Source organism: Brenneria nigrifluens DSM 30175 = ATCC 13028, assembly GCF_005484965.1.
Lineage (GTDB): Bacteria > Pseudomonadota > Gammaproteobacteria > Enterobacterales > Enterobacteriaceae > Brenneria > Brenneria nigrifluens.
On the sequence record NZ_CP034036.1, the window covers coordinates 3,328,313 to 3,385,564 of the forward strand.

Annotated in this window: 56 protein-coding genes, 5 tRNA genes and 1 pseudogene (2 of these 62 only partly in view); 39 read left to right on the forward strand and 23 right to left on the reverse strand. The window is 55.4% G+C overall.

Features of this window, described 5'->3' with window-relative positions:
- From sucA to sdhC, 5 genes are all read right to left on the reverse strand, one after another.
- Positions 1-295, reverse strand: partial view of a 2-oxoglutarate dehydrogenase E1 component gene (sucA, locus tag EH206_RS15515; protein WP_009113774.1) — the 5' end (the start) only. It extends 2,513 nt beyond the left edge of the window; 295 of the gene's 2,808 nt are visible here — the first part of the coding sequence; its start codon is at positions 293-295; the stop codon falls past the left edge of the window.
- Between the two features lie 267 nt (positions 296-562).
- Complete coding sequence (locus tag EH206_RS15520) at positions 563-1,279, reverse strand: succinate dehydrogenase iron-sulfur subunit (RefSeq protein ID WP_009113775.1); 717 nt, start codon at positions 1,277-1,279, stop codon at positions 563-565.
- Positions 1,280-1,296: 17 nt separating this feature from the next.
- Complete coding sequence (gene sdhA, locus EH206_RS15525) at positions 1,297-3,063, reverse strand: succinate dehydrogenase flavoprotein subunit (RefSeq protein ID WP_009113776.1); 1,767 nt, start codon at positions 3,061-3,063, stop codon at positions 1,297-1,299.
- A complete protein-coding gene (gene sdhD / locus EH206_RS15530; RefSeq protein ID WP_009113777.1) occupies positions 3,060-3,410 on the reverse strand; it encodes a succinate dehydrogenase membrane anchor subunit in 351 nt (116 codons plus the stop codon). The genes sdhA and sdhD overlap by 4 nt, the downstream gene beginning before the upstream one ends.
- On the reverse strand, positions 3,404-3,793 hold the full coding sequence (gene sdhC, locus EH206_RS15535; protein ID WP_040343325.1) for a succinate dehydrogenase cytochrome b556 subunit: 390 nt from the start codon (positions 3,791-3,793) through the stop codon (positions 3,404-3,406). Before sdhC ends, sdhD begins: the two co-directional genes overlap by 7 nt.
- A gap of 646 nt (positions 3,794-4,439) precedes the next feature.
- On the opposite strand from sdhC, the gene EH206_RS15540 reads away from it, so the two are divergent.
- Positions 4,440-5,726 carry a citrate synthase gene (locus tag EH206_RS15540; protein WP_009113779.1) on the forward strand — a complete coding sequence of 429 codons (1,287 nt, stop codon included), beginning with the start codon at positions 4,440-4,442 and terminating at the stop codon, positions 5,724-5,726.
- Positions 5,727-5,769: 43 nt separating this feature from the next.
- On the opposite strand, the gene nei is transcribed toward EH206_RS15540, so the two are convergent.
- The 8 genes and pseudogenes from nei to EH206_RS15580 all read right to left on the reverse strand — a co-directional run bounded on the left by nei (position 5,770) and on the right by EH206_RS15580 (position 12,010).
- Positions 5,770-6,564 (reverse strand): endonuclease VIII, encoded by a 795-nt coding sequence (gene nei, locus EH206_RS15545; protein ID WP_009113780.1) that lies wholly within the window; start codon positions 6,562-6,564, stop codon positions 5,770-5,772.
- Positions 6,565-6,614: 50 nt separating this feature from the next.
- On the reverse strand, positions 6,615-7,349 hold the full coding sequence (gene pxpA, locus EH206_RS15550) for a 5-oxoprolinase subunit PxpA (protein ID WP_009113781.1): 735 nt from the start codon (positions 7,347-7,349) through the stop codon (positions 6,615-6,617).
- Positions 7,339-8,268, reverse strand: a complete 930-nt coding sequence (pxpC, locus tag EH206_RS15555) for a 5-oxoprolinase subunit PxpC (protein WP_009113782.1) — start codon at positions 8,266-8,268, stop codon at positions 7,339-7,341. The genes pxpA and pxpC overlap by 11 nt, the downstream gene beginning before the upstream one ends.
- Positions 8,262-8,918 (reverse strand): 5-oxoprolinase subunit PxpB, encoded by a 657-nt coding sequence (pxpB, locus tag EH206_RS15560; protein WP_040344005.1) that lies wholly within the window; start codon positions 8,916-8,918, stop codon positions 8,262-8,264. Before pxpB ends, pxpC begins: the two co-directional genes overlap by 7 nt.
- Before the next feature lie 153 nt (positions 8,919-9,071).
- Positions 9,072-9,815 (reverse strand): type 2 GTP cyclohydrolase I, encoded by a 744-nt coding sequence (locus tag EH206_RS15565; RefSeq protein ID WP_009113784.1) that lies wholly within the window; start codon positions 9,813-9,815, stop codon positions 9,072-9,074.
- Positions 9,805-11,274: a deoxyribodipyrimidine photo-lyase gene (gene phrB / locus EH206_RS15570; protein WP_009113785.1), complete on the reverse strand. Its 1,470-nt coding sequence runs from the start codon at positions 11,272-11,274 to the stop codon at positions 9,805-9,807. The genes EH206_RS15565 and phrB overlap by 11 nt, the downstream gene beginning before the upstream one ends.
- A gap of 29 nt (positions 11,275-11,303) precedes the next feature.
- Positions 11,304-11,519 (reverse strand): annotated as a pseudogene (locus EH206_RS15575) (2-thiouracil desulfurase family protein); the annotation flags it as partial.
- Positions 11,520-11,803: 284 nt separating this feature from the next.
- Positions 11,804-12,010, reverse strand: coding sequence for a YbfA family protein (locus tag EH206_RS15580; protein ID WP_009113787.1), 207 nt, complete (start codon positions 12,008-12,010; stop codon positions 11,804-11,806).
- Positions 12,011-12,344: 334 nt separating this feature from the next.
- On the opposite strand from EH206_RS15580, the gene EH206_RS15585 reads away from it, so the two are divergent.
- Complete coding sequence (locus EH206_RS15585) at positions 12,345-12,773, forward strand: EamA family transporter (RefSeq protein ID WP_009113788.1); 429 nt, start codon at positions 12,345-12,347, stop codon at positions 12,771-12,773.
- A 32-nt stretch (positions 12,774-12,805) separates the two neighbouring features.
- Here EH206_RS15585 and pgm read toward each other — a convergent pair whose 3' ends face one another.
- Together pgm and seqA are read right to left on the reverse strand one after the other, a co-directional pair.
- Positions 12,806-14,449 (reverse strand): phosphoglucomutase (alpha-D-glucose-1,6-bisphosphate-dependent), encoded by a 1,644-nt coding sequence (gene pgm, locus EH206_RS15590; protein ID WP_009113789.1) that lies wholly within the window; start codon positions 14,447-14,449, stop codon positions 12,806-12,808.
- Positions 14,450-14,477: 28 nt separating this feature from the next.
- Positions 14,478-15,008 carry a replication initiation negative regulator SeqA gene (gene seqA, locus EH206_RS15595; RefSeq protein ID WP_009113790.1) on the reverse strand — a complete coding sequence of 177 codons (531 nt, stop codon included), beginning with the start codon at positions 15,006-15,008 and terminating at the stop codon, positions 14,478-14,480.
- Positions 15,009-15,228: 220 nt separating this feature from the next.
- Here seqA and ybfF point away from each other — a divergent pair, with 220 nt between their 5' ends.
- Together ybfF and ybfE are read left to right on the forward strand one after the other, a co-directional pair.
- Positions 15,229-15,996: an esterase gene (ybfF, locus tag EH206_RS15600; RefSeq protein ID WP_040343327.1), complete on the forward strand. Its 768-nt coding sequence runs from the start codon at positions 15,229-15,231 to the stop codon at positions 15,994-15,996.
- 162 nt (positions 15,997-16,158) lie between these two features.
- Positions 16,159-16,440, forward strand: a complete 282-nt coding sequence (gene ybfE, locus EH206_RS15605; RefSeq protein WP_009113792.1) for a LexA regulated protein — start codon at positions 16,159-16,161, stop codon at positions 16,438-16,440.
- Between the two features lie 59 nt (positions 16,441-16,499).
- Here the strand turns inward: ybfE and EH206_RS15610 are convergent, their stop codons facing one another.
- Positions 16,500-18,173: a methyl-accepting chemotaxis protein gene (locus tag EH206_RS15610; protein WP_009113793.1), complete on the reverse strand. Its 1,674-nt coding sequence runs from the start codon at positions 18,171-18,173 to the stop codon at positions 16,500-16,502.
- A gap of 397 nt (positions 18,174-18,570) precedes the next feature.
- On the opposite strand from EH206_RS15610, the gene fldA reads away from it, so the two are divergent.
- Together fldA and fur are read left to right on the forward strand one after the other, a co-directional pair.
- Positions 18,571-19,098 carry a flavodoxin FldA gene (gene fldA / locus EH206_RS15615; RefSeq protein ID WP_009113794.1) on the forward strand — a complete coding sequence of 176 codons (528 nt, stop codon included), beginning with the start codon at positions 18,571-18,573 and terminating at the stop codon, positions 19,096-19,098.
- A gap of 330 nt (positions 19,099-19,428) precedes the next feature.
- Complete coding sequence (gene fur, locus EH206_RS15620) at positions 19,429-19,878, forward strand: ferric iron uptake transcriptional regulator (protein ID WP_009113795.1); 450 nt, start codon at positions 19,429-19,431, stop codon at positions 19,876-19,878.
- Positions 19,879-20,043: 165 nt separating this feature from the next.
- On the opposite strand, the gene glnS is transcribed toward fur, so the two are convergent.
- Positions 20,044-21,702, reverse strand: a complete 1,659-nt coding sequence (gene glnS / locus EH206_RS15625) for a glutamine--tRNA ligase (RefSeq protein WP_009113796.1) — start codon at positions 21,700-21,702, stop codon at positions 20,044-20,046.
- A 178-nt stretch (positions 21,703-21,880) separates the two neighbouring features.
- The gene (nagE, locus tag EH206_RS15630) at positions 21,881-23,368 is read right to left on the reverse strand and encodes an N-acetylglucosamine-specific PTS transporter subunit IIBC (protein WP_009113797.1); all 1,488 of its coding nucleotides are present in this window, start codon (positions 23,366-23,368) and stop codon (positions 21,881-21,883) included.
- 318 nt (positions 23,369-23,686) lie between these two features.
- Here nagE and nagB point away from each other — a divergent pair, with 318 nt between their 5' ends.
- The 9 genes from nagB to EH206_RS15675 all read left to right on the forward strand — a co-directional run bounded on the left by nagB (position 23,687) and on the right by EH206_RS15675 (position 29,581).
- Positions 23,687-24,487, forward strand: coding sequence for a glucosamine-6-phosphate deaminase (gene nagB / locus EH206_RS15635; protein ID WP_009113798.1), 801 nt, complete (start codon positions 23,687-23,689; stop codon positions 24,485-24,487).
- 20 nt (positions 24,488-24,507) lie between these two features.
- Complete coding sequence (gene nagA, locus EH206_RS15640) at positions 24,508-25,665, forward strand: N-acetylglucosamine-6-phosphate deacetylase (protein WP_009113799.1); 1,158 nt, start codon at positions 24,508-24,510, stop codon at positions 25,663-25,665.
- Positions 25,666-25,685: 20 nt separating this feature from the next.
- The gene (gene nagC / locus EH206_RS15645) at positions 25,686-26,909 is read left to right on the forward strand and encodes a DNA-binding transcriptional regulator NagC (protein ID WP_009113800.1); all 1,224 of its coding nucleotides are present in this window, start codon (positions 25,686-25,688) and stop codon (positions 26,907-26,909) included.
- Positions 26,910-27,185: 276 nt separating this feature from the next.
- Positions 27,186-28,847 carry an asparagine synthase B gene (asnB, locus tag EH206_RS15650; protein ID WP_009113801.1) on the forward strand — a complete coding sequence of 554 codons (1,662 nt, stop codon included), beginning with the start codon at positions 27,186-27,188 and terminating at the stop codon, positions 28,845-28,847.
- A gap of 221 nt (positions 28,848-29,068) precedes the next feature.
- Positions 29,069-29,145 (forward strand) — tRNA-Met (locus EH206_RS15655).
- Positions 29,146-29,151: 6 nt separating this feature from the next.
- Positions 29,152-29,236, forward strand: a tRNA-Leu gene (locus EH206_RS15660).
- Positions 29,237-29,292: 56 nt separating this feature from the next.
- Positions 29,293-29,367 (forward strand) — tRNA-Gln (locus EH206_RS15665).
- 56 nt (positions 29,368-29,423) lie between these two features.
- Positions 29,424-29,500: transfer RNA gene (locus tag EH206_RS15670), tRNA-Met, on the forward strand.
- A 6-nt stretch (positions 29,501-29,506) separates the two neighbouring features.
- Positions 29,507-29,581 (forward strand) — tRNA-Gln (locus tag EH206_RS15675).
- Positions 29,582-29,671: 90 nt separating this feature from the next.
- Here the strand turns inward: EH206_RS15675 and ubiF are convergent.
- The gene (gene ubiF / locus EH206_RS15680) at positions 29,672-30,838 is read right to left on the reverse strand and encodes a 3-demethoxyubiquinol 3-hydroxylase (protein WP_136163847.1); all 1,167 of its coding nucleotides are present in this window, start codon (positions 30,836-30,838) and stop codon (positions 29,672-29,674) included.
- A gap of 211 nt (positions 30,839-31,049) precedes the next feature.
- Between ubiF and miaB the strand changes: the two genes are divergently transcribed.
- The 9 genes from miaB (at position 31,050) to EH206_RS15725 (ending at position 40,627) form a co-directional block, all read left to right on the forward strand.
- A complete protein-coding gene (gene miaB / locus EH206_RS15685; RefSeq protein WP_009113803.1) occupies positions 31,050-32,474 on the forward strand; it encodes a tRNA (N6-isopentenyl adenosine(37)-C2)-methylthiotransferase MiaB in 1,425 nt (474 codons plus the stop codon).
- Positions 32,475-32,728: 254 nt separating this feature from the next.
- Complete coding sequence (locus tag EH206_RS15690) at positions 32,729-33,784, forward strand: PhoH family protein (protein WP_009113804.1); 1,056 nt, start codon at positions 32,729-32,731, stop codon at positions 33,782-33,784.
- Positions 33,781-34,260: an rRNA maturation RNase YbeY gene (gene ybeY, locus EH206_RS15695; protein ID WP_009113805.1), complete on the forward strand. Its 480-nt coding sequence runs from the start codon at positions 33,781-33,783 to the stop codon at positions 34,258-34,260. Before EH206_RS15690 ends, ybeY begins: the two co-directional genes overlap by 4 nt.
- A gap of 115 nt (positions 34,261-34,375) precedes the next feature.
- Complete coding sequence (corC, locus tag EH206_RS15700; RefSeq protein ID WP_009113806.1) at positions 34,376-35,254, forward strand: CNNM family magnesium/cobalt transport protein CorC; 879 nt, start codon at positions 34,376-34,378, stop codon at positions 35,252-35,254.
- A 7-nt stretch (positions 35,255-35,261) separates the two neighbouring features.
- On the forward strand, positions 35,262-36,791 hold the full coding sequence (gene lnt / locus EH206_RS15705) for an apolipoprotein N-acyltransferase (RefSeq protein ID WP_009113807.1): 1,530 nt from the start codon (positions 35,262-35,264) through the stop codon (positions 36,789-36,791).
- Between the two features lie 436 nt (positions 36,792-37,227).
- Positions 37,228-38,127: an amino acid ABC transporter substrate-binding protein gene (locus EH206_RS15710; RefSeq protein ID WP_009113808.1), complete on the forward strand. Its 900-nt coding sequence runs from the start codon at positions 37,228-37,230 to the stop codon at positions 38,125-38,127.
- Between the two features lie 356 nt (positions 38,128-38,483).
- Positions 38,484-39,224: an amino acid ABC transporter permease gene (locus tag EH206_RS15715; RefSeq protein WP_009113809.1), complete on the forward strand. Its 741-nt coding sequence runs from the start codon at positions 38,484-38,486 to the stop codon at positions 39,222-39,224.
- Positions 39,225-39,227: 3 nt separating this feature from the next.
- A complete protein-coding gene (gltK, locus tag EH206_RS15720) occupies positions 39,228-39,902 on the forward strand; it encodes a glutamate/aspartate ABC transporter permease GltK (RefSeq protein WP_009113810.1) in 675 nt (224 codons plus the stop codon).
- A complete protein-coding gene (locus tag EH206_RS15725) occupies positions 39,902-40,627 on the forward strand; it encodes an amino acid ABC transporter ATP-binding protein (RefSeq protein WP_009113811.1) in 726 nt (241 codons plus the stop codon). The genes gltK and EH206_RS15725 overlap by 1 nt, the downstream gene beginning before the upstream one ends.
- 44 nt (positions 40,628-40,671) lie before the next feature.
- Here EH206_RS15725 and EH206_RS15730 read toward each other — a convergent pair whose 3' ends face one another.
- The gene (locus tag EH206_RS15730; RefSeq protein WP_009113812.1) at positions 40,672-41,154 is read right to left on the reverse strand and encodes a zinc ribbon-containing protein; all 483 of its coding nucleotides are present in this window, start codon (positions 41,152-41,154) and stop codon (positions 40,672-40,674) included.
- Between the two features lie 332 nt (positions 41,155-41,486).
- On the opposite strand from EH206_RS15730, the gene leuS reads away from it, so the two are divergent.
- The 13 genes from leuS to lipA all read left to right on the forward strand — a co-directional run bounded on the left by leuS (position 41,487) and on the right by lipA (position 55,077).
- Positions 41,487-44,069, forward strand: coding sequence for a leucine--tRNA ligase (leuS, locus tag EH206_RS15735; RefSeq protein WP_009113813.1), 2,583 nt, complete (start codon positions 41,487-41,489; stop codon positions 44,067-44,069).
- A gap of 14 nt (positions 44,070-44,083) precedes the next feature.
- Entirely contained in the window at positions 44,084-44,638 is a 555-nt protein-coding gene (lptE, locus tag EH206_RS15740; RefSeq protein WP_009113814.1) for an LPS assembly lipoprotein LptE, read from the forward strand.
- Positions 44,635-45,669: a DNA polymerase III subunit delta gene (holA, locus tag EH206_RS15745; RefSeq protein ID WP_009113815.1), complete on the forward strand. Its 1,035-nt coding sequence runs from the start codon at positions 44,635-44,637 to the stop codon at positions 45,667-45,669. Before lptE ends, holA begins: the two co-directional genes overlap by 4 nt.
- Complete coding sequence (gene nadD, locus EH206_RS15750; protein WP_009113816.1) at positions 45,659-46,348, forward strand: nicotinate-nucleotide adenylyltransferase; 690 nt, start codon at positions 45,659-45,661, stop codon at positions 46,346-46,348. The genes holA and nadD overlap by 11 nt, the downstream gene beginning before the upstream one ends.
- Before the next feature lie 177 nt (positions 46,349-46,525).
- Complete coding sequence (gene rsfS / locus EH206_RS15755; RefSeq protein ID WP_040343333.1) at positions 46,526-46,843, forward strand: ribosome silencing factor; 318 nt, start codon at positions 46,526-46,528, stop codon at positions 46,841-46,843.
- Between the two features lies 1 nt (position 46,844).
- A complete protein-coding gene (gene rlmH, locus EH206_RS15760) occupies positions 46,845-47,315 on the forward strand; it encodes a 23S rRNA (pseudouridine(1915)-N(3))-methyltransferase RlmH (protein WP_009113818.1) in 471 nt (156 codons plus the stop codon).
- A 35-nt stretch (positions 47,316-47,350) separates the two neighbouring features.
- The gene (gene mrdA, locus EH206_RS15765) at positions 47,351-49,255 is read left to right on the forward strand and encodes a peptidoglycan DD-transpeptidase MrdA (protein ID WP_009113819.1); all 1,905 of its coding nucleotides are present in this window, start codon (positions 47,351-47,353) and stop codon (positions 49,253-49,255) included.
- Between the two features lie 9 nt (positions 49,256-49,264).
- Complete coding sequence (gene mrdB, locus EH206_RS15770; RefSeq protein WP_009113820.1) at positions 49,265-50,377, forward strand: peptidoglycan glycosyltransferase MrdB; 1,113 nt, start codon at positions 49,265-49,267, stop codon at positions 50,375-50,377.
- A 13-nt stretch (positions 50,378-50,390) separates the two neighbouring features.
- On the forward strand, positions 50,391-51,395 hold the full coding sequence (gene rlpA / locus EH206_RS15775) for an endolytic peptidoglycan transglycosylase RlpA (protein ID WP_009113821.1): 1,005 nt from the start codon (positions 50,391-50,393) through the stop codon (positions 51,393-51,395).
- Between the two features lie 203 nt (positions 51,396-51,598).
- Entirely contained in the window at positions 51,599-52,810 is a 1,212-nt protein-coding gene (gene dacA, locus EH206_RS15780) for a D-alanyl-D-alanine carboxypeptidase DacA (RefSeq protein ID WP_009113822.1), read from the forward strand.
- Positions 52,811-52,880: 70 nt separating this feature from the next.
- On the forward strand, positions 52,881-53,144 hold the full coding sequence (gene ybeD / locus EH206_RS15785; RefSeq protein WP_009113823.1) for a DUF493 family protein YbeD: 264 nt from the start codon (positions 52,881-52,883) through the stop codon (positions 53,142-53,144).
- A 27-nt stretch (positions 53,145-53,171) separates the two neighbouring features.
- A complete protein-coding gene (lipB, locus tag EH206_RS15790; RefSeq protein WP_009113824.1) occupies positions 53,172-53,852 on the forward strand; it encodes a lipoyl(octanoyl) transferase LipB in 681 nt (226 codons plus the stop codon).
- Between the two features lie 259 nt (positions 53,853-54,111).
- Positions 54,112-55,077 (forward strand): lipoyl synthase, encoded by a 966-nt coding sequence (lipA, locus tag EH206_RS15795; RefSeq protein WP_009113825.1) that lies wholly within the window; start codon positions 54,112-54,114, stop codon positions 55,075-55,077.
- A gap of 77 nt (positions 55,078-55,154) precedes the next feature.
- Here lipA and tatA read toward each other — a convergent pair whose 3' ends face one another.
- Both tatA and cspE read right to left on the reverse strand, forming a co-directional pair.
- A complete protein-coding gene (gene tatA, locus EH206_RS15800) occupies positions 55,155-55,352 on the reverse strand; it encodes a Sec-independent protein translocase subunit TatA (RefSeq protein ID WP_009113826.1) in 198 nt (65 codons plus the stop codon).
- A 215-nt stretch (positions 55,353-55,567) separates the two neighbouring features.
- On the reverse strand, positions 55,568-55,777 hold the full coding sequence (cspE, locus tag EH206_RS15805) for a transcription antiterminator/RNA stability regulator CspE (RefSeq protein WP_009113827.1): 210 nt from the start codon (positions 55,775-55,777) through the stop codon (positions 55,568-55,570).
- Positions 55,778-56,004: 227 nt separating this feature from the next.
- Here cspE and EH206_RS15810 point away from each other — a divergent pair, with 227 nt between their 5' ends.
- Entirely contained in the window at positions 56,005-56,703 is a 699-nt protein-coding gene (locus EH206_RS15810; RefSeq protein ID WP_009113828.1) for an aspartate/glutamate racemase family protein, read from the forward strand.
- A gap of 168 nt (positions 56,704-56,871) precedes the next feature.
- On the opposite strand, the gene ypfM is transcribed toward EH206_RS15810, so the two are convergent.
- Positions 56,872-56,931, reverse strand: a complete 60-nt coding sequence (gene ypfM, locus EH206_RS23650; RefSeq protein ID WP_137739240.1) for a protein YpfM — start codon at positions 56,929-56,931, stop codon at positions 56,872-56,874.
- Positions 56,932-57,165: 234 nt separating this feature from the next.
- Here ypfM and EH206_RS15820 point away from each other — a divergent pair, with 234 nt between their 5' ends.
- Positions 57,166-57,252, forward strand: partial view of an ArsC family reductase gene (locus EH206_RS15820; protein ID WP_009113829.1) — the beginning only. 276 nt of this gene lie beyond the right edge of the window; only the first 87 of its 363 coding nucleotides appear in the window; it begins with the start codon at positions 57,166-57,168; the stop codon falls past the right edge of the window.

The window sequence follows — 57,252 nt, forward strand, 5'->3', positions numbered from 1 at the left end:
AGGCGTTGATAAGCTGCAACACCTTGACCTGCTTCGCATCGCTGTCAGGGTCGGTAATCGATGAGGTATGGCGTGAAGACTCTTTCGCCAGGCGGCGAAAATATTCACGGGTTTTGGAGTGGAGTTGATCCGGTTTAATCCCAGCCGTAGGCAACTGCTGGAAAATCGATCGCCAGCTGAGATCGATGGAATCCGGGTCGGTTAAAAAATCTTCATAGAGCTGCTCTATGTAGGACTGGTTCGCGCCCGCCAGATAGGAGGAATCCAGCCAGGCCTTCATTGCGCCGTTCTGCATCATGATCCCTTAAGCTAATAAGCTTCAGTTTTCGCCGTGGTTAACATGTCATCGTGTCGTATAAAATCGGTTACCGTAAAGGGTTCACTTGCCGTAAGTCAGTACCGGCGGGGAATCCATTACCCGTTAAGGAACCTTTAAAAACCGGTTCTGGCGTCTGAGCCCGTTTTTAAAGGTTTCCTGTCATCCCCCGCCGCATCCGCCGCGGGGGATGATATCCGCAACAATCCGCTAATTAAACAATCCGCTAATTAAACAACGCGCTGGTTACGCGCTACGCTGCAACAGCATGGACTTAATGTGGCCGATCGCCCGCGTCGGGTTAAGCCCTTTCGGACAAACACTGACGCAATTCATAATGCTGTGACAGCGGAATACGCTGAAAGCATCGTCCAGATTCTCCAGTCTGGGCTGGGTTTCCGTATCGCGACTGTCGATCAGAAAGCGGTACGCGGCCAGCAGGCCCGCCGGCCCGACGAACTTGTCCGGGTTCCACCAGAACGACGGACAAGAGGTTGAACAACAGGCGCACATGATGCATTCATATAAGCCATCCAGTTTCGCGCGCTGCTCCGGCGACTGCAAATGCTCGCGCGCCGGAGGATTTCTCCCATTATTCAACAGGTAAGGCTTTATTTTCTCATATTGGGCATAGAATTGCCCCATGTCCACCACCAAATCACGCACCACCGGCAATCCGGGCAGCGGGCGGACGACGATTTTATGGTTTCCGCGCCGCAGCGCCGAAATCGGCGTGATGCAGGCCAGCCCGTTTTTACCGTTCATATTAACACCGTCCGAGCCGCAAACGCCCTCGCGGCATGAACGGCGGAACGACAGCGTCGGATCCTGTTCCTTCAGCAGAATCAGCGCGTCCAGCAGCATCATGTCACGCCCCTCTTCCGCTTCCAACCGGTAGTCCTGCATCCGCGGCGCATCATCAACGTCCGGGTTATAACGATAAATAGAAAATTCTAGTTTCATCAATCAATCCCCCGCAATTAATAGGTACGCACTTTCGGCGGAAAGGCCGGGCGCAGTTTAGGCTGCATGTTCACCGCACGGCGCGTCATGCTATCGGTTTGCGGCAGATACAACGAATGACATAACCAGTTTTCATCATCACGATCGGGATAGTCGAAACGGCTGTGCGCCCCGCGGCTTTCGGTGCGGAAATTGGCGGAAACCGCCGTGGCATACGCGGTTTCCATCAGGTTATCCAGCTCCAGACATTCAACGCGCTGAGTATTGAATTCGGTGGAATTATCGTCCAGCCGGGCATTTTTCAGCCGCTCGCGGATCGTTTCCAGCTCTTCCAGGCCTTTCGCCATGGCGTCTCCTTCGCGGAATACCGAGAAGTTATGCTGCATGCAGGATTGCAGCGCCTTGCGGATTTCCACCGGATCTTCGCCCGAAGCGCTGTTGTTCCAGCGGTTAAGACGTTCGAGGGAGGCTTCAATATCCGACTCGCTGGCATCGCGGCTTGCGCCCTGCTCATCCAGAGACTCATGCAAATGCATTCCCGCCGCCCGGCCGAACACCACCAGATCGAGCAGCGAGTTACCGCCGAGGCGGTTGGCGCCATGCACCGAGACGCAAGCGATCTCCCCCACGGCGAACAGACCGGGGATCGGCACATCTTCCCCTTTTTCGTTTACCGTCAGCGCCTGGCCGCTGACTTTGGTCGGGATGCCGCCCATCATGTAGTGACAGGTGGGAATAACCGGGATCGGTTCTTTCACCGGATCGACGTGGGCAAAGGTGCGGGACAGCTCAAGAATGCCCGGCAGGCGGGATTCCAGCACCTCTTTACCCAGGTGGTCCAGCTTCAGCTTGGCATGCGGCCCCCACGGTCCTTCACAACCGCGCCCTTCGCGGATTTCAATCATAATCGAACGGGCCACCACGTCGCGGCCGGCCAGATCTTTGGCGTTCGGCGCATAGCGTTCCATAAAGCGTTCGCCATGCTTATTCAGCAGGTAGCCCCCTTCGCCGCGACAACCTTCGGTCACCAGCACCCCGGCGCCGGCGATCCCCGTTGGATGGAACTGCCACATTTCCATGTCCTGCACCGGCACGCCGGCGCGTAACGCCATGCCGACGCCGTCGCCGGTATTAATGTGCGCATTGGTGGTGGACTGATAAATTCGCCCCGCGCCGCCGGTGGCCAGTATGGTGGCGCGCGCTTTGAAATAGACCACTTCGCCGCTTTCGATACAGATGGCGGTGCATCCCACCACCGCGCCGTCCTGATTTTTCACCAGATCGAGCGCGTACCATTCGGAAAAGATGGTGGTGTGATTTTTCAGATTCTGCTGGTATAGCGTATGCAGCAGGGCGTGGCCGGTGCGGTCGGCCGCCGCCGCGGTTCGGGCCGCCTGTTCGCCGCCGAAATTCCTGGATTGCCCGCCGAACGGGCGCTGATAGATTTTGCCGTCGTCCAGACGGGAAAACGGCAGTCCCATATGTTCCAGCTCCAGCACCGCTTCCGGGCCGGTTTTGCACATATATTCGATCGCGTCCTGATCGCCGATATAGTCGGAACCTTTCACGGTGTCATACATATGCCATTCCCAGTTGTCTTCATGGGTATTGCCCAGCGCGACGGTGATGCCTCCCTGCGCGGACACGGTATGGGAACGGGTTGGAAAGACTTTGGATAACAGGGCGCAGGAGAGGCCCATCTGGGATATTTGCAGCGCGGCGCGCATACCCGCGCCGCCGGCGCCGACCACAACGGCATCAAACTCTCTGACTGGCAAATTCATTGCGCCCCCCACACCACAATGGTTCCATAAATGACGTACACCAACAGCGCCACCACAATCGCCAACTGTAAAGTCAGGCGCAGGGCCAGCGGTTTAATGTAGTCGGTCAGCACCTGCCACATCCCTATCCATGCATGCACCAGGATGGAAAATAACGTAAGCAGGGTGAATACCTTGGTGAGAGCCATAGCGAAAAAATCCCGCCACACAGGGTAGGTGATGTCGTCGACGGCGATAACAAAGCCAAGCAGATAAATCACATACAGCACAATGACGAAGGCGGAAGCGCGAATCAGTAACCAGTCCTGTACGCCATTGCGTCCTAATGCAGAAGCATTGCTTACCATACGAGGACTCCAGCCAGAAGTGAAAGCGCGACGGTGATGACAAAAGAGATCTTCGCCGAACGTGTGCCGGCAACAAGGTCCTCTTCTATATAGCCCAAATCCATCATTAGATGACGCAGACCGCCGACAATATGGTAAGCCAGCGCGGTAAGGATGCCCCAAACGACAAATTTGACGATAAAGTTATCCAGCAATTCCGCCGCCCGCAGGAAGCCCTCCGCGGAAGAAAGGGAGAGTCCCAACAGCCACAGCAGGATACCGACAGCAACAAAGGTGATAACGCCGGAGACGCGGTGAAGAATGGATGCTATCGCAGTAACGGGAAACTGGATCGTCTGCAGATCCAAATTAACAGGTCTTTGTTTTTTCACGAATATGCCCACACAGCTTTTATTATTGTATCTTCCTCCGGACCTGAATGAGGTCAGACAGCATAAATGTCGCAAACCTGGAAGCGGATTGACGCTACGCGCTCAAACATCGACATTCCGGTGTCTAACTGCGCATCATTCATACTGGGTGGCTCCTACGACAGGGGATTCCGGAGACCTGCCCGAAGTATAGGTACTTCACATTCCTATTACAAATCCCATACAAATTGTTTGGTGACATTTCCCCTGAATAGTGATTCTCATCACGAATTTCACAATTTATACAAATACAACCATCTAGTTTGACAAAATTTCAACATTTAAATTACAACTAGCGCGCTAAACTCCCTATGATGTAGTAACGCCCAGCGGTTATTCTTTCCCACAGGCAGAACTTATGTAAAAGTGGGGATAAGAGAAGCCACGTAAAAGTTAGCACTACTGGCTATGATTAGTTCAGAGAATGGTTAATTATCTGGAGAACGATGTTTTCATCCTGAATGTGGCTGGCTGCTCGCCATAGCCCGACTCTGTCCCCTACGGACGACGCTGTCGCGACAGAACAGAGTTTCGCTGGTTGGTTATTGATCCGGTGTACAGGCATGACGGTATTTCTTCGGTGGAAAATTTTAAAATTAAAGCGCTAAGGAGACTGTAAATGGCTGATAAAAAAGCAACGCTTACTCTAGATGGTAAAGACCCGATTGAACTGAACGTTCTCTCCGGCACGCTGGGATATGATGAAATAGATATCCGCACCCTCGGTTCCAAAGGGTTATTTACCTTCGATCCCGGCTTTACTTCAACGGCATCCTGCGAATCCAAAATCACCTATATCGACGGTGAGGAAGGCATTTTATTGCACCGCGGCTACCCGATTGCCCAGTTGGCGGAAAAATCCAACTATCTTGAAGTGTGTTATATCCTGCTGTTCGGTGAAGCGCCGACACCGGAGCAATACGAGACCTTTAAAACCACCGTCACCCGCCATACCATGATCCATGAACAGATCACCCGTCTGTTCCACGGCTTCCGCCGTGACTCGCACCCCATGGCGGTGCTGTGCGGCGTAACCGGCGCGCTGGCGGCCTTCTACCACGACTCGCTGGATATCAGCATCGAACGCCATCGTGAAATCGCCGCTTACCGTCTGCTGTCCAAAATGCCGACCGTCGCTGCGATGTGTTACAAGTATTCATTGGGCCAACCCTTTGTTTATCCGAGAAACAACCTCTCTTACGCCGGCAACTTCCTGCATATGATGTTCTCCACGCCCTGCGAGGAATATGTGGTAAACCCGGTGCTGGAACGGGCGATGGATCGCATTCTGATCCTGCACGCCGACCATGAGCAGAATGCCTCGACGTCAACCGTGCGCACCGCCGGCTCTTCCGGCGCCAATCCGTTCGCCTGTATCGCCGCGGGGATCGCGTCGCTATGGGGCCCCGCGCACGGCGGCGCCAACGAAGCCTGTTTACGCATGCTGGAAGAGATCAGCTCCGTTGAACATATTCCGGCCTTTGTCAAACGCGCCAAGGACAAGAACGATTCGTTCCGCCTGATGGGATTCGGCCACCGGGTGTATAAAAACTATGACCCGCGCGCCACCGTGATGCGTGAAACCTGCCACGAAGTGCTGAGGGAACTGGGCCGCAAAGATGATTTGCTGGAAGTGGCCATGGAGCTGGAAAACATCGCCCTGAACGACCCGTACTTTATTGAGAAGAAACTGTATCCGAACGTCGATTTCTATTCGGGCATTATCCTGAAAGCGATGGGCATTCCGTCCTCCATGTTCACGGTCATCTTCGCCATGGCGCGCACGGTCGGCTGGATTGCCCACTGGAATGAAATGCACGAAGACGGCATCAAGATCGCCCGCCCGCGTCAGCTGTACACCGGCTACAATAAACGCGACTTTAAATCCAACCTGCCGAAAGATTGAGCGGTTTAGTCTGGTAGCGCGAAGGCCGGAGATCCCGGCCTTTTTAATTTTGACAGTGCGGACACCAGAAGAACGGACGTGAAGAGAGAACGGTTCTCTCGATACGATGGCCGCACCGCTCGCACGCCTCGCCCTCGCGATGGAACACCTTGAACGCGAAAATCGCGCCGTGATGGCGGTTTTCATTCCCCCCTCCACGCGTGCTGTAGGACAAACGGGGAATAGCGATCAACGCCTGGCTCAGGCGTTGCAACCGTTCGGCATCCAACTGCTCGGCGCTATGCTGCGGCGCCAGGCCGGCGTGCCAGAGAATCTCGGCTCTGAGGTAATTCCCCAGCCCGGCCAGAAACGTCTGATCAAGCAGCAAGCCGCTGAAGCGCCGGCGCCGGAAGCGCGCAGAGAGTAACCGCTCGCGCACCGCTTCCTCCGTCAGCGTCTGGTCGAGCACATCGGGGCCGATACGTTGCAGAAAAGGGTGCGACGCCACCGTTTCCGCGCTCAGCATGGCAATATCGGAGGCGCTATACAGCAGAATGGCGGCATCCGCCGTTTCCAGCCGCACGCGCAGATCGCGCCCGGTTTGCGGCGGCGATTCCCCGGCCTTGACCACCCGCCAGACGCCATAAAGCTGGTTATGACTATAGAGAACCAATCCATTGCTGAAATAGGTTAACAGGGCTTTGCCATGCGTCGCGATCCGCTCAATGCGCCGGCCGATCAGCTCCGTTGCATACGGCTTCAACCGCGGGAAAGCGAACCAAACGCGCTCCAACGTGTTACCCAGCACCGCGGCGGCCAGTTGGTCTGCCGCCCGGCGGATTTCTGGTCCTTCCGGCATCGCTGCTCCATAACAAAATAATCCGGCGATTTAACGCTGATGAAACCCTTTTACGCCGCCACGTTTATCTGATGCTGCGAGAAGCAGTTACGCAGCTTGCGGGCCAGCATCAACGCATGTTGACCATCGCCGTGCACGCAAACGGTATCCGCCCGTACGCTGACCCAGGAACCATCGCTGGCGCGCACGCGCTGACGCTGGATCATTTCCAGCGTTTGCGCCAGCGCCAGATCGTCGCTGCCGATCAGCGCGCCGGACTGTTTGCGCGGCACCAGAGAACCGTCCGGCAGATAACACCTGTCGGCAAATACTTCCTGCCGGGTCGCCAGCCCCACACGCTGCCCGGCCCGAATCAACTCGCTGCCGGCCAGCCCCACCAGGCGCAAGGCCGGATTAACCGCTTTCACCGCGCGGGCGACGGCGTCCGCCAGCGCCGGCTCCCGGGCGGCCTGATTATAGAGCATGCCGTGCGGCTTGACGTGAACCAGCTCTCCCCCTTCCGCGGCCGCTATCGCCGCCAAGGCGCCGATCTGATAAACCACCTGGGCAAAAACCGTCTCCGCGGGCAGGTGCATCTCTTTGCGGCCGAAATTTTCACGGTCGGGAAAGCTCGGGTGCGCGCCGAGCGCCACGCCATAGTTAATCCCCCAGCGCACCGACTGCCGCATGGTCTGGGCGTCTCCCGCATGAAATCCACAGGCAATATTGGCCGAACTGATCAACTTCAACAACGCTTCATCATTCTCGCCGCCTTCCCCCAGGTCGGCGTTCAAATCAATAATCATGCAGCCTCCACGCCAGTTGTTGCAGATAGCGCCGCTGTTGCTCCGCCGCCTGCTGGGCCTCCGCCAAGGTACAACGGATAAAATGCACCGGTTCGCCCAGGCGGATTTGCGCCATCTGATAGAGATCGGCCTCGATCACGCAGGCAATACGCGGATAGCCGCCGGTGGTCTGCGCATCGGCCAACAGCACAATCGGCCGGCCGTTATGCGGCACCTGCACCACTCCCGGCAGCAAACCGTGCGACGGCATTTCACGCTGCGTGGTCCGTTGCAATTCCGGCCCCTGCAGCCGATACCCCATCCGATTGCTTTGCGGACTCAGGTGCCAGGGGGTGCGCCAGAAAGCCTCCCGCGCATTTTCGCTGAACTCCTGATATTCCGGCCCCGGCAAAGCCCGAACGCGGTTGCCGAACAGCAGCTGTTTAACTCCGGTCTCCCTGGTTGGCAATCGGGCGGCGGCGCCCAGCGGCAGCTCATCGCCATCCGCCAGCAAGCGCCCGGCAAATCCGCCAAAACCCGCTTTCAAATCGGTGCTGCGCGATCCCAGCGCCTCAGGCACGTCAACGCCGCCGGAGAACGCCAGATAGCTGCGCATACCGTAACGCGGCAAATGCATTTTTAACGTTTGTCCGGCTTTTACCGCAAAACGCCAGCCGGTCCACAACGGTTTATCGTCCAGATCGGCATGGCAGTCGGCCCCGGTCAGCGCCACCCAGCAGGGCGAAGTAAAGGTAGCGACAAATTTGCCCAGCGTAATCTCCAGCGCGCCGGCATTTTCCGCGTTGCCCACCAGCAGATTGGCCAGCTTCAGCGCGGGAATATCCAGCGCGCCGGACTGGCTTATGCCCAGACGGCGAAAGCCGAAACGCCCGGTATCCTGCACCGAGGTATGCAAGCCGGCGCGGATAATTTTCAGCATACGCCCTCCCGCCGGGGCACAAACCGCACATTGTCTCCTGGACGCAGCAAGGTCGGCGGCATCTTCAGCGGATTGAACAAGGCCAGCGAGGTGCGGCCGATCAGTTGCCAGCCGCCCGGCGTGGATAACGGGTAGATCCCGGTTTGCGCGCCGCCGATGCCGACCGAACCGGCGGCCACCCGCAGGCGAGGTTCGGCCCGGCGCGGAACATGCAATTTTTCATCCAGCCCGCCCAGATAGGCAAACCCGGGCTGAAAGCCAAGAAAATAGACGATATAGCCGGCGGACGCATGGGCTTCCACCACCTGTTTTTCCGTCAGGCCGCAATGATGGGCGACCAGTTCCAAATCCGGCCCCGACTCGCCGCCATAAACCACCGGGATATCAACGTCCCGGGGATCGAATGCCAGCGACTCGCTCTCTTCCCACCAGCGCTGCAAACGTTCAATGGCGTCCAGCGCCGCCTGTTGCGGGTCTTCCAGCAACACCGTCAGGTTATTCATGCCGGGAATCGCTTCCCGCACCGCTTCGTGGTGATTCAAACGCTGCGCCAGCCCCCAGATGCGCTGCTGGCTTTGCAGCGTCATTGGCGGCTCCAGCTCCAGAACCACGGTACTCTCGCCCAGCAGATAACATCGTGCCCGTTGCAATATTTTCTCCTGCGTCACGTTATGCGCTTTTCCTGTTTATTATGGGGAAAGCAAGAACGATACCGAAATGCCTATTTATGCTTCTTTTTATCGTTTTTTGATGCATGCCGTTAATAAGCAATAAAAAAATAAGCAATAAAAAAGCGCCGACCGTCAGGCCGGGTTGGAAATATCGATAAAGGTTACGTCAAACCCATGCCGTCGGGCCAGCCACTCCCCCAGCGCGCGGATACCGCCCCGCTCCGTGGCGTGATGCCCGGCGGCATAAAAATGCAGCCCCGTTTCACGGGCAATATGGATCGTCTGTTCCGACACTTCGCCGGTAATAAACGCATCGACGCCAAATCCGGCCGCCTGCTCGATAAAACCCTGCCCTCCGCCCGTACACCATGCCAGCCGCTGTATCCGTTGCGGTGCATTATCCCCACAATGCAGCACCGAACGCCCCAAACGGTTTTCCAGGCGACGGCACAGCGCATCGCCGCTCAGCGCCTGGGTCAATTCGCCGTACGGCAGCAGCGGCCCAATGGCGCCCAGCACCTTGATCTCCAGTAAATCAGCCAGTTGGGCGTTGTTGCCCAACCGCGGGTGCGCGTCCAGCGGCAAATGGTAGCCATAGAGGTTAATGTCGTTGACCAGCAGGGTTTTCAGCCGATTACGCTTCATGCCGCTGACAATCGGCGATTCGTTTTTCCAGAAATAGCCGTGATGGACCAGCACGGCATCGGCCTGATGCTCAACGGCGGCGTCCAGCAACGCCTGCGAGGCCGTCACCCCGGTGATGATGCGCCGCACGTCCGCGCGCCCTTCCACCTGCAGGCCATTCGGGGCGTAGTCCTGAAACTCCTCGACGTTAAGCTCCCGGTTAATCAGTTGTTCCAACTCGCTATTGCGCATACGTTCCCTTCTCTGCCTTCTCGTTATCGGTCATTGCCGTCCGCTTCGCCGCTTCAAAGGCCGCCAGCGTCTGCCGTCGCGCCTGTTGATGATCGACAATCGGCAGCGGGTAGTGCAACTCGCGCCGCTGGCGGTCGGCCCATCGATGCGGCTGGTGAATATCTTTATCCGCCACCTCCGCCAATTCCGGCAACCAGCGGCGGATAAAAGTTCCCTGCGGATCAAAACGCTCGCCCTGGGTGGTCGGATTGAAAATACGAAAATAGGGCGCCGCATCCGTTCCGGTGGAGGCCGCCCACTGCCAGCCGCCGTTATTCGCCGCCAGGCTGCCATCCAGCAGCTGCGACATAAAATAGCGCTCCCCCTGGCGCCAGTCGATAAGTAAATCCTTTACTAAAAAACTGGCGCAAATCATCCGCAGGCGGTTGTGCATCCAGCCGGTCTGGTTCAACTGCCGCATCGCCGCATCCACTATCGGATAGCCGGTTTTGCCCTGCTGCCACGCCGCCAGGAAATCCGGCGACTGCCGCCATTGCACCCGCCTCGTCCAGTCGGTAAACGGCTTATGCCGGCACAAATCCGGCCAGAACACCAGCAGATGATGATAAAACTCGCGCCAGACCAGCTCATTGAACCAACTGAATGCCCCGCTTTCGCGCCGTTCCAGCATAGCGGGGCATTCGGCGCGCAGCCGGTTGAAGCACTGGCGCGGCGACAGCACGCCCAACGCCAGGTAGGGCGAGAGTTTGCTGGTGCCTGCCAGCGCGGGTAAATCCCGCTGGCGTGGATAATCCTGCACCTGTTCGCGGCAGAACCGCCGCAGTTGATGCAGAGCCGCCGTCTCCCCGACGGGAAAGTCGCCATCGATGTCCTGCTGCGGATAACTGAACGGCGTTAGCGCCGTAGTGACGGCAACCGCCCCGCCGCGCCGCTGTTCCGGCGCCGGCACGCTGCCGGTATCCGCTTCCAGCAGACGTTGAATAAAGGCCTGACGAAATGGCGTAAAGACCTTGTACATCTCGCCCTTGGCGGTCAGCACGCTACCCGGCGGCAACAGCAGGCCGCCATCAAATCCCCGGCACTCGACGCGCCCGGCCAGCAGCGCCTCCGCCTGGCCGTCGCGCCGGCGTTCGTTGATTTCATACTGCCGGTTATAGAACAGATGGGTAACGGCGTGCTGCTGACAAAAATCCGGCAGCCAGTGCGCCGCGGCGGCAAAATCGGCGCATTCATGGTAATAAAGCGCAATCCCTTTTTCGGCTAACGCCTGCTGCAGCGCGTGTAGATGCGCCAGCAGAAAAGCCGCCTGCCGCGGCGCCATATCGTGCTGCCGCCACTGCTGCGGCGTGGCGATAAACAGGGCCAAAACCCGCGCCTGCGCATCCTGGCAGGCGGCATGCAGCGCCGGATTATCCGTTATGCGTAAATCATTACGCAGCCAAACCAAATGCGTGGTCATAAATCAATCCTCTGGCTGCCGGTTAGTGGTCGTAGCGTAATGTTTCCCTGCGCGTCTTTTATCAGCCGCAACGCCGGACGCAGCACCGGTAATCCCACCGCCATGTCCGGACACGGCGGATCAAAATGGAAATAAGGCGCCAACTGCTCAACCGCAAACGCCAGACGTTTGTGGCCGCCGTCAAAGCGTACCGGATTGCCGAGCAGGCAGGCGCTGATGCCAACCGGGATCTGACCGAACGCCATGCTTTAACCTCATAAAAATCATCCACTGTTATCAGCATAGCCGATCCCACCACCACTCAGGGTAAACGAGAGGAAGAATAAGGTAAGAAATCATGAGATTGGCGCGAAAATTTGCCATCTGGATTCGCCGCGAGGGACTTAGGGAAAGATCAAATGCAGGAGCTTGATAAAAAGGGTCTACCGGTTGCAGGATAAAAAATGCCGTTCACCCACTATGCGTATGTGAACGGCAATGGGTATATGAACGGCATAGTCCAAGAAAAGAGATATTTACTGCGATAAAATCAATAGAAATCGCACGCCGCGTTTTCCGATTGCGCCAGCCACACCGGCTTGTCGCTGGTTTTCAGCCAGACACGGTGCAGATAGCTGTAAAAACGCGCCCGATCGCGGCGAAACAGCATCACCGGTAAGGCGGCGACGCCGATGATTACCACGGCAATACGGCGCAGTACAATGCGATATAAGGGATAAGCAGTGTAGAGTGACATAACGATCCTCCTCTAAAGGCGAGTTCCCCTTGCCAGTTGGTTACTCACATTAACGATAAAACCCATATGGGGAATTGGTTAAAACTTTACCGTTTATAGCGCAAGTTTACTACTCATCGGACCAGAAAAAGATCAAATAATCGCCGGTTTTTTCTCTGTTATGTCATTAGGTTATGGGTTGGTTAACAATAAATATTCAGTTTGTTAAAGAGAAAGGACTTATTACGCAGCGATGGTGCGCTTTCTGGTTATCCGCCGCCTCTCGGCGTAACATGGCTGCCTGGCTCGTTTCACTATTACCTTTCCATTTCCGTTTATTCAGGAAACTCTCATCATGAGTAGCTGGTTAATCTACGCCCTGCTTTCCGCCCTGTGCGCCGCGCTGGTCGCCCTGTTTGGCAAAATCGGCCTGCAAAATCTGGATGCCAATACCGCAACCGCCATCCGCGCCGTGGTGATGGCGCTTTTTCTGGTCGGCGTGGTGGTCGCGCAGGGAAAAGTCGCACTGGTAGGCGAGGTCATGGCCAATAAAAAGGCCCTGTTGTTTATTCTGCTCAGCGGCGTGGCCGGCGCCATGTCGTGGCTGTTTTACTTTGTGGCGCTCAAAAACGGCAATGTCGCCCAGGTGGCGCCGATTGATAAACTCAGCGTGGTGTTTGCGGTGGTATTGGCCGTGGTGTTGCTGGGGGAAAAGATTTCGCTGCTGGCCGGCGCAGGCGTGGCGTTGATTTCAGTTGGCGCGCTGCTTGTCGCGCTGGGATAACAGGCGCCGCATCGCGGCGCCCAAATACACGCTTACTTGGCGTTAGCCAGCACCGCGCCGACAATCTCCACCGCTTCCTTCTCGATGCGCGCCCGGTGCTCCGCGCCGAGAAAACTCTCGCAGTAGATTTTATAGGCTTCTTCCGTACCGGAAGGACGCGCGGCGAACCAGCCGTTATCGGTCATCACTTTCAGCCCGCCAATCGCCGCGCCGTTGCCCGGCGCCGCCGTCAGACGCGCGGTGATCGCATCGCCCGCCAGCGTATCTGCCGACACCTGTTCCGGCGACAGGCGGGATAACGCCGCTTTTTGCGCCTGGGTCGCCGGAGCCTGGATACGGTTATAGCTGGGCGCGCCGAAACGTTTAGCCAGATCATCGTAATGCTGCTGCGGATTTTTCCCCGTCACCGCGGTAATTTCCGCCGCCAGCAGACACATAATGATACCGTCTTTGTCCGTCGACCACGGCGTGCCGTCAAAGCGCAGGAACGATGCTCCCGCGCTCTCCTCGCCGCCGAAGCCGAAACTGCCGTCAAACAGGCCGTCAACGAACCATTTGAAGCCCACCGGCACTTCCACCAGCTTTCGACCCAGCTGCGCGACGACGCGATCGATCATCGCGCTGGAGACCAGCGTTTTACCGACGGCCACCGATTCGCCCCACTGCGGACGATGCTGGAACAGGTAATCGATGGATACCGCCAGATAGTGATTGGGGTTCATCAAGCCGGCCGGGGTAACGATGCCGTGACGGTCGTAGTCGGGATCGTTGGCGAACGCCAGATCGAATTTATCGCGCAACGCCAGCAGCCCGGCCATGGCCGATACCGACGAGCAGTCCATACGGATCACCCCGTCGTGATCCAGCGTCATAAAGCGGAAAGTCTGATCGATGGCGTCGTTCACCAGCGTCAGATCCAGCTTGTAATGCTCGGCGATGCGCTGCCAGTAGGCAATACCGGAACCGCCCAGCGGATCGACCCCCAGTTTCAGGCCCGCGCGCTGAATCGCCGCCATATCCACCACGCCGGACAGCCCTGCAACGTAGGGCTGCACCAAATCCTGTTGGTGCACATAGCCGCTTTTCCAGGCCTGATCCAGCGTAATGCGTTTCACTTCCCGCAGATTATCCGCCAGCAGCGCGTTCGCCCGCTGTTCGATCACGCTGGTGAGGTTGGTATCCGCCGGGCCGCCGTTGGGCGGATTGTATTTAATACCGCCGTCTTCCGGCGGATTGTGCGACGGCGTAATCACAATGCCGTCCGCCAGCGCGCCGCCCTGACGGTTATGCACCAGAATGGCGTTGGAGACGGCGGGCGTCGGGGTAAAGCCATTGTCCTGCTGGACGATAACCTCCACGCCGTTGGCCGCCAGCACTTCCAGCACCGAAATAAAAGCCGGTTCGGACAGCGCATGGGTATCTTTGCCGACATAGCACGGGCCGCTGACGCCCTGCTTTTTGCGTTCTTCCGCAATGGCCTGCGCTATCGACAGAATATGCGCTTCGTTGAAACTATGCCGCCCCGCGCTGCCGCGGTGGCCTGAGGTGCCAAACTTCACCGCATGCGCCGCATTTCCGACTTCCGGACGCAGAACATAATATTGTGACGTCAACTGAGCCACATTGATTAAATCGCTTTGCCGGGTAGGCTGTCCGGCTCTTGGGTGATTAGCCATTGGCGTTTCTCCCTGACGCTGTCATTGATTAGATGGTTCCGCAAACTTTCTCTGTCAGTTCCGCCGGGAACTGCATCGTCAGCATAATGTGTTCGATCATGCTGCGTTTACGGTCGGTGTTGGTATTGGTGATAACCCAGTATGGCGTACCCGGAATATGTTTGGGTTTGGTATGCGTGCCATTCTGCAGCAGGGTTTGCTGGTCGCCGGCGAAATAAACCCGCGTACGGCCATGAAGCGATTCCGTCGCCTGCGCAAATTCCGGCGGCGATAACAGATACAGCGTAGACAATACCAGCATAAAACGGTTGATCGCCTTGTTCTGTTCGGCGTATTCATCCGACAACAGCAGCTCGCGCACCGCCCGAACCCGATCGCCCGGACGCGGGGACGCGGCCGGCTGCGCGTTGCGCGCGCCCTCCTCCGACTGCGTCGCCCTGGACTGACCGGCGGTAAACTTCAGCATGCGGCGTAAAATATCCGATGCGCTTTCACCAATATGCTGCGTATGGCTGGCGATATAACGATAAAGCTCTTCGTCGACCTCAATAGTTTTCATCTTTATCCAGTACTGTTTTTTTACTCAAATCAATCGTCAAGAAGTATACAAGCTATCCGGCGCACTCGAACAGCGGTAGAACGACGACAACGCAAAAACTCGGATTATGCCTTGCCGCCCCTGTTGCTGTTAAAGTGGTCATAGTTGCTTCTTCCCCGGCAACATAACGTCGTAAAGTCATGATACCCTAAGCGCCTATCTCTACTGAATGAACTTCATTATGAAATTGAATTACCGCCGGAAAAATGCGCTTCATCCCAGTGACAGGCTGCCCGTTATCCTGATACACGGCCTGTTTGGCAATCTGGATAATCTTGGCGTGCTGGGCCGAGATTTGCAAAATCAGCACGACGTGCTGCAGCTGGATTTACGCAATCACGGCCTGTCGCCGCGTTCGCCGCAGATGACCTACCCGGCGATGGCGCAGGACGTGGCGGAGCTGATGGACCAACAGCAGATTGAGCGGGCGATTGTTATCGGCCATTCGATGGGCGGCAAAGTCGCCATGGCGCTCAGCGCCCTTATCCCGCAACGGCTGGAAAAGCTGGTGGCCATTGATATCGCCCCGATGGATTATCAGACGCGCCGCCACGACGCCGTTTTCGCCGCCCTCAACGCCGTCACCGAGGCGGGCGCCGCATCGCGTTCCGCCGCCGCCGAACTGATGCGCCGGTTTATTAAAGAAGAAGGGGTGATTCAGTTTCTGCTGAAATCATTCCAACAGGGCGAATGGCGCTTTAACGTGCCGGTGCTGTGGGATCAATACGAAAATATCGTCGGCTGGCAGGAGGTTCCCGCCTGGCCGGAGCCGATTCTGTTTATTCGCGGCGCAAACTCGCCCTATCTGGATGACGTTCATCGCGACGCCCTGCTGCGCCAGTTCCCCGCGGCCCGCGCCTATGTGATAAGCGACGCAGGTCACTGGGTCCATGCGGAGAAACCCGAGGCGGTATTGCGCGCCATTCATCGTTTTCTCGCCGCCGGATAGCCAGGATGCCCGGATTAACCGTTGTCGCCGCCAGCACGGCTGGGGTATGATGGCGCCCGCAGTAGAGGGACGGCTGATTCAGCCACAAGCATTGTAACCACATCATCAAAATGCGCGCGTCGGCGGGCGTTTTGGTCCGAAGACCTTGCAGTATCATTACCTATGGCAAAAGAACAAACGGATCGCACCACGCTGGATCTGTTCGCAGATGAGCGTCGCCCCGGCCGCCCGAAGACCAATCCGCTGTCACGTGATGAACAGCTAAGAATCAATAAGCGTAATCAACTGCGGCGCGACAAGGTACGCGGGTTGCGGCGGGTCGAATTAAAAATCAACGGCGAGGCGGTCGATATCCTGAACAGCCTGGCTGAACAACGGAACATCAGCCGCAGCGAACTTATCGAGCAGATGCTGTTGGCGCAGTTGGCCGAACAAACGTCCTGAGATAACGATCTCTTATGGCTTGAGCGGCGTCATCCCTGACGCCGATAAAAAAACCGGACTTAGAATTTTTCCCAGTTATCCTGGCTGGGCGGCAACGCTTTTGCGGCCGGCGCGGCCGCTACGGCTTTGGGCGCCGGCGCAGACTTCGCCGCGGACCGCGGTTGCAGATTCTGCTGTTCGGAGAGATGGAATAGCGAAACGGTCTGGTTCAGCAGCGCCGCCTGCTCTTCCAGCGACAGCGCGGCGGCCGAAGCCTGCTCCACCAACGCCGCATTCTGCTGAGTCACGCTGTCCATTTCCGCCACCGCCTGCCCGACCTGGGCTATCCCTTTGCTTTGCTCTTCCGATGCCGAGGCAATCTCACCCATGATATTGGTAACATTCGTCACCGCGCGAACAATGTCGTGCATGGTGTTGCCGGCATCCTCAACCAGATTCGAACCGGTATCCACACATCTGACGGATTCGGAAATCAATCCTTCTATTTCCTTGGCCGCCTGGGCGCTGCGCTGCGCCAGGCTACGCACCTCGCCGGCGACAACGGCGAAGCCGCGCCCCTGTTCCCCGGCGCGCGCGGCTTCCACGGCGGCGTTCAGCGCCAGAATATTGGTCTGGAACGCAATACCGTTAATCACCGTGGTAATTTCGGCGATCTTGCGCGAACTGCCGGAGATTTCCGCCATGGTTTTCACCACGTTCTCTACGATATCGCCCCCTTTCTTCGCCGTGGTGGACGCCTGCAAGGCCAACTGACTGGCATGGTTGGCATTTTCCGCGTTCTGTTTTACGGTGGCGGTCAGCTGTTCCATGCTGGCGGCCGTCTCTTCCAGCGCCGAAGCCTGCTGTTCGGTACGTGACGACAGATCGTTGTTTCCCGCGGCGATTTCCGACGCCCCCTGATAAATCGAGTCGGTACTGTTTCTGATGGTGCTGACCGTGTTCGCCAGGCTGGTTTGCATTTCACGCAACAGCGGGAATAACCTGCCGACGCAGTTACGGCCAAAATCCTTGATGGGCTTTCCCAACTGGCCGGAGGCAATCACGCCGAAGTGATCGCGCAAATCATTTAACGGCCGCACCAGGCATGTCACCAGATAGCGATCGGTAAAGAACAGCAGCAGCAGTCCGATAATCAACCCCGTCAGCAGAATATTTTGACCGATGGTGGTGATCTGTTCAAAACGTACGCCGGCCGCGGCAAATTTCTCCGAGCCAGCCTTATTGAAAGCGCTCATTGAAGCCCCGAACTGACGACTCAACGGCGGGACCACATTTTTAGCCTGCTCCTGGTATTCATCAAACTCGTTCGCCGCCGCTTTTTGATATGAAAGCTCAACGCCCTGAACAATCAAATTATGCCAGTCGCGGCTGACCGCCTGAACCAGCGCATCGTCCAGCCCTGCATGGTCGATGCCATAGAATGATACCAAATCCGCTTTTAACGTATTGAGCGCATTCAGCGCCGACGCCTGTTCTTTATCCGCCGTTTCATTATCGCCATTGCGGCGCGCATCCACGGCGCGGGCCAGGCGCGTGACCATCCGGAAATACTGATCGTTGCCCTGATTAACATAATTCATGTTTTGCACCAGCAGACTGCTGGTCTTGGACGTCGCCGTCATCTCCTTGAAGGAAAACATGGTATATAGCGACACGCCGCCCCATAACACGCAGAAAATGCCAAGTACCCACAACATGGCCGTTCTGATGGCAATGTTCTTTAAAAGTTTCATGGTTCACTCCAGACCTAACGCGCATAAAAAAGATGTTTTGATGGTTAATCAGCGTTGAAGTACAAAATTCAAGCCGCCGGGATATGTGGCCACTCCCTGGCGTTGATGTCCCGTAATATTTAACAAATAAAATCACTTAATTAATCGACAAAACTCAGAGAACATTTACCCCTATCACGGCTTTCGCCAGAGTTTGTTTTCTATTCTGTGAACAATTTCATAACCTTTTATAAATACAAATTTCTTGTCCCCCGGAATTTCAGTTAAAAAATACCCGCCACAATTTACTTCTCCTTACCGATACGAGTTTCTCATGCCGGTTGTGTCTGTTATTATTAGTCGATAAGCGGGTAAAAAACGGCACCATACCATTAAGAATCAAGAGGTTATTTAATTCATGGCACTGATAGGAATTTTCTTTGGCAGTGATACCGGCAATACCGAAAACATTGCCAAGACGATCCAACAGCAGCTGGGAACCGACGTTGCTGAAGTTCATGACATCGCCAAAAGCAGTAAAGAAGACCTTGAAGCTTTCGATATTCTATTGCTGGGTATCCCCACCTGGTATTACGGTGAAGCCCAATGCGACTGGGATGACTTTTTCCCTACGCTGGAAGAGATCGACTTTAGCGGCAAACTGGTCGCTCTGTTTGGCTGCGGCGATCAGGAGGATTATGCGGAATATTTCTGTGATGCCATGGGAACCATCCGCGATATCATCGAACCGCACGGCGCGACCATCATCGGACACTGGCCGACGGAAGGCTATTACTTTGAAGCGTCCAGAGGTCTGGCGGATGACAAACATTTCATCGGTCTGGCTATCGACGAAGATCGCCAGCCTGAACTGACCGCCGAGCGCGTTACCGCCTGGGTGAAACAGATCGGAGACGAGCTGAATTTGCCAGAACTGACGGCTTAAAACCACGTTTTGGCTCTGACAACTCCCCCGTCAGAGCCAAATCAATAGAAAAAACCTTTCATTAAGATTGATACATTTTTTTAACTTCCGGCCACAAATCTGTACAATACCCCTATCGGTTTTGTATGTTCTCCATCGTTTTCCTCATTTGCCAACAATGCATTGCGTGCTACCTCTGTATTGTGCGTGGGAATAACCTTGTTAACATTGCATGGTTTCCATTTTGAATGCACGGTTCTATAATTGAGACGCTATTATATTTTTTGAGCCGACCGATGCCATAGGCTAGATAGCCCCCATTGATTAAGTAAGCAACAGGACTAAACCCGCATGACTGACAATAATATCGCATTAAAGAAGGCCGGCCTGAAAGTCACTCTTCCGAGACTGAAAATTCTGGAAGTACTGCAGGATCCGGAGTGTCACCACGTCAGTGCGGAAGATTTATATAAGAAACTGATTGATATGGGCGAAGAGATCGGTTTAGCGACCGTCTACCGCGTACTGAATCAGTTTGATGATGCTGGTATCGTTACCCGCCATAATTTTGAAGGCGGAAAATCGGTTTTCGAACTGACCCAGCAACATCATCATGACCATCTGATTTGCCTGGATTGTGGCAGAGTGATTGAATTCCGTGATGAGTATATCGAAGCGCGGCAACGTGAAATCGCGGAAAGACACAGCATTAAACTGACCAACCACAGTTTGTATCTGTATGGCCATTGCAGTGAAGGGGATTGCCGTGAAGACGAAACCCTGCACGATGAAAAAAGATAAATCAACCGCATAAAAAAATCGCCGGGAGCGATTTTCAACGTCGTTCGCGACGGCCCATAGGGTGACGGGCAGGATAGCCCGTCATAATAAATCGCCGGGGCGATTTTTAACAAAATAAAACCGCCTCGGCGGTTTTATTTTTTTATCCTGTAGACAACCCTGCGGTTATCCCACCCAGGTATCCCGCAGACCCACCGTACGGTTAAATACCAGATGCTGCGGACTGGAATAAACCCGGTCGGCACAGAAATAGCCTTCCCGCTCAAACTGGTACGCTTTTTCCGCTTCCGCCTGCGCCAGGCTTGCCTCAACAAAGCCATGGGTCACTTGCAGCGATTCGGGATTGATGGTTGACAGGAAATCATCCGCCGCCCCGGGGTTGGCCACGCTGAACAACCTATCGTACAGCCGGAATTCCGCCGGCAGGCCATGCGCCACCGACACCCAGTGAATAACCCCTTTGACCTTGCGTCCATCGGCCGGATCCTTACTCAAAGTGTCCGGATCGTAGCTGCAATAGATGGCGGTGATAACCCCCTGCTCGTCTTTATCAATGCGCTCCGCTTTGACAACATAGGCATTGCGCAGGCGAACTTCCTTGCCCAGCACCAGACGCTTATATTGCTTATTGGCCTCTTCACGAAAATCCGCGCGATCGATATACACTTCGCGGCTGAAGGCCACCTGGCGGGAGCCCATTTCCGGCTTATTCGGATGGTTTGGCATGGTAACCAGCTCTTCATGTCCCGCAGGAAGGTTTTCAATCACCACCTTCACCGGATCCAGCACCGCCATGGCGCGCGGCGCATTGGCGTTAAGGTCGTCGCGGATACAGGACTCCAGCGCCGCCATTTCAACGTTATTATCCTGCTTGGTGACGCCGATACGGTAACAAAACTCGCGGATAGACGCGGCGCTGTAGCCACGGCGACGCAAACCGGAAATGGTCGGCATACGCGGATCGTCCCACCCTTCAACAATCTTTTCCGTTACCAGCTGGTTCAGCTTGCGCTTGGACATGATGGCGTATTCAAGATTAAGGCGGGAAAATTCATACTGCCGCGGATGGCAAGGTATGGTGATGTTATCCAGCACCCAGTCATACAGGCGGCGGTTATCCTGGAATTCCAGTGTACATAGCGAGTGCGTCACCCCTTCCAACGCATCGGAAATACAGTGGGTAAAATCATACATCGGATAGATGCACCACTTGTTGCCGGTCTGGTGGTGTTCGGCAAACTTGATCCGATACAGCACCGGATCGCGCATCACGATAAACGACGACGCCATATCAATCTTGGCGCGCAAACAGGCGGTTCCCTCGGCAAAGCCGCCGTTACGCATTTTTTCGAACAGCTCCAGGTTTTCCTGCACGCTGCGATCGCGGTAGGGACTATTTTTGCCCGGCGACGTCAGCGAACCACGGTATTCGCGGATCTGCTCCGGCGTCAGCTCGTCCACGTACGCCAATCCCTTACCGATCAGCTCCACCGCATACTGATGCAGCTGATCGAAATAATCGGAGGAATAACGCACATCGCCGCTCCATGAGAAACCCAGCCAGTTAACGTCGCGTTTGATCGACTCAACGTATTCAATATCTTCTTTTACCGGATTGGTATCGTCAAAACGCAGGTTGCATTGCCCGTTATAGTCCTGGGCGATACCGAAGTTGAGACAGATAGATTTCGCATGCCCGATATGCAGATAGCCGTTAGGCTCCGGCGGGAAGCGCGTCTGAATACGGTCATGCTTACCGGACGCCAGATCTTCATCAATAATCTGGCGGATAAAGTTTGTTGGGCGGGCTTCAGCCTCACTCATGCTTGGTTCCTCAATGCTTAAACGACATATAACCGCTAATGATCCAACAAGCCAAGCCGGGAAACAACCGTTAGTTTGATTAAATTCCCGGTGAGGAAAAAAAACGGAGCGAGATAGCAATCTCGCCCCGCGATTTCATCTATTTACCATGGTTCACACAGTAAGATGGCGCTTTACGCTACGCTTCGCTGACTTTTTTCAGCGCGGACGCGATGGACTCCGCCTGGGTGCCGACCACAATCTGCACATTCTGCTTATTCAGCCGGATAACGCCCGCCGCGCCCAGCCGCTTGGCCAAGGCTTCATCCACCAGGCTGGAATCCGCCACGTTCAAACGCAAGCGGGTGATGCAGGAATCAATGGCCAGCAGATTGTCTTTACCGCCGACGGCCTGTAAATAGCCGCGGGCCAGCGTGGTCATATCGCCCGACGCCGCCGCCGAGGCGTTTACATCATAGCCGTCCGCTTCACTGCCGCTTACCGACAGTTCGCGTCCCGGCGTCAGCAGATTGAAGCGCAGGATGGTGAAACGGAACGCCAGATAGTAAATAACGAAGAACGCCAACCCCTGCGGTATCAACATATACCACTGCGTCGCCAGCGGGTTGCGGGACGACAGCACCATATCAACCAGTCCGGCGCTAAAACCGAAACCGGCGATCCAATGCATGCTGGCCGCAATAAACACCGAGATCCCGGTGAGCAGCGCGTGCAGAACATACAGCACCGGCGCCACAAACATAAAGGAGAACTCCAGCGGCTCGGTGATGCCGGTAAAGAATGCGGCGAATGCCGCGGCAAGCATAATCCCCGCCACCTTGCTTTTATTCTCCGGGCGCGAGCAGTGATAAATAGCCAGCGCCGCCCCCGGCAGGCCGAACATCATAATCGGGAAGAACCCGGCCTGATAACGTCCGGTAATGCCGGCGACCGCTTTCCCCGCGTCGATGGACTGTTGTCCGGCCAGGAAATTCGGGATGTCGTTAATTCCGGCCACATCAAACCAGAACACCGAGTTCAGCGCATGGTGCAGACCGACGGGGATCAACAGGCGATTGAAAAAGGCGTAAATACCGGCGCCGGTCGCGCCCAACTGCTGAATATACTCGCCAAAAGCGACCAGCGCGTTATAAATGACCGGCCACGCATACATCAGGATAAAGGCGACCAGAATCATCAGGAATGAGGTGAGGATCGGCACCAGGCGCCGTCCGCTAAAGAATGACAGCGCTTTTGGCAGTTCCACCTGACTAAAGCGGTTATACAGCTCCGCGGAAATCACCCCGACCAGAATACCGATAAACTGGTTTTTAATATTGCCGAACGCGGCGGGCACCTGTTCCAGCGGAATTTTCTGGATCATCGACACCGCTTCCGGCGAACCGAGCGTGGTCAGCACAAGGTATCCGACGAAACCGGTCAAGGCCGCGGCGCCATCTTTATCCTTCGACATACCGTAAGCCACGCCGACGGCAAACAGCGCCGCCATATTTTCGATAATGGCCGCGCCCGATTTAATAAACAGCGCCGCCAGGGCATTTTCACTTCCCCAGCCGACCGGATCAATCCAGTAGCCAATCCCCATCAGGAGCGCGGCGGCGGGCAGCGTGGCGACTGGCACCATCAACGCCCGGCCGATTTTTTGCAAATAACCAAGAATACTCACATGTTCCTCTCTTCCCCTGTGGGACAAAAAACTGCCGGTTAAACCTGCTCACAGCCGGGTAAAACCACAACGGGTGGTTTTGGCATGGAGTGTAAGAAAAATATTTCGCTTCACAAATTAAACCCTACCATTATGTGATAACAATCACTAAAAAATCGCATATAAAAAGTTTATACCTGCATAAATCGCCAACTTATTTTAAGATGAAAAAAAACAGGCTACACTGATACGCACTGTTATTTCGCTGCTGAAACGCGCCGCCAAGGCGATTTAGCGCGATACTTATTTAATCGTCCTCAAACAATCAGGAGACCGCTGATGAGACTGATTCCTCTCTCTACCCCCGCTGAAGTCGGCAACTGGGCCGCACGTTATATCGTGCAGAAAATCAACGAATTCAACCCGAGCGCCGCCCGCCCTTTCGTGCTGGGCCTCCCCACCGGCGGTTCACCGCTGGAAGCCTACAAAGCGCTGGTGGCGATGCACCGGGCCGGAGAGGTGAGTTTTAAGCATGTGGTGACGTTCAATATGGATGAATATGTCGGCCTGCCCGCCGAACATCCGCAAAGCTATCGCAGCTTTATGCAGCAGAATTTATTCAATCACGTTGATATTCCTTCGGAAAACATTAACCTGTTGAATGGCAACGCGGAAGATATCGCAGCGGAATGTCGCCGTTACGAAGAGAAAATCAAGTCTTACGGCAAGATCCACCTGTTTATGGGAGGCGTAGGAAATGACGGGCATATCGCTTTCAATGAACCCGCCTCTTCTTTAGCTTCCCGAACTCGAATCAAAACCCTGACGGAAGAGACGCGCCTCGCCAACTCTCGTTTCTTTGACGGCGATGTTAACCTGGTGCCGAAATTCGCCCTTACCGTCGGCGTCGGCACCCTGCTGGATGCCGAGGAGGTAATGATCCTGGTCACCGGACGCAACAAGGCCCAGGCATTACAGGCCGCGGTGGAAGGAAACGTAAACCATATGTGGACCATCAGTTGCCTGCAACTTCACGCCAAAGCGGTAATGGTATGCGACGAACCGTCGACGATGGAGCTGAAAATCAAAACCGTTAAATATTTCCGTGAGTTAGAAACGGAACAGATGAAAAATCTTTAATCAGTGGTCGGGAGTCGACGATGTACGCTTTAACAAACGGCCGGATTTATACCGGCCACCAGGCGCTGGATAATCACGCGGTGGTGATTGCCGACGGTCTGATAGAGAACGTTTGCCCCGTTAGCGACCTTCCCGCCGGGCTGAAAAGGCATGACCTTGGCGGCGCGTCGCTCGCCCCCGGATTTATCGATCTCCAGCTAAACGGCTGCGGCGGGGTTCAGTTCAACGACTCGCTGGAATCCATCTCGGTGCAAACGCTGGAAACCATGCATCAGACCAACCTGAAAGCGGGCTGCACCAGTTTTTTGCCTACGCTTATCACCTGCAGCGATGAGTTTATGAAGCACGGCGTGGAAGTGATGCGCGCCTATCTGGCGCAGAACAGCTTCCAGGCGCTGGGCCTGCACCTCGAAGGCCCCTGGCTGAACGTAATAAAAAAAGGCACGCACAACGCCGACTTTATTCGTCAACCGGCGCAGGAACTGGTGGATTTCCTGTGCGCCAACGCGGACGTCATCAGCAAAATCACCCTGGCGCCGGAAAAAGTCTCCCCGGCGATAATCCGCCAGTTGGCGGACGCCGGCATCGTGGTTTCCGCCGGCCACTCCAACGCCACCTGGGAACAGGCCAAACGGGGCTTTGCCTGCGGCATTAGCTTCGCCACCCACCTGTTCAACGCCATGCCTTATCTCACCGGCCGCGAACCCGGCCTGGTCGGCGCCGTTTATGACGCCCCTGAAATCTATTGCGGCATTATCGCCGACGGCCGCCACGTTAGCTGGGCCAATATCCGTAACAGCAAGCGGATTAAAGGCGAAAAGCTGGTGCTGGTCACCGACGCCGTGGCGCCGGCGGGATCGACGATTGACCGGTTCATTTTTGCCGGTAAAACCATATACTACCGCGACGGCCTGTGCGTGGATGAAAACGGCGTGCTCAGCGGTTCGGCCCTGACGATGATAGAAGCGGTGCGCAACTGCGTGGAACAGGCGGGGATCCCGCTGGATGAGGCGCTCAGAATGGCGACCCTCTATCCAGCGCGCGCCATCGGCACAGACAGGCAGCTAGGCAGCATCGAAAGCGGTAAAGTCGCTAATTTGACCGTTTTCGACCGTAATTATCACATTCTCAATACTTTTGTTAACGGCAGCGATGAATTGGCGGTGACAAGGAATTGACCATACGCGGATAACTTTTCATGACCATTGGCGGACAAGCGCAGATAGGGAATGTTGATCTGGTTAAACAATTAAACAGCGCGGTCGTGTACCGCCTGATCGATCAACAAGGGCCGATTTCACGCATCCAGATAGCGGAACAGAGCCAGCTTGCCCCCGCCAGCGTCACCAAAATCACCCGCCAGCTGCTGGAGCGCGGGTTGATCAAAGAGGTGGAGCAACAGGCTTCCACCGGCGGCAGACGCGCCATTTCCATTGTCACCGAAACGCGCCCGTTTCATGCCATCGCCGTGCGCCTCGGGCGCAATGACGCCACCGTCGCGCTATACGATTTGCAGGGAAAATCCCTGGGGGAGGCGCACTACGACCTGCCGGAAAAAACCCAGGAAAGCGTGGAAACCGCACTGTTTAAAGCCATCGCCCACTTTATTGATAACCATCGGCCGCGCATCCGCGAGCTGATCGCCATTTCCGTGGCGTTGCCCGGTCTGGTCGATCCCCATGCCGGTCTCGTGCGTTATATGCCCCATATCGGCGTCAACAACTGGCCGCTGGTGGATAATATCCAGCGCCGTTTCCAGGTCGCCAGTTTTGTCGGCCACGATATTCGCAGCCTGGCGCTGGCGGAACACTACTTTGGCGCCACGCACGACTCGCTGGATTCGCTCCTGGTGCGCGTCCATCGCGGTACCGGCGCCGGGATCCTGGTTAACGGACAGATATTTCTCGGCACGAACGGCAACGTGGGGGAAATCGGCCATATACAGATTGATCCGCTGGGAGAGCGCTGTCACTGCGGCAATTTCGGCTGTCTGGAAACGGTCGTTGCCAATGGGGCCATCGAACAACGCGTACGGCATTTATTGCAGCAAGGCTACCCCAGCAAAATCGAGGCGGATAACTGCACCATCGCCGCCATCTGCAAAGCCGCCAATCGGGACGATCCGCTGGCTCGCGAAGTAATTGAACACGCGGGACAATATCTGGGGAAAGCCATATCCATCGCCATCAACCTGTTTAATCCGCAAAAGGTGGTGATCGCCGGGGAAATTACCGCCGCCGAAAAAACCTTGCTGCCCGCCATTCAACGCTGCATCAATGCGCAGGTGCTGAAAGATTTTCGCAATAGCCTGCCCGTTGAAGTATCCGCTTTGAACCACCTCTCGGCGATCGGCGCCTTTGCGCTGGTAAAACGCGCCATGTTAAACGGCGTGTTGTTGCAACATTTGCTGGAAACTCACTGATCGACGTTTTTTCTCATAAGAACGGGTTATGGAATCACTAAAAACATGACGATTCCAGCGGGTGAATTTATCGATTATTCATCAAATCGCCGTATAAATTATTCAAACATCATCAGCATGGCTTTTTTTATTAGATGATATTGAATTCCTATGGCGTTTTGATGCTAAATCATTGTCACTGACACGGCATTGGTAATCATTATGCAGGAAAAACGGCGGCGACATTGCCGTCCGTAAATTGCAGCTGATTAATCTGAAACAATTAGGGAGTCATCCATGTGTTCTATCTTCGGTGTGCTTGATCTCAAGACCGATCCTGTTGAAATGCGTAAAAAAGCGCTGGAATTATCACGCCTGATGCGTCACCGCGGACCGGACTGGTCCGGTGTCTATGCCGGCGACAAAGCCATTCTGGCCCATGAGCGTCTGTCCATCGTTGATGTGAACACCGGCGCCCAGCCGTTGTACAACCTCGCGCGTACCCACGTTCTGGCCGTTAACGGTGAAATTTATAACCACCAGGCGCTGCGTCAGCAATATGGCGACCGCTACGCGTTCCAGACCGGCTCCGACTGCGAAGTCATCCTGGCGCTGTACCAGGAAAAAGGCCCGGAATTCCTGGACGATCTGCAAGGCATGTTCGCCTTCGCGCTCTACGACAATGAAAAAGACGCCTACCTGATCGGCCGCGATCACCTGGGCATCATTCCGCTGTACATGGGATACGACGAATTCGGCAACTTCTACGTGGCTTCAGAAATGAAATCGCTGGTTCCGGTGTGCCGCACGATTAAAGAATTCCCCGCCGGCAGCTACCTGTGGAGCAAGGACGGAGAAATCCGTGAATACTATCATCGCGACTGGTTCGATTACGAAAACGTAAAAGACAACGAAACCGACGCCGATGCCCTGCGCGACGCGCTGGAAGAGTCGGTGAAAAGCCACCTGATGTCGGATGTGCCTTACGGCGTTCTGCTCTCCGGCGGTCTGGACTCCTCGGTGATCTCCGCCATCACCAAAAAATACGCCGCCCGCCGGGTTGAAGACGGCGAGCGCAGTGAAGCCTGGTGGCCGCAGCTGCACTCTTTCGCCGTCGGCCTGAAAGGCGCGCCGGACTTGAAAGCCGCTCAGGAAGTCGCCGAACATCTGGGCACCGTGCACCACGAAATCCACTTCACGGAGCAGGAAGGGCTGGATGCGATTCGCGATGTGATTTACCACATTGAAACCTACGACGTGACGACCATTCGCGCCTCTACCCCGATGTATCTGATGTCGCGTAAAATCAAGGCGATGGGCATCAAGATGGTACTGTCCGGCGAAGGCTCCGACGAAGTGTTTGGCGGCTATCTCTATTTCCACAAAGCGCCGAACGCCAAAGAGCTGCATGAGGAAACCGTGCGCAAACTGCTGGCGCTGCACCAGTATGACTGCGCCCGCGCCAACAAGGCGATGTCGGCCTGGGGCGTGGAAGCGCGCGTGCCGTTCCTGGATAAAAAATTCCTGGATGTGGCCATGCGCATCAACCCGCGCGATAAAATGTGCGGCAACGGCAAAATGGAAAAACACATTCTGCGCGAATGTTTTGAATCATACCTGCCGCACAGCGTGGCATGGCGCCAGAAAGAACAATTCTCCGACGGCGTCGGCTATAGCTGGATTGATACGCTGAAAGAAGTTGCCGCTCAGCAGGTTAGCGACCAGCAGTTGGAAACCGCGCACTTCCGTTTCCCGTACAACACGCCGACCTCCAAAGAAGGCTATCTGTACCGTGAAATCTTCGAAGAGCTGTTCCCGGTTCCCAGCGCCGCGGAATGCGTGCCTGGCGGCCCGTCAGTCGCCTGCTCTTCGGCTAAAGCCATTGAATGGGATGAATCCTTCAAAAAGATGGATGATCCCTCGGGTCGCGCGGTTGGCGTACACCAGTCCGCTTACTGATCGCCGGTTTTGTTTTTCGCTATTGCAACGGGCCGCACAGGCCCGTTTTTCTATCTGATTTAGTGGTAAAGCCGGCTTTTTGACGCTTTTCTCACCAGACTGTTCACAACCCAAACAAACGGCGCAGGGTAAGCCCTTTTCGGGAAAAAATTTGTTGACGCAATTAGGCCAACTACGCATAATGCGCCCCGCAACGCCGATGAAGGTGACGCGGAAAAGATGGCTACGTAGCTCAGCTGGTTAGAGCACAGCACTCATAATGCTGGGGTCACAGGTTCGATTCCCGTCGTAGCCACCATCTTTTGCGGGAGTGGCGAAATTGGTAGACGCACCAGATTTAGGTTCTGGCGCCGCAAGGTGTGCGAGTTCAAGTCTCGCCTCCCGCACCATTACTTTCACGGCTTGAAATAGCTTTTCGAAGCTTGATAATGGTTTTACTTAGTTTTGGGGTATCGCCAAGCGGTAAGGCACCGGTTTTTGATACCGGCATTCCCTGGTTCGAATCCAGGTACCCCAGCCATCTAATTGATATTTAAAAATTTTTGTTGAAACATAACAAAAACGGCAGTACGATTTGGCTACGTAGCTCAGCTGGTTAGAGCACAGCACTCATAATGCTGGGGTCACAGGTTCGATTCCCGTCGTAGCCACCACATTTTTGGGGTATCGCCAAGCGGTAAGGCACCGGATTCTGATTCCGGCATTCCCAGGTTCGAATCCTGGTACCCCAGCCAAATCAATATAAAAAAGCCCGCTAACGCGGGCTTTTTTATGGCAGCCTCCCCCTCGGGCCGTCGCTCAGCGACGTTAAAAAACGCTCCCGCTTAAACACCAATCGCATACTTCAACGCACGCTGTTTTAACCCGCCGGCGCGCTGCGCGGCCATCAATGCCAGATTGCGCGCCACACCGAGCGGCGCAAGCGAATTGCTGAAAGCGCTGTAGAACAAATCCATACCGCTTTGCATCAGCAGATTATCCGGCATACGGCGACGCTGGTAGCGGCGTAATACCGACTCCGAGCACCACGCCTCGCCGGCATCGCGGGCATGGGTTAACACCTCCAGCAATGCCTCCACGTCCCGATATCCCAGGTTCACCCCCTGCCCGGCCAGCGGATTGATGGTATGCGCCGCGTCGCCCAGCAGCGCCAGCCCCGGTTGCACATAGGTTTGCGCATGGCGCCGCACCAAGGGAAAGGAGCCGGCGGCCAACGCTTTCACCCGTTCCAGGCGTTGCGGGAAGGTCGCCGCAATCTCCTTATCCAACTGGGCGAGCGGCATGGCCTGAAGCTGACGGATGCGCTGCGGGCTGTCATACCACACCAGCGATCCCCAATTGTCGAACAGCGGCAGGAAAGCGCGCGGTCCGGCGGGCGTAAACTGCTGCCAGGTAACATCCTGCTGGGGGAGCGAGCTCTCCACGCCGATCAGCATGCAGGACTGACGATACTGCCAGCCGCTGACGCCAATCCCCGCCCACTGGCGGACCCGGGAGTTGGCGCCGTCAGCGCCTATCACCAGCGGCGCCGTCAGGCGCTGTCCGTCATCAAGCTGCAACAGCCATCCCGCGTCCGTGCGCAGCATGCTCTGCAGACCGCTCGGGCAGTAGCAACGGCAGCGCTCAACCTCATTCAGGGCGGCCCATAACGCCAGTTGCAATACCCGGTTTTCCACCATAAAACCCAGTTCGGGTAACCGGATATCCGCCGCATCGAACACCACGCGGGCATTATCCCATTCCCAGGTTTCCAGGCGGCGATAAGGGGCGCTGCGCATCCGTTGCACCCGCGGCCAGGCGCCAAGCCGTTTCAGCAGGGCAACGGAACCATGGCCGATCGCCGAAATACGTAAGTTCGGCGCACTGGCGGGGTCAAAAGGGACGGGTAATTCCTGCTCGATAACCGCCACATGAAAATCATTGCGGGCTAGTCCCAATGCAATGGCAGCCCCCACCATTCCGCCCCCGACAACGATCGCATCATAATGCATACTGGTTTATCCCTATCTGGCTATGCTTCTTATTATCAGCAAAGAAATATAGAAAACAGTGTACTGGATTTCAGGCCGACTTTTTATAAAAGCCGGCCGCCCTACCAAAGCGAATGTTTGCGAACTCTGGTCACAACGGCAGCAAAAGATTACAATACGCGCCCCCAATAAAGGGAAAGCTTTCTTACCCGCACTGAGTAATGGCAAGTCGATGACAAAAAAACTGCATATTAAAACCTGGGGCTGTCAGATGAACGAGTACGATTCATCCAAGATGGCTGATTTACTGGGAAGTACGCACGGTTATGAACTAACCGAGGTCGCGGAAGAGGCGGATGTTCTACTGCTGAATACCTGTTCCATCCGTGAAAAGGCGCAGGAAAAGGTCTTCCATCAACTTGGACGCTGGAAAGCGCTGAAAGATATCAATCCGAATCTGATCATCGGCGTTGGCGGCTGCGTGGCCTCGCAGGAAGGGGCCCACATCCGGGAACGCGCGCACTATGTCGATGTGATTTTCGGCCCCCAGACATTACACCGCCTGCCGGAAATGATTAACCACGTACAGGGAACCCGCAGCCCGGTGGTGGATATCAGCTTTCCTGAAATCGAAAAGTTCGACCGTCTGCCGGAACCCAAAGCGGAAGGACCGACGGCGTTTGTTTCCATTATGGAAGGCTGCAACAAATACTGCACCTTCTGCGTCGTGCCCTATACGCGCGGCGAAGAAGTCAGCCGCCCGTGCGATGACGTGCTGTTTGAAATCGCCCAGTTGGCGGAGCAAGGCGTGCGAGAAGTGAACCTGCTGGGGCAGAACGTCAACGCCTACCGCGGCGCCACCTACAACGGTGAAATCTGCTCATTCGCCGAGCTGCTGCGTCTGGTGGCGGCCATCGACGGCATTGATCGCATTCGTTTCACCACCAGCCATCCGATTGAATTCACCGACGACATTATTAGCGTCTATGAAGATACGCCGGAACTGGTCAGCTTCCTGCATTTACCGGTACAGAGCGGCTCCGACCGCGTGCTGACCATGATGAAACGCCGCCACACCGCGCTTGAATACAAGTCGATCATCCGCAAGCTGCACAACGCGCGTCCGGGTATTCAGGTCAGCTCGGACTTTATCGTCGGTTTCCCCGGCGAGACGCAGGCGGACTTTGAACAGACCATGAAGCTGATCGCCGATGTCAATTTCGATATGAGCTTCAGCTTTATTTACTCCGCTCGACCGGGAACCCCGGCGGCGGACATGGTGGACGACGTCACGGAAGAAGAGAAAAAGCAGCGTTTGTACATTTTGCAGGAGCGCATCAGCCAGCAGGCGATGCAATACAGCCGCCGCATGCAGGGCACCATCCAGCGCATTCTGGTGGAAGGCACCTCGCGCAAGAGCGTGATGGAGCTGTCAGGGCGCACGGAGAACAACCGGGTGGTCAACTTTGAAGGCACGCCGGAGATGATCGGCAAGTTTGTCGATGTGGAAATCGTCGACGTCTACCCTAACTCGTTACGCGGTATTGTGGTGCGCACCGAAGATCAGATGGATCTGCGCGTGCACGAATCCCCTTCCGCGGTGATTGCCCGTACCCGTAAAGAGAACGAAATCGGCGTGGGGATCTACCAGCCCTGATTGCTGTGCGAAGCGGGTTGCATCTCCAAGCTATGGGTGGCGTTGCCATCCATTTTTCTTATTTGCAGTCGCGGAGATAAGCACTTTCGGCCTGCTGTTGCATTTGGATTTGCAAGACGCAATCCCAATATAGGTATTGCTACTTGCGCCATTTGCCATTAGCGATAAATAATTCATGCATGTGGCACAGCGAAAACTGCGCTATCTGATACAGGTCGTCACGCGGCCTGCCGCTAAAGCCCAAGAGGAATAATTTGAACGTAACGACAAAAGAGATTGCCCTTGAACCCGCAGATAACCAACGCCTGCAAAGCCTCTGCGGCCCGTTTGACGACAACGTTAAACAGCTGGAGCGCCGTTTGGGCATTGAGATTAATCGGCAGGATAATAGATTCAAGCTGGTCGGCAAAACGCTCTGCGTAGAGGCCGCCGCCGATATTCTGCACCGTCTGTACGTCGATACCGCTCCAGTGCGCGGCGCCATCGGCGATGTCGAGCCCGAGCAGATTCACCTTGCCATTAAAGAATCGCGCGCGCTGGAACAGTCGGCCGAAAGCGTTCCGGATTACGGCAAAGCGATTAACATCCGCACCAAGCGCGGCGTGATTAAACCGCGTACCCCCAATCAGGCGCAATATATCGCCAACGTGTTGGATCACGACATCACCTTCGGCGTCGGCCCGGCGGGGACGGGGAAAACCTATCTGGCCGTGGCCGCCGCCGTCGACGCCCTCGAACGTCAGGAAATCCGCCGTATTCTGCTGACGCGCCCCGCCGTGGAAGCCGGCGAGAAACTGGGCTTTCTGCCCGGCGATCTGAGCCAGAAGGTCGACCCCTACCTGCGTCCGCTGTATGACGCCCTGTTTGAAATGCTCGGGTTCGAGAAAGTCGAAAAGCTGATTGAACGTAATGTGATCGAAGTAGCGCCGTTGGCTTACATGCGTGGCCGTACCCTGAACGATGCGTTTATCATTCTGGATGAAAGCCAGAATACCAGCATTGAGCAAATGAAGATGTTTCTGACCCGCATCGGCTTTAACTCCAAGGCGGTGATCACCGGCGACGTCACGCAGATTGACCTGCCGCGCAACCAGAAATCGGGCTTGCGCCACGCCATCGAAGTACTGGCCGAGGTCGAGGAAATCAGCTTTAATTTCTTCAACAGCGAAGACGTGGTGCGCCACCCTGTGGTGGCCCGCATCGTCAATGCCTATGAAGCCTGGGAGCTTGCCGACCAGAAACGCAAAGACGCGCTGGCGGAACAACGCAAACGGGAAGCGCAGTCGGCTTCAGAGCAGGAACGCAAATGAGCCAGGTCATTCTCGATTTACAAATTGCCAGCGAGCAGGCCCAGGGCCTGCCTGATGAAAAAGATTTCCAGCGCTGGCTGGATGGGGTTCTGCCCCAGTTTCAGGCGGTTTCAGAGGTGACTATCCGCATCGTGGACGAGGCGGAAAGCCGCCATCTGAATCACACCTACCGGGGTAAAGACAAGCCGACCAACGTGCTCTCCTTCCCGTTTGAAGCGCCGCCGGAAGTGGAGCTTCCCCTGCTGGGCGATTTAATCATCTGCCGTCAGGTGGTGGAACTGGAAGCGGTCGAGCAGGAAAAGACGCCTGAGGAGCACTGGGCACATATGGTTGTCCATGGTAGTCTGCATCTGCTAGGGTATGACCATATCGAAGACGGCGAAGCCGAAGAAATGGAAGCGCTGGAAACGGAGATTATGCAAAATATGGGGTATGCCGATCCCTATCTTGCGGAAAAAGACGGCCTTGCCGATTAAATAGCCAATTTGATTTTACGCAATTGCTTATTTCCACGTCAGTCAGGCTGCATCATGTTTACTCCCAACCTGCTGATAATTATTCATTAACATGAGTGATATTCACTAAAACGCCATGAGCGACGACCATTCTCAAAACAGCGATAGCCCCAGTCCCAAGAAGGGTTTCTTTTCCCTTATTCTCAATCAGCTTTTTCACGGTGAACCGAAAGATCGCAACGATCTGCTGACGCTTATCCGTGATTCGGAACAGAACGACCTGATTGATCCGGAAACCCGCGATATGCTCGAGGGCGTGATGGATATCGCCGAGCAGCGCGTGCGCGATATCATGATCCCACGTTCGCAGATGATCACCCTGAAACACAATCAAACGCTGGAAGAGTGCCTGGATGTCATTATCGAATCCGCCCATTCCCGCTTTCCCGTCATCAGCGAAGATAAAGATCATATCGAAGGGATCCTGATGGCCAAAGACCTGCTGCCGTTTATGCGCAGCGATTCCGAGCCGTTCAGCATGGATAAAGTGCTGCGCTCCGCGGTGGTGGTGCCGGAAAGCAAACGCGTCGACCGCATGCTGAACGAATTCCGCTCTCTGCGCTATCACATGGCCATCGTGATTGACGAATTCGGCGGCGTTTCCGGTCTGGTAACCATTGAAGACATTCTTGAATTGATCGTCGGCGAGATTGAAGACGAATACGACGACGAGGAAGACCGCGATATTCGCCAGCTCAACCGCAACACCTATACCGTGCGCGCGCTCACCGACATTGAAGACTTCAATGAAGCGTTCGGCACGCAGTTCAGCGACGAAGAGGTCGATACCATCGGCGGTTTAATCATGCAGTCTTTCGGCCACCTGCCCGCCCGCGGGGAAACCGTCGAAATAGAAGGTTACCTGTTTAAAGTCGCCATGGCCGACAGCCGCCGTATCATTCAGGTACACGTCCGGATCCCTGACAACGCGCCTCAACCGCAACTGGAAGACTAATTTGACAATGGCCGTACTCTCTTTACTTCAACGCCAGCAGGTTCGCGTCCTGCTGGCGCTCTTGTTCGGCGCCTGCGGCACATTGGCGTTTTCTCCATTTGATATCTGGCCGGCGGCGCCGCTCGCCCTGATGGGATTACAGGCCCTGCTGCTGAATCGAACCGTACGCCAGTCAGCCTGGATCGGCTTCAGTTGGGGATTAGGCCTGTTCGGCAGCGGCGTAAACTGGGTATACGTCAGCATTGCCCAGTTCGGCGGCATGCCCGAGCCGGTCAACGTCGCGCTGGTGGTGCTGCTGGCCGCCTATCTGGCGCTCTATCCGTTGCTGTTTTCCGTTCTGCTGGCGCGGTTGTGGCCCAAAACCACCTGGTGGCGCCTGGCGATCGCCGCGCCCGTGCTGTGGCAGGTGACCGAATTTCTGCGCGGCTGGGTGCTCACCGGTTTTCCGTGGCTGCAGTTTGGCTACAGCCAGATTAACGGCCCGCTGAAAGGAATCGCGCCAATTCTGGGCGTCGACGCCATTACCTTCTTGCTGGTGAGCATCAGCGGCCTGCTGACTTTCGCCCTGCATCAACGCCGTATCGGGCCTGCGGTTATCGCCCTGGCGCTACTGGCCTTGCCATGGTCGCTGCGTAATATTCAATGGTATAACCTGCGGCCGGAACGCGCGGTAAATGTCGCGCTGGTACAGGGCAATATTCCTCAGGAACTGAAATGGAACCCGGAACAGCTGCTGAGTACGCTGAGAACCTATCTGGATAACAGCCTGCCCTATCTGGATAAGGCGCCGATTATCATCTGGCCCGAATCGGCCATTCCGGACATCGAGGTACGCCAGGGTCCTTACCTTGCGCAGCTCGATGAGCTGCTGCGCAGCCACAATAGCCGCCTGGTTACCGGTATTGTCGACTCGCGTCGCAATGGCTCCCTGTTTGATGATTACAACAGCATTATCGTGCTGGGCGATAAAAACCCTTACCACTATCCAACCACCAACCGTTACAACAAGCATCACCTGGTGCCGTTTGGCGAATTTGTTCCGCTGGAAACGCTGCTGCGCCCGCTGGCGCCGCTTTTCGATTTACCGATGTCCTCTTTCAGCCGCGGCAATTACATCCAGCCGCAATTGGACGTTAACGGCTATAAGCTGACCCCGGCCATCTGCTACGAAATTATCCTGGGCCAGCAGATGCGGGATAACTTCCGTGAAGACACGGATATGCTGCTGACCATTTCGAACGACGCCTGGTTCGGCCACTCCATCGGACCGTGGCAGCACTTCCAGATGGCGCGGATGCGCGCGCTGGAGTTAGGCCGTCCTTTGGTGCGCGGCACCAACAACGGCGTTACCGCCGTGATCTCCCCTGACGGCGCCATCAGCGCCAGCCTGCCGCAGTTTACCCGCGCGGTGCTGGATACCCAGGTCGTTCCCGCTTCCGGGCTTACCCCCTACGCCCGTTTCGGTTCCTGGCCCCTATGGGTTATTACCCTGCTGGGCGGTTTTATCGCCATTATCTTCAGCCGACGTCGCCGTTAACCCTCCTCTCGCGCAGACTTCACGCCAAAGGCATGTTAACTCATGCCTTGAGGTATTCATTGGCACGATCTTTGCCTCTTAATATCTTGTAAATGATTGTCGCAATGTTTTTTTGCTGTTTTGCTGCGAAAGCGCTCATATTTGGGGCAAGCTGCGCACTAAATTAGTGCAATGGAATTTTTATGCTTATCATTGGTGCGCATCAACTCGCAAAAAACAAACATTTTCACATCAATCCATTTACAATGAGCTATTTTTTAACAGTATCGTCGTTACTTCGCTCTTTAGCGGTGCATGATTTTTGTACCGCAGAGCGGAACGTCATCCTTGATTTAGCGCTACAACGCTAGATCGACAACAACAAGATCGACCATGACAGATCCGCAGCTATAGATCTGCAACTACAGCGCCATCACTACAGCAAAGGAGTTAGAACATGCAAATGCGTAAACTGGCACTATCACTGCTTCTGCTTGGTACTACAGCCAGTCTGGCGGCCCAGGCCGAAGAATTGGCGGGTACGCTGAAAAAAGTAAAAGATAATGGCGTTATCGTTATCGGCCATCGCGAATCATCCGTTCCTTTTTCTTACTACGATAACCAGCAAAAAGTTGTCGGTTATTCTCAGGCCTACGCCGATAAAATCGTCGAAGCCGTCAAGCAGAAGATAGATGCGCCTAATCTGCAGGTTAAATTATTGCCCATCACCTCGCAAAACCGTATTCCGCTATTGCAGAACGGCACCTTCGATCTGGAATGCGGCTCAACGACCAACAACCTTGAACGACAGAAACAGGCCGCTTTCTCTAATACGATTTTTGTTGTCGGCACCCGTTTGTTGACCAAAAAAGATTCCGGCATCAAAGATTTTCCGGATCTGGCGGGTAAAACCGTGGTAGTTACCTCCGGCACCACGTCCGAGATTCTGCTCAATAAGCTGAACGAAGAGAAACAGCTGAAATTGCGCATCATCAGCGCCAAAGACCACGGCGACTCTTTCCGGACGCTGGAAAGCGGACGCGCGGTGGCCTTTATGATGGATGACGCCTTGCTGGCGGGCGAACGCGCCAAAGCCAAAAATGCGGATCAGTGGGATATCGTCGGCACCGCGCAATCGGAAGAAGCCTACGGCTGTATGCTGCGTAAGGACGATCCGCAATTCAAAAAACTGGTTGATGACACCATCGCTGAAGTTCAGACCTCCGGCGAAGCCGAAAAATGGTTTGATCGCTGGTTCAAACAACCGATCCCGCCAAGAGATCTCAATCTGAACTTCGCGCTTTCCGAAGAAATGAAAGCCCTGTTCAAGGCGCCGAATGATAAGGCTTTAAACTAATTAATAATGAAAAGTTACTCTAAATAATTCGAGTTGCAGGAAGGCGGCAAGTGAAGGACAAATTCGTCGGGAACGAATTTGACCAGCCAACGGCTGGCCTCCTGTGAGAGACAGGATGTCTCTCATTAATCCCGATGAGCTTACTCAAGTAAGTGATTCGGGTGACTGAGCGCAGCCAACGCATCTGCAACTTGAAGTATGACGAGTATAAGGGCAGACATCAGAAATACCTGCCCTATGATTGCTGATTCGCGGCAGGACAGATAGGTATCCGGTGGTCGTTCCCCACCGCATGTTCATTGCCGCTCATCAATCTTCAGGGTAGCCTCGCTACCTTTTTTTTACCGGAGTTTGTTATGTCAATAGATTGGAACTGGGGCATATTTCTGCAAGCGGCCCCTTTCGGTAATACCACCTATCTCGGGTGGATATTGTCCGGCCTGCAAGTGACGATCGCATTATCCATATGCGCTTGGCTCATCGCATTTTTCCTTGGATCCCTGTTTGGTATTTTACGTACCGTCCCTAATCGCTTTCTGGCGGGAATTGGTACTTGCTACGTCGAATTATTCCGTAACGTACCGCTGATCGTACAATTTTTTACCTGGTATCTGGTGGTGCCGGAATTATTGCCGGTCGATATCGGTATGTGGTTTAAAGCCGAGCTCGATCCCAATATCCAGTTCTTTGTGTCTTCAATGGTATGTCTGGGGTTATTTACCGCGGCCCGGGTATGTGAACAGGTGCGGGCCGGCATCCAGTCGTTGCCGCGCGGCCAGCAGGCCGCGGGGTTGGCAATGGGACTCACGCTGCCGCAGACCTATCGCTACGTGTTATTACCCAACGCCTATCGCGTTATTGTTCCGCCGTTAACCTCGGAAATGCTTAACCTGGTCAAAAACTCCGCCATCGCCTCGACCATCGGGCTGGTGGATATGGCGGCGCAGGCCGGGAAACTGCTGGATTACTCCGCTCATGCCTATGAGTCTTTCACCGCGATCACGCTGGCCTATGTCGGTATTAACGCCATCATTATGCTGATCATGCAGGTGGTAGAGCAGAAAACCCGTTTGCCGGGCAATATGGGGAGCAAATAAGCCATGTATGAATTTGACTGGAGTTCAATCGGGCCGAGTCTGCCCTACCTGCTGCAAGGCATGGTGGTAACGCTTAAAATCACCGTTACCGCGGTGATTGTCGGTATTATCTGGGGGACGATTCTGGCGGTTATGCGCCTCTCCTCGATAAAACCCATCAGCTGGTTCGCCAAGCTGTACGTGAACGTGTTCCGCTCCGTGCCGTTGGTGATGGTGCTGCTGTGGTTCTATCTGGTGGTGCCCAGCTTATTGCAAAATGTGCTCGGCCTTTCGCCGAAAACGGATATTCGCCTGATTTCGGCTATGGTAGCCTTCTCACTGTTTGAGGCGGCCTATTATTCTGAAATTATCCGCGCCGGCATACTCAGCGTGGCACGCGGGCAGGCATCAGCCGCATTGGCGCTGGGCATGACGAACTGGCAGTCGATGAAACTGGTGGTCCTGCCGCAGGCGTTCCGCGCCATGGTTCCCCTGCTGCTGACGCAGGGTATCGTCCTGTTTCAGGATACGTCGCTGGTTTACGTACTCAGTCTGGCTGATTTCTTCCGTACCGCCTCCTCCATCGGGGAACGCGACGGAACCCAGGTTGAAATGATCCTGTTTGCCGGATTTATCTATTTTATCATCAGCATTAGCGCATCAATGCTGGTCAGTTACCTGAAAAAAAGGACGGTTTGATGATTTTCCTGAAAAATGTTTCTAAATGGTATGGCCAATTTCAGGTGCTAACCGACTGCTCCACGGAAGTGAAAAAAGGTGAAGTAGTCGTGGTTTGCGGCCCTTCCGGCTCCGGTAAATCGACCTTAATTAAAACCGTTAACGGCCTGGAACCGATCCAGAAAGGCGAAATCGAAGTCAACGGCATTATCGTTAACGATAAAAAGACCAATCTGGCCCAGTTGCGTTCAAAAGTCGGCATGGTGTTCCAGCATTTTGAACTGTTTCCGCATCTGTCGATCATCGAAAACCTGACGCTGGCGCAGGTAAAAGTGCTGAAACGCGATCGTCAGGAAGCGAAGGTGAAAGCGCAAAAGCTGCTGGAGCGCGTCGGCCTGTCGGTGCAGGCCAATAAATACCCCGGCCAGCTTTCCGGCGGTCAGCAGCAGCGCGTCGCCATTGCCCGCGCGCTCTGTATGGACCCCATCGCCATGCTGTTCGATGAACCCACCTCGGCACTCGATCCGGAAATGATCAACGAAGTGCTGGACGTGATGGTGGAGCTGGCGCAGGAAGGGATGACCATGATGGTGGTGACCCATGAAATGGGTTTTGCCCGCAAGGTGGCGCACCGGGTCATTTTTATGGATGAAGGGAAAATTATTGAAGATACCCCGAAAGACGATTTCTTCAATAATCCGCAGTCCGATCGCGCCAAAGACTTTCTGGCCAAGATCCTGCACTGATGTACCGCAAGCGTGCCCACGGGCGCGCTTGTTTCATCAACGCCCTATGGCTGGAACGGCTGGCGATGGAACTGGTCGTGCGAGCATTTGGGGCAAAGCGGCAAAATTTCCGGCGTATAAAAGGCGATATGGTGATGGCAGTTTTCACACACCAAATCGCCTAATCCCACCACCTCGCCGCTGTGATAAACTCCGTGACGGCTGACATCCTTAAAGATTTCCCGCCACTCCAACTGGGTTTTATCGGTGATATCCGCCAGTTCCTGCCACAGGCTCTCCTTGATAACCCGCATAAAGACGCTATCGGTAAATTCATCCTGGCTCTCACCGTAGCTGCGGGCGAACTCCTCCAGGTCGCGCTGCACGGCCTGAATCACCTGCTCGATCTCTTTTTGCGTCAACTCCGAGCTTTCCTGCAACGTCTGCCGCGCCCTTTGCACCAGACCGTCGATATCCCGTTCGCCATTGTTCAGCCGGGTCGTCACCAAAGCCATTAACTCGCGGTAGTAGCGGGCTACTTTACTCATGCTTCCTCCTGCCTATGCCGGTTGAAATGCGATGCGCACTACTTTCTCGGTGTCTGACTGCATCCGACTGGTCGGACAGTTTTCCCGCGCCTTACAACTCATTGGTTATATCTCCCTCTATTTTAGACCATTTTCCCCCCACTACCGGGATGGCCGCCATATTTGGGTGATTTTCATCCGTTTGCGCCTCACAAATCAGAAATATTCCTCCGTCGGGAACAGGGTGTTGTTGCCTTACTCGCTTATCAGCTATGCTATGCGGATCTTTTGTTATGAATCGGAGCGCGCTACCGGCGTCGCTCTTCTTTGACTCAATAGGACCCCTGGCAGCCATGCAAGAGCAATACCGCCCAGAAGAGATAGAAGCGCACGTCCAGCTTCACTGGCAAGAAAAGCGGACATTCAAAGTGACCGAAGAACCTGGCAAGGAAAAGTATTACTGTCTTTCCATGCTGCCCTACCCTTCTGGCCGTCTACATATGGGACACGTTCGTAATTACACCATCGGCGACGTGATCTCTCGCTATCAGCGCATGCTGGGGAAAAACGTGCTGCAGCCGATCGGCTGGGATGCGTTCGGCCTGCCCGCCGAAGGCGCGGCGGTTAAAAACAACACCGCCCCCGCCCCCTGGACTTACGCAAATATCGAATATATGAAAAACCAGTTGAAGCTGTTGGGCTTCGGCTATGACTGGGATCGCGAAGTCGCCACCTGTAAACCCGACTACTATCGCTGGGAACAGTGGTTCTTCACCAAACTGTATGAAAAAGGCCTGGTTTACAAAAAAACCTCCGCGGTGAACTGGTGTCCGAACGATCAGACCGTGCTGGCCAACGAGCAGGTTATCGACGGTTGCTGCTGGCGCTGCGACAGCAAAGTCGAGCGCAAGGAAATTCCGCAGTGGTTTATCAAAATCACCGCCTATGCCGATCAGTTGCTCAACGATCTGGATACGCTGGAAAGCTGGCCCGAACAGGTCAAAACTATGCAGCGCAACTGGATTGGCCGTTCCGAAGGGGTTGAAATCACCTTTGACGTGGCCGACAGCCAGGAGAAACTGAGCGTCTATACCACCCGCCCCGATACCTTTATGGGCGTGACCTACGTTGCCGTCGCCGCCGGCCACCCGCTGGCGCAGCAGGCAGCCGCCAATAACCCGGCGCTGGCCGACTTTATCGAAGAATGCCGCAATACCAAAGTGGCCGAAGCCGACATGGCCACCATGGAGAAGAAGGGCATGTCCACCGGCCTGTATGCCATTCATCCGCTGAACGGCGAAAAGGTGGCGATCTGGGCGGCGAATTTCGTACTGATGGATTACGGCACCGGCGCCGTAATGGCGGTGCCGGGACACGATCAGCGCGACTGGGAGTTCGCCAGCAAGTACGGTCTGACCATCAAACCGGTTATCCTCAACGGCGACGGCGGCGAACCCGACCTGTCGGCGCAGGCGATGACCGAAAAAGGCCGTCTGTTCAACTCCGGCGAGTTCGACGGTATGGATTTTGAAACCGCCTTCAACGCCATTGCCGATAAGCTGGTCACACTGGGCATCGGCGAACGTAAAGTCAACTACCGCCTGCGCGACTGGGGAGTTTCCCGTCAGCGCTACTGGGGCGCGCCCATTCCCATGATCACGCTGGAAGACGGCACCGTTATTCCGACGCCGGAAGATCAACTACCGGTAGTGCTGCCGGAAGACGTGGTGATGGACGGCATCACCAGCCCGCTGAAGGCCAACCCCGAGTGGGCGAAAACCACCGTCAACGGCCGCCCGGCGCTGCGCGAAACCGATACCTTCGATACCTTTATGGAGTCGTCCTGGTACTACGCGCGCTACACCTGCCCGCAGTACGATAAGGGCATGCTGGACCCCGCCGCAGCCAACTACTGGCTGCCGGTGGATCAGTATGTCGGCGGCATCGAACACGCCATCATGCACCTGATGTACTTCCGCTTCTTCCACAAGCTGCTGCGCGACGCCGGTCTGGTCAACTCCGACGAACCGGCCAAACGCCTGCTGTGCCAGGGCATGGTGCTGGCGGACGCTTTCTATTACCCCGGCGATAACGGCGAGCGCATCTGGGTCTCCCCGGCGGACGTCACCGTCGAACGCGATGAGAAAGGCCGCATCGTCAAGGCTATCGACAACGCAGGCCGCGAGGTGGTCTATGCGGGTATGAGTAAAATGTCGAAGTCCAAGAACAACGGCATCGACCCGCAGGTGATGGTTGAAAAATATGGTGCGGATACCGTCCGGCTGTTTATGATGTTCGCCTCCCCGGCGGAAATGACGCTGGAATGGCAGGAGTCCGGGGTTGAAGGGGCGAACCGCTTCCTGAAGCGCGTCTGGAAACAGGCCTTCGACCATACGGCGAAAGGTCCGGTTGCGGCGCTGGATGTGACGTCGCTGACGGAAGATCAGAAAGCGCTGCGTCGCGATCTGCATAAAACCATCGCCAAGGTGACCGATGATATCGGCCGGCGCCAAACCTTTAACACCGCCATCGCCGCCATCATGGAGCTGATGAACAAGCTGGCCAAGGCGCCGCAGGAAAGCGCGCAGGATCGCGCCCTGACGCAGGAAACCCTGCTGGCGGTGGTGCGTATGCTTTATCCGTTCACCCCGCACGTTTGCTTTATACTGTGGCAGGCATTGCAAGGCGAAGGCGATATCGATACCGCTCCGTGGCCGGTCGCCGATGGAAACGCCATGGTGGAAGATTCCAAACTGGTGGTGATTCAGGTTAACGGTAAGGTACGCGGTAAAATCACCGTCGCCGCCGATGCCGGTCAGGATCAAGTGCGCGAACGCGCCGCCCAGGAACCTCTGGTGGCGAAATACCTGGACGGCGTCACTGTGCGTAAAGTGATTTATGTCCCTGGCAAACTGCTTAACCTGGTTGTGGGTTAAGGCAAGGAGGATCTGTGCGACATCGTCTATTCACGTTGTTGCTGGGGCTGGCGGTGTTACTCACCGCCGGCTGCGGTTACCATCTGCGCGGCACCACACAGGTGCCTGAGCAGCTACAAAAGCTGGTGCTGGACAGCAGCGACCCCTACGGCCCGTTAACCCGCGCGGTGCGCGAGCAGCTGCGCCTCAGCGACGTGGAAATCGTTGATGACGCCGCCCGGCAGGATATTCCGTCATTGCGGCTGCTGAACACCTCGGAAACGAAGGATACCGTCTCGATTTTCCAGGACGGGAAAACCGCCGAATACCAAATGGTATTGACGCTCCGGGCGCAGGTGCTGATGCCGGATGAAGATATCTATCCGCTCAGCGTGACGGTATTCCGCACCTTCTTCGATAACCCGTTAACCGCGCTGGCGAAAGACGCCGAGCAGGATATTATCCGCCAGGAAATGCGCGAGCAGGCGGCGCAGCAGTTGGTGCGTAAGCTGCTTACCGTCAACGGCAAAGAGGCCGCCGAGCGGCGGCAGAGCACCGCGGCCGCCGTTACTCCACCCGCGCGGCCATGATACGGCTTTACCCGGAACAGCTCGCCGCGCAGCTCCATGAGGGGCTGCGCGCCTGTTATCTGATCTGCGGTAACGACCCCCTGCTGCTGCAGGAAAGCCTGGACGCTATTCGCCACTCGGCTCAGCAGCAGACATTCAGCGAACATTTCAGCTTCACGCTGGATGTTCACACCGACTGGGATGCGATCTTCAGCACCTGTCAGGCGCTTAGCCTGTTCGCCACCCGGCAGACGCTATTGCTGATATTGCCTGAAAACGGCCCGAATGCGGCGATGGCGGAAAATCTGGTCAAGCTTTCCGGCTTACTACACCCCGATATTTTACTGATGCTGCGCGGCAACAAGCTGAGCAAGGCGCAGGAAAACAGCGCCTGGTTCAAGGCGTTGCCGCAGGACGGCGCCTATGTGAACTGCCTGTCCCCGGAGCAGGCGCAGCTGCCGCGCTGGGTGGCCAACCGCGCCAAAGCGATGAAACTGACGCTGGACGAACCGGCGGGCCAGCTTATCTGCTACTGCTATGAGGGCAACCTGCTGGCCTTAACCCAGGCGCTGGAACGGCTGGCGCTACTTTATCCCGACGGCAAGCTCACCCTGCCCCGGGTTGAGCAGGCGGTCAGCGACGCCGCGCACTTTACCCCGTTTCACTGGCTGGATGCCTTACTGGCGGGCAAAAGCAAACGCGCCTGGCATATCCTGCACCAGCTCAGGCAGGAAGATTGCGAACCCGTCATTCTACTGCGCACTCTACAGCGCGAACTGCTGTTGCTGCTTACGCTGAAGCGGAAAATGGCCAAAGCGCCGTTGCGTACGCTCTTCGATCAGCATAAAGTCTGGCAAAATCGCCGCGACCTGTTAACCCAGGCGCTGCAACGGTTAACCATGGCGCAGTTGCACCAGGCCATCAGCCTGCTGGCGAAACTGGAAATTACCCTGAAACAGAACTATGGTCAGTCCGTCTGGTCGGAGCTGGAAACGCTCGCCATGATATTGTGCGGTAAAAACCTGCCAGAGAGCCTGTTAGATGTTAACTAGTTCGACCACGCCAACCGACGCCATCAACCCTGCCGGCCCCGCATCGCTGACCGCGTTTTTCGGCGGGACCTTTGACCCTATCCATTACGGGCACCTGCGGCCCGTTAGCGCGCTGGCGAAAATCGTCGGATTAAAGCGCATCGTTTTACTGCCGAATAATGTTCCGCCCCATCGGCCGCAGCCGGAAGCCAGCCCGCTACAGCGGCTGCGGATGGCGCAACTGGCGATTGAAGGCCAGCCCCTGTTCACCGTGGACGACCGGGAGCTACGGCGCCGGCAACCGTCATATACCATCGATACGCTGGAAGCACTGCGCGCCGAAAAGGGCCGCGCCGCGCCGCTGGCGTTTATTATCGGCCAGGATTCGCTGCAGACGCTGCATCAATGGCAGCGCTGGCAAGATATTCTCGGCGTCTGCCACCTGCTGGTTTGCGCCCGTCCGGGCTACGGCCCCGCCCTTTCCACCCCGGCGCTGCAGCAGTGGCTGGACGACCACCTGACGCGGGACGCTCGCGCCCTGCATCAACGGCCCCAGGGGCTGATCTTTTTAGCCGATACCCCGCAGGTGTCCATTTCAGCGACGGAAATACGCCAACGGCGGCAACAGGGCCTCGACTGCGATGATTTGCTGCCCGCGGCGGTGCGGCGCTACATCGACGAGCAAGGGCTATACCGCTAGCCACAGCTTTATACCACTCATCCGAAGCGCGTGATATACTCCGCCGCTGGTTTCAATTACCGGAAAAACCGTTAATATCTGCAATTAGGCAGCGAAAAACGGTCTTTTTTACATCTTCAGATCTTCAGCGCCATAAGCGCCCATCGACCGCGGATGGAAACTACCGAGGGGGAACCTTTGCAAGGCCAAGTACTCCAAGATTTCGTTATTGACAAGATAGACGATTTAAAAGGTCAGGATATCGTTGCGCTGAACGTGCAGGGTAAATCCAGCATCACCGACTATATGATTATCTGTACCGGCACCTCGACCCGCCACGTCGCCTCTATTGCCGACCATGTGGTACAGGCGTCGCGCGCCGCCGGGCTGATTCCGTTCGGCGTGGAGGGCGAAAATGTCGCCGACTGGGTGGTGGTCGATCTGGGCGAGGTGATGGTCCATGTAATGCAGGAAGAGAGCCGCCAGCTATACGAACTGGAAAAGCTTTGGGGCTAGCATGAGACTGCAACTGGTCGCCGTCGGCACAAAAATGCCTGACTGGGTGCAGACGGGCTTCACCGATTACCTGCGCCGCTTTCCCAAGGATATGCCATTCGAGCTGACGGAAATCCCCGCCGGCAAACGGGGCAAGAATGCGGATATCAAACGCATTCTTGAGCGTGAAGGCGAACAGATGCTGGCGGCCGTGGGAAAAGGCAACCGTATCGTTACGCTGGATATTCCCGGCACGCAGTGGGAAACTCCGCAGCTGGCGCAGCAGTTGGAACGCTGGAAACAGGACGGACGCGACGTCAGCCTGCTGATTGGCGGCCCGGAAGGACTGGCGCCGGAATGTAAGGCCGCGGCGGAACAGAGCTGGTCGCTCTCGCCCCTGACGCTGCCTCATCCGCTGGTGCGCGTACTGGTGGCGGAAAGCCTGTACCGCGCCTGGAGCATTACCACTAATCATCCTTACCATCGGGAGTAAGGCGATACGATGAAATACGTGAAATAAATCGCTGGATGAAAATAGAACGCAAACCCTTTCGTGATTATACGGCCGAGTCCGCCCTGTTCGTGCGTCGCGCTTTAGTGGCGTTTTTGGGCATTTTGCTGCTCTCCGGCGTGTTGATCGCCAATCTCTATCATCTGCAAATTTTACGCTTCGATGACTATCGCACCCGCTCCAATGAAAACCGCATCAAACTGGTGCCCATCGCCCCCAGCCGCGGCATTATCTACGACCGCAACGGTATCCCGCTGGCGCTGAACCGGACGATCTATCAGCTGGAGCTGGTGCCGGAAAAAGTGGATAACCTGCAGGAAACGCTGACGGCGCTGAAACCCATTATCGATCTGACCGATGACGATCTGGAAAGCTTTGAAAAAGAGCGCAAGCGCTCGCGCCGCTTTACCTCTATTCCGGTCAAAACCGGCCTGGACGATACGCAGGTCGCCCGCTTCGCCGTTAACCAATACCGTTTCCCCGGCGTGGAGGTTAAAGGCTATCAGCGGCGCTATTACCCTTACGGCTCCGCGCTGACCCACGTTATCGGCTATGTGTCGAAAATTAACGATAAAGATATCGAACGGCTGAATAAAGAAGAGAAAATCGCCGATTACGCCGCCACCCACGATATCGGCAAGTTGGGGATCGAACGCCATTATGAGGATTTGCTGCACGGCAAACCCGGCTATGAAGAAGTCGAGGTCAATAATCGCGGGCGGGTGATCCGCCAGCTCCATGAACAGCCGCCGCAGGCGGGAAGAGATATTTATCTGACGCTCGACCTTAATCTGCAGATCTATATTGAAAAACTGCTGGAAGGCAGCCGCGCGGCGGTGATCGTCACCGACCCGCGCGACGGCGGCATTCTGGCGCTGGTCTCCACCCCCAGCTACGACCCCAACCTGTTCGTCGACGGCATATCCAGCAAAGAGTACAACCGGCTGCGCAATGACGCCAACCGCCCGCTGATCAACCGGGCGACCCAGGGGATTTATCCGCCGGCCTCGACGGTCAAACCCTATATCGCCGTTTCGGCCCTGACCGCCGGCGTCATCACCACCAACACCACCTTGTTCGATCCGGGATGGTGGCAATTGCCGGGCTCGGAGAAGCGTTTCCGCGACTGGAAAAAATGGGGCCACGGCCGTCTTAATCTGACCAAGTCGCTGGAAGAATCGGCGGATACCTTTTTCTATCAGGTCGCCTACGACATGGGTATCGATCGTTTATCCGAATGGATGAGTAAATTCGGTTACGGCGAGAAGAGCGGCATCGATATCTCCGAAGAGAGCGCCGGCAATATGCCGACGCGCGAATGGAAACTCAAGCGCTTCAAGAAACCCTGGTATCAGGGCGACACCATTCCGGTCGGCATCGGGCAGGGTTATTGGACGGCAACGCCGATTCAGATGAACAAGGCGCTGGTCACCCTGATTAACGACGGGCAGGTAAAGACGCCCCATCTGCTCCATAGCACCAGAGAGAACGGAAGGATTATTCCGTACCGTCAAACGGAGCATCGGCAAATTGGCGATATTCATTCCGGCTTCTGGGAAATCGCCAAAGACGGCATGTACGGCGTGGCCAACCGCCCAAACGGCACCGCCCATAAAAGCTTTGACGATGCGCCTTACAAGATTGCGGCCAAATCCGGCACCGCGCAGGTGTACGGTCTGAAAGAGAATGAAACCTACAATGCGCACAAGATCTCCGAACATCTGCGCGACCATAAGCTGATGGTGGCTTTCGCTCCCTACAGCAGTCCCAAGGTGGCGATGTCGATCATCCTGGAAAACGGCGGCGCAGGCCCGACGGTCGGCACCATCACCCGGCAGATCCTTGACCACATCATGTTGGGCGATAACAATACAGAATTACCGAGCGCGCCCCCGGCGGCGCCCGGCATCGAAAGCGAGTGACAGACATTCATGACGGATAGCCAACAAAAAGGCTCGATCTGGACCAAGATCCATATCGACTTTCCTTTCCTTATCTGCATCCTGGCCTTGCTGGGCTATAGCCTATTGGTGATGTGGAGCGCCAGCGGGCAGAATATCGCCATGATGGAGCGGAAAATCGTGCAGATCGTGCTGGGGCTGTTCGTCATGGTGATTATGGCGCAAATCCCGCCGCGGGTTTACGAAGGCTGGGCGCCTTATCTGTATATTGTCTGCGTTATCCTGTTGATGCTGGTGGATATTTTCGGCCAGATCAGTAAAGGCGCCCAACGCTGGCTGGATCTGGGATTTGTGCGCTTCCAACCCTCCGAAATCGCCAAAATCGCCGTTCCGCTAATGGTGGCCCGTTTTATCAACCGCGATATGTGTCCGCCCTCGCTCAAAAATACCGCCATCGCGCTGGTGATTATTTTTACCCCGACGCTGCTGGTCGCGGCGCAGCCGGACCTGGGCACCTCCATCCTTATCGCCGCGTCCGGGCTGTTTGTGCTGTTCCTCGCCGGAATGAGTTGGCGGCTTATCGGCATCGCGGTACTGTTGCTGGTCGCCTTTATCCCCATTCTGTGGTTCTTTCTGATGCACGACTATCAGCAAGCGCGGGTGATGATGCTGCTCGATCCGGAGAGCGATCCGCTGGGGGCGGGCTATCATATTATTCAGTCGAAAATCGCCATCGGTTCCGGCGGGCTTTCCGGCAAAGGCTGGTTGCACGGCACGCAATCTCAGCTAGAGTTTCTACCGGAGCGTCATACCGACTTTATCTTCGCGGTGCTGGCGGAAGAGCTGGGATTAATCGGCGTACTGGTTCTGCTGGCGATGTATCTGTTTCTGATTATGCGCGGTCTGGTCATCGCCGCCAACGCGCAGACATCATTCGGGCGGGTGATGGTCGGCGGACTGATGCTGATTCTGTTCGTCTACGTTTTCGTGAATATCGGGATGGTCAGCGGCATCCTGCCGGTTGTCGGCGTGCCGCTGCCGCTGGTCAGCTACGGCGGTTCGGCCCTTATCGTCCTGATGGCGGGATTCGGTATCGTTATGTCGATACATACTCACCGCAAGATGCTATCCAAAAACTTATAAACCGAGGTGAGCAATGCGTAAGGATTGGCTTTGGATCGGCGCCGTTAGCCTGGTGCTTTCAGCCTGTACCGTCACGGAACAGCAGCCGGCGCCGCCCGCGGCGAGCGTATATAGCGGCCCGGTTGATGAAATCGGCGGGGTCGAGCCGCGCTATGAACCCTATAATCAGGGCGCGCTGCAAGACTACACCATCAAAGGCAAGACCTACAGGGTGATAAAAAACCCGCAAAACTTTAGTGAAACCGGCCTGGCGACCTGGTATGGCGAGGAAGCCGGCGGTAACCAGACCGCCATTGGCGAAGTCTTCGATCCCAATGGCTTGACCGCCGCGCACCCGACGCTGCCGCTGCCCAGCTACGTTCGCGTCACCAACCTCAGCAACGGCCGCCGTCTGGTGGTCAGAGTGAACGATCGCGGCCCCTATACGCCGGGCAGGATTATCGATCTGTCTAAAGCCGCCGGCGACCGGTTAAATATCTCCAACAACACCAAGGTCAAGGTCGACTTCATCAACGTCGCGCCGGACGGCACCCTTTCCGGCCCCGGCACCATCGGCACCCGCGTCGCCAAACAGAGTTTCGCTCTGCCCGATCGCCCCAGCCTCGGCGCCGGAGCGCTCGGCACGCCAACGGCTGCAGGCGCCGACACGCCGGCCGATAACGCCGCGCCGCAAAGCGGCGGTTTCCTCGGCGCGCCTTCCGCGCTGCCGGCCGGGGTGATCGAAACCGCGCCGGCGGCCAGCGCGACATCGCCCGCGGCGCCAAGCGCCGCCCCAACGGCGGACGGACGTTACGTGGTTCAGGTCGGCGCGCTGAGCGATCGGCTGCGGGCGCAGGAGTGGTTACGCACTCTGCGCGAGCGCTTTCACGTAACCGGCGATGTCGCCAGCAGCGGCGGGCTGTACCGCGTCCAACTGGGGCCGTTCCAGAATCGTCGGCAAGCGGCTGAACTTCAACAACGTTTGTCGGTCGAAGCTCAGCAGCAATCCTTTATTACTGCGGCGCCCGGCGCGCTCTAGCAAGGTGAGACGCCCCTGGTCGGGGCGATGATTCTGGTGCGGGGTAGCCATAAGCGACGGCGGATAAAGGGACGGGTGTGACGTCAGCCACAGCGTCCTTTTGGCAAAATCGCGTAACGTAATGTCTGGTGCCTGCCTATTTCTCATCTGCTATAGTGTGGCTCGTTTTTTAACTTATACCCACGGATGTTGTTGTTCCAATCATGAATACTGTAAACACGTCTCGTTTTACCAAACGTACTGTGCTTGGCGCTTTGTTCGCCCTTAGTGCGACCTCCTTTGCCTATGCCGATGACATCAATCTTAAAACGATGATCCCCGGCGTACCGCAAATTGATGCAGAATCATACATCCTGATTGATTACAACTCCGGAAAAGTGCTGGCTGAAATGAATGCCGATGCACGCCGCGATCCGGCCAGCCTGACCAAAATGATGACCAGCTATGTCATCGGCCAGGCGATAAAGTCAGGAAAAATCACCCCTAACGATATTGTTACCATCAGTAAGGACGCCTGGGCGACCGGCAATCCGGTTTTTCAGGGTTCTTCACTGATGTTTCTCAAGCCGGGCGATCGCGTTCCGGTTTCCCAGTTGAACCGCGGCATTATTCTGCAATCCGGTAACGATGCCTGCGTGGCCATGGCCGACTACGTCGCCGGCAGTCAGGATTCGTTCGTTAACCTGATGAACGGCTACGTAAAGGCACTGGGGCTGCAAAATACCCACTTCGAAACCGTACATGGTCTGGATGCGCCGGGGCAGTTCAGTTCGGCGCGCGATATGGCGCTGATCGGCCAGGCGTTAATCCGCGACGTGCCGGAAGAATACGCCACCTATAAAGAAAAAGAGTTCACCTTTAACAATATCCGCCAGACCAACCGCAACGGTCTGCTGTGGGACAGCGGCCTGAACGTTGACGGTATCAAAACCGGCCATACATCCGCCGCCGGTTATAACCTGGTGGCCTCCGCGACCGAAGGCCAGATGCGCCTGATTTCAACGGTGATGGGCGGACGGACGTTTAAAGGGCGCGAAGCCGAAAGCAAAAAGCTGCTCACCTGGGGCTTCCGCTTCTTTGAAACCGTGGCGCCGCTGAAAACCGGTAAAGAGTTCGCCTCGGAACCGGTGTGGTTTGGCGACAGCGACCGCGTGGCGCTGGGGGTGGAAAAAGATGTTTACCTGACCATTCCGCGCGGCCGGATGAAAGATCTGAAAGCCAGCTATGTGCTGACCAATACCGAACTGCATGCCCCGCTTGGCAATAATCAGGTGGTGGGTTCCATCAACTTCCAGTTGGACGGCAAAACCATCGACCAGCGCCCGCTGGTGGTGATGAATGAAGTCAAGGAAGGCGGTATTTTCAGCCGCCTGGTCGACTACATCAAACTGATGTTCCACCGCTGGTTCGGCTAATTCCTCTTGTATGGGGATAAATCATCCCCATATAGCCATTTATACCATCCCAATTGATGCCGGAGTGCAGATGAAAACCAAATTAAACGAACTGCTCGAATTCCCCTGCCCGTTTACTTACAAGGTGATGGGACAGGCAAAACCAGAGTTGGTCGATCTGGTCGTTGAAGTGGTGCAACGTCATGCTCCCGGTGATTACACGCCGCAGGTCAAACCCAGCAGCAAAGGCAATTATCACTCCGTTTCCATTACCATTACCGCGACCCATATTGAGCAGGTGGAAACGTTGTATGAAGAGCTGGGCAATATTGAAATCGTGCGGATGGTGTTATAATCCCCGCCATCCTTCCTTAACCTGAAGATGACACGCGTGCTACAGGATAAGATCATAGTACGTCAATTCAGCGTACAGCCTTACCAGCCGATTTCACTGGCGATGCACACATTCACCGATCTGCGCGACGATAAAACGCCGGATGAAATCTGGCTGGTGCAACATCCTCCGGTGTTCACCCAGGGCCAGGCCGGCAAGGACGAACACGTTTTAACCCCCGGCGATATCCCGGTGATACAGAGCGACAGAGGCGGCCAGGTGACCTACCACGGTCCGGGCCAGCAGGTGATGTACGTGCTGGTGGATTTAAAACGGCGCAAATTTGGCGTACGCCAGCTCGTCACCGCGATTGAACAGACGGTGGTGAACACGCTGGCCCATTTTGATATCGCAGCCTGCGCCCGCGCCGACGCGCCGGGCGTGTATGTCGGCGAGCGTAAAATCTGCTCGCTGGGACTGCGTATCCGCAGAGGCTGTTCCTTTCATGGGTTGGCGCTGAATATCGCCATGGACCTCTCCCCTTTCCAGCGCATCAACCCTTGCGGTTATGCCGGTATGCAGATGACGCAGGTAAGCGACTATGCGCCTGGCGTTACGCTGGAGGATACGACTACGGTATTGGTCGAATCATTCCGCCAATTATTGGGCTACCGGCACTACGAAGTGATTAACTGGGATCTGACCGAGAACGGCGAGCCGCTGCCGTAACCGCCGGTTCAAATGATAACTAATCACATTTTATTTACATAATTTCTCCATTTTACCGCCGCAATAGCTGAATCTGTGCCGGCAAAGATGATATAATTTTGAGAGTTTTTTAAAAAAAATTTTAACAAAACGGTTAATCCATTGAATTTTGTTAACAAATTCCAAAAGCCATGCTCTAAATAGTTCGAGTGACAGAAAGGCCAACGCATCTGCGACTTGAAGTATGACGAGTATATTCAGAACTGGAACTTACGCGAACATGAGTAAACCGATTCAGATCGAGCGCGGCGTAAAATACCGCGATGCCGATAAAATGGCGCTAATCCCGGTGCGTACCGTCGTCGCTGAACGGCAGGAAATGCTACGCAAGCCAGAATGGATGAGAATCAAACTGCCCGCTGACTCCAGCCGTATTCAGGGCATCAAGGCCGCGATGCGTAAAAACGGACTGCACTCGGTTTGCGAAGAAGCCTCCTGCCCGAATCTGGCGGAATGTTTTAACCACGGCACCGCCACCTTTATGATCCTGGGGGCGATTTGTACCCGTCGCTGCCCGTTTTGCGACGTCGCCCATGGCCGACCGCTGACGCCGGACGCCAATGAACCGGAAAAGCTGGCGCAAACCATCCATGATATGGGCCTGCGCTATGTGGTGATCACCTCGGTCGACCGCGACGACCTGCGCGACGGCGGCGCCCAGCATTTCGCTGATTGCATCAGCGCCATTCGCCGCAAGAATCCGCAAATCCGCATCGAAACCCTGGTGCCGGACTTCCGCGGCCGTATGGATCGGGCATTGGATATTCTGACGGCGACCCCGCCGGATGTTTTCAACCATAACCTGGAAAACGTACCGCGCGTTTATCGTCAGGTCCGCCCCGGCGCCAATTATGAGTGGTCGCTGAAGCTGCTGGAAAACTTCAAAAACGCCCATCCGGATATTCCGACAAAATCCGGGCTGATGGTCGGCCTTGGCGAAACCAACGCCGAGATCGTGGAAGTCATGCGCGATCTGCGCCGCCACGGCGTCACCATGCTGACGTTGGGACAATACCTGCAACCCAGCCGCCATCACCTGCCGGTACAGCGCTATGTCAGCCCGGACGAGTTTGATGAGATGAAAGCCGAAGCCATGGCGATGGGCTTCACCCATGCGGCCTGCGGCCCGTTCGTGCGCTCTTCCTACCATGCGGATTTGCAGGCGAAAGGGATAGAGGTGAAATAAGCGCCGCCAAGGGCTTATATTTGGTTACAGATTTAGTGTTAACGGACGGCCGTCGCCGTCCGTTTTTCATTCGCGGATTATGACTCTTTGCGGTGCGTGCCGTTCAACGCCGCGGCAGCGGACGGCTTGGACGATTGATCGTCATTCATCGCTTTCTTGAAGCCTTTAATCGCGGCGCCCAAATCGCCCCCCAGGCTGCGCAATTTATTGGTTCCGAACAATAAAACGATCAATGCACCGATGACCAACAGCTTGGCGATACTGATACCTTCCATACTTACCTACCTGATTGCAGATGCCGGATAACCCAGCGAACGGATTACATTATCCCTGTGTAAAACCTTATCGGCGGCAACACAATCGCCATCTGTAACAAAGTAAGACCCGGCATCAGCATTCCCTCGGCTTACCGCTTTCACTGCCGGGCTGGCTGGATGCCCGCCATAAAAAAAACCCGCCATAAGGCGGGTTTTTCAAGAAATCGGTATAATTAAATAGCGATAACGTTAGCAGCAGACGGACCTTTCGCTCCGCTGGTGATTTCAAACTCTACGCGCTGACCTTCAGCGAGAGTTTTGAATCCATTGCTCTGGATGGCAGAGAAATGTACGAATACGTCTTTGCTACCATCTTCAGGAGTAATGAAACCGAATCCTTTGGACTCATTAAACCACTTAACGCTACCTTTAATCTTAGACATCAAACTTACCTTTAACATGAATGAAAGACACAAAATCTGTGTCGGGTACAGTACAGCAATAGATGACTCATTTGTCCAGTTGAAGATGGGCAAAAAGTGATAAAAATCGCTAAAAAAGTATGCCGAACGGGCGCACAGACAAAATTTAACAAGATTAATATCTTGGTTTGGTATGTTAACCCTGATCCACCATTTTTTATGGTATCAAACGTGCAAGGAAAACGGCGATGAAAACACTGGGCCTGATTGGAGGCATGAGCTGGGAATCAACGGTTCCCTACTACCGCACCATCAATGAATACGTAAAAAACCGGCTCGGCGGACTGCATTCGGCCAGGCTCATATTGTACAGCGTCGATTTCCACGACATAGAACGCTGCCAGTCGCAGGGCGATTGGCAGCAGGCCGCCCGGGCGTTATCGGATATCGCCGTCGTTTTAAGAAAAGCCGGGGCGGAAGCTATCGTCATCTGCACCAACACCATGCACAAAGTGGCGGATGCCGTTGAGCATGCCAGCCAGCTTCCCCTTTTACACATTGCCGATGCCACCGGTGAAAACATCTACCGGCAAGGGATAAGAAAAGTGGGCCTGTTGGGAACCCGCTATACCATGGAGCAGGATTTTTACCGCGAGAGAATTCGCCGGCGCTACGGCATAGAGGTCATCATCCCCGACCGGAGCGGGAGAGAAACGATAAACCGTATTATTTTTAACGAGCTGTGTCAGGGAAAGATTGATGCGGGATCGCGTCGGAAATACCGGGAAATCATTAAAGGACTCGAGCAACAGGGCGCGGAGGGGATTATTCTCGGTTGTACCGAAATACCGCTGCTCCTGAGCGCCGATGATGCCGGCGTTCCCCTTTTCGACACCAGCACCTTACATGCGCTGGCGGCGGCGAGATATGCATTAGATATTGAATAACAATAAATTAAATTAAAAAAATCATGTAGTTACCTGCAGGAAATAATAGCCTCTTTTATTTACTCAGGTTTCCTCATTTTTAGCAAAAAATAAGCAGTAGCCCGCTGGGATTACTGCTTTTATCGTCAAATCTTCCTAGTATACAATGCAAAATGTAACTTTTAATTATTATCTGCGTAACATTGCTTCAATAAAATCTTTCCAATGACCCACTTCTACTTCTATCATAAGAACCTCTTAATAATTAACGGCGGCGCATTATACGCACACTTTTTAACCAGGTGAAATACTTTTGCAAGTATAAAAAGCGAGCAATCACTCATTTCTGTTTCTCAGTTGACGGTGGATCTCAGCGTGTTTTTTCGGCATGCTGGTTCATCGACGATGTCAGGCTCATCCCCCCGCGCTGCGCCGTTCAATGATCATCACGTAACTCAATAAGCAGAAAGGACTTTACTAACAATGACGCTGACCATGTACGGCATCAAAAACTGCGATACCATAAAAAAAGCGCGCCGCTGGCTGGAAGAACAACAGATCGATTACCGC

Coding starts and splice junctions, on each gene's coding strand:
- EH206_RS15520 (WP_009113775.1), bottom strand. CDS start 1,279: ATGAAACTAGAATTTTCTATTTATCGTTATAACCCGGACGTTGATGAT.
- sdhA (WP_009113776.1), bottom strand. CDS start 3,063: ATGAATTTGCCAGTCAGAGAGTTTGATGCCGTTGTGGTCGGCGCCGGC.
- sdhD (WP_009113777.1), bottom strand. CDS start 3,410: ATGGTAAGCAATGCTTCTGCATTAGGACGCAATGGCGTACAGGACTGG.
- EH206_RS15540 (WP_009113779.1), top strand. CDS start 4,440: ATGGCTGATAAAAAAGCAACGCTTACTCTAGATGGTAAAGACCCGATT.
- nei (WP_009113780.1), bottom strand. CDS start 6,564: ATGCCGGAAGGACCAGAAATCCGCCGGGCGGCAGACCAACTGGCCGCC.
- pxpA (WP_009113781.1), bottom strand. CDS start 7,349: ATGATTATTGATTTGAACGCCGACCTGGGGGAAGGCGGCGAGAATGAT.
- pxpC (WP_009113782.1), bottom strand. CDS start 8,268: ATGCTGAAAATTATCCGCGCCGGCTTGCATACCTCGGTGCAGGATACC.
- EH206_RS15565 (WP_009113784.1), bottom strand. CDS start 9,815: ATGCGCAATAGCGAGTTGGAACAACTGATTAACCGGGAGCTTAACGTC.
- phrB (WP_009113785.1), bottom strand. CDS start 11,274: ATGACCACGCATTTGGTTTGGCTGCGTAATGATTTACGCATAACGGAT.
- EH206_RS15580 (WP_009113787.1), bottom strand. CDS start 12,010: ATGTCACTCTACACTGCTTATCCCTTATATCGCATTGTACTGCGCCGT.
- EH206_RS15585 (WP_009113788.1), top strand. CDS start 12,345: ATGAGTAGCTGGTTAATCTACGCCCTGCTTTCCGCCCTGTGCGCCGCG.
- pgm (WP_009113789.1), bottom strand. CDS start 14,449: ATGGCTAATCACCCAAGAGCCGGACAGCCTACCCGGCAAAGCGATTTA.
- seqA (WP_009113790.1), bottom strand. CDS start 15,008: ATGAAAACTATTGAGGTCGACGAAGAGCTTTATCGTTATATCGCCAGC.
- ybfF (WP_040343327.1), top strand. CDS start 15,229: ATGAAATTGAATTACCGCCGGAAAAATGCGCTTCATCCCAGTGACAGG.
- ybfE (WP_009113792.1), top strand. CDS start 16,159: ATGGCAAAAGAACAAACGGATCGCACCACGCTGGATCTGTTCGCAGAT.
- EH206_RS15610 (WP_009113793.1), bottom strand. CDS start 18,173: ATGAAACTTTTAAAGAACATTGCCATCAGAACGGCCATGTTGTGGGTA.
- fldA (WP_009113794.1), top strand. CDS start 18,571: ATGGCACTGATAGGAATTTTCTTTGGCAGTGATACCGGCAATACCGAA.
- fur (WP_009113795.1), top strand. CDS start 19,429: ATGACTGACAATAATATCGCATTAAAGAAGGCCGGCCTGAAAGTCACT.
- glnS (WP_009113796.1), bottom strand. CDS start 21,702: ATGAGTGAGGCTGAAGCCCGCCCAACAAACTTTATCCGCCAGATTATT.
- nagB (WP_009113798.1), top strand. CDS start 23,687: ATGAGACTGATTCCTCTCTCTACCCCCGCTGAAGTCGGCAACTGGGCC.
- nagA (WP_009113799.1), top strand. CDS start 24,508: ATGTACGCTTTAACAAACGGCCGGATTTATACCGGCCACCAGGCGCTG.
- nagC (WP_009113800.1), top strand. CDS start 25,686: ATGACCATTGGCGGACAAGCGCAGATAGGGAATGTTGATCTGGTTAAA.
- asnB (WP_009113801.1), top strand. CDS start 27,186: ATGTGTTCTATCTTCGGTGTGCTTGATCTCAAGACCGATCCTGTTGAA.
- ubiF (WP_136163847.1), bottom strand. CDS start 30,838: ATGCATTATGATGCGATCGTTGTCGGGGGCGGAATGGTGGGGGCTGCC.
- miaB (WP_009113803.1), top strand. CDS start 31,050: ATGACAAAAAAACTGCATATTAAAACCTGGGGCTGTCAGATGAACGAG.
- ybeY (WP_009113805.1), top strand. CDS start 33,781: ATGAGCCAGGTCATTCTCGATTTACAAATTGCCAGCGAGCAGGCCCAG.
- corC (WP_009113806.1), top strand. CDS start 34,376: ATGAGCGACGACCATTCTCAAAACAGCGATAGCCCCAGTCCCAAGAAG.
- lnt (WP_009113807.1), top strand. CDS start 35,262: ATGGCCGTACTCTCTTTACTTCAACGCCAGCAGGTTCGCGTCCTGCTG.
- EH206_RS15710 (WP_009113808.1), top strand. CDS start 37,228: ATGCAAATGCGTAAACTGGCACTATCACTGCTTCTGCTTGGTACTACA.
- EH206_RS15715 (WP_009113809.1), top strand. CDS start 38,484: ATGTCAATAGATTGGAACTGGGGCATATTTCTGCAAGCGGCCCCTTTC.
- gltK (WP_009113810.1), top strand. CDS start 39,228: ATGTATGAATTTGACTGGAGTTCAATCGGGCCGAGTCTGCCCTACCTG.
- EH206_RS15725 (WP_009113811.1), top strand. CDS start 39,902: ATGATTTTCCTGAAAAATGTTTCTAAATGGTATGGCCAATTTCAGGTG.
- EH206_RS15730 (WP_009113812.1), bottom strand. CDS start 41,154: ATGAGTAAAGTAGCCCGCTACTACCGCGAGTTAATGGCTTTGGTGACG.
- leuS (WP_009113813.1), top strand. CDS start 41,487: ATGCAAGAGCAATACCGCCCAGAAGAGATAGAAGCGCACGTCCAGCTT.
- holA (WP_009113815.1), top strand. CDS start 44,635: ATGATACGGCTTTACCCGGAACAGCTCGCCGCGCAGCTCCATGAGGGG.
- nadD (WP_009113816.1), top strand. CDS start 45,659: ATGTTAACTAGTTCGACCACGCCAACCGACGCCATCAACCCTGCCGGC.
- rlmH (WP_009113818.1), top strand. CDS start 46,845: ATGAGACTGCAACTGGTCGCCGTCGGCACAAAAATGCCTGACTGGGTG.
- mrdA (WP_009113819.1), top strand. CDS start 47,351: ATGAAAATAGAACGCAAACCCTTTCGTGATTATACGGCCGAGTCCGCC.
- mrdB (WP_009113820.1), top strand. CDS start 49,265: ATGACGGATAGCCAACAAAAAGGCTCGATCTGGACCAAGATCCATATC.
- rlpA (WP_009113821.1), top strand. CDS start 50,391: ATGCGTAAGGATTGGCTTTGGATCGGCGCCGTTAGCCTGGTGCTTTCA.
- dacA (WP_009113822.1), top strand. CDS start 51,599: ATGAATACTGTAAACACGTCTCGTTTTACCAAACGTACTGTGCTTGGC.
- ybeD (WP_009113823.1), top strand. CDS start 52,881: ATGAAAACCAAATTAAACGAACTGCTCGAATTCCCCTGCCCGTTTACT.
- lipB (WP_009113824.1), top strand. CDS start 53,172: ATGACACGCGTGCTACAGGATAAGATCATAGTACGTCAATTCAGCGTA.
- lipA (WP_009113825.1), top strand. CDS start 54,112: ATGAGTAAACCGATTCAGATCGAGCGCGGCGTAAAATACCGCGATGCC.
- tatA (WP_009113826.1), bottom strand. CDS start 55,352: ATGGAAGGTATCAGTATCGCCAAGCTGTTGGTCATCGGTGCATTGATC.
- cspE (WP_009113827.1), bottom strand. CDS start 55,777: ATGTCTAAGATTAAAGGTAGCGTTAAGTGGTTTAATGAGTCCAAAGGA.
- EH206_RS15810 (WP_009113828.1), top strand. CDS start 56,005: ATGAAAACACTGGGCCTGATTGGAGGCATGAGCTGGGAATCAACGGTT.